This window comes from Paenibacillus sp. oral taxon 786 str. D14, assembly GCF_000159955.1.
Taxonomy (GTDB): domain Bacteria; phylum Bacillota; class Bacilli; order Paenibacillales; family Paenibacillaceae; genus Fontibacillus; species Fontibacillus phoenicis.
In genome coordinates, this window is the sequence record NZ_GG695971.1 from 241,054 (window position 1) to 298,132 (window position 57,079).

Sequence of the window (57,079 nt, forward strand, 5' to 3'; positions counted from 1 at the left end):
GGCTCTCCGCACAAATTACATGTAAAACCCACCGTTATTTTCGGCATATTTGCCCCATATCGCGGTTTTTGGCTAAATTAACAGCAGGATTTACCGCTAATTGTGACAAAACCCCGCGATCCGCCTAAATTAACAGTAGCTTTTACCGTTAATTCATTTAGCCCCATCCCCCCGTCCACTTTATCCCGCCACATTACCTCCTAATCACTCACTAATCACTCACTAATAACTTTCTAGCCACCCCCTCACTGCCCCTCATTCCGGTCATCCCACCGTTCCACTACAGCACCCTCCATCACAAATAGTTCACCACCCCACGCACCAGCTCATATTTGACGATGCGTTCCCCCTTTCCGCGGTAAACCGGTCTCATCCATCCTTTAGCAGTAACTTTCTGCAGCATTTGAACCGCCGTTTTATGGTTTAACTCGAAATGACGTTCGACATCCACCGGACGAATTGGTCGTGCGAGCTGCACGGCAAGCCGGATGAGCTCCTTTTCCGCCAGCAAACCGCGCGTCACGGGGATATGTTCCGGGTGGTATCGGCTGAGCACCATGCGCAGCAGGTTGATGCAGAGCTCCGGGCGTTGCTCAACGTCGTCGTACGCGAAGGAGATCACCTGGTAGCCCATGGCGTGCAAGAACGTTTCGCGGTTAAGTTCGTGGCAGTATTTTTGCCGGTCCATGTCGCGGACGTGTGTAGCGTAGCCCTTAATCTCAAATAGCAGCTTTAACTCTCCGTTCCCCGGCAACCAGGCGAAGTCGGCAAAGTACGATCGCCCCCGCCAATCGCTGACCTCGTATTCCGGATGAAGGTCTTCAAAGTTGCTGCGCAGCGGCCACCATACATTCCGCAGGAACAATGCTTCCGCATGGGCATGACCACGTTCGAGCCTGCCTCGGCGTTCCCCGGATCTCCGGGCCAAATGATACTCCAGAAATGCCGTGTACTTTTCCTCAAAACTCATAGAACTCATCAGCCAATCGCCTCCTCCAATAAAAAACGCCCCGCATTAGCCCTTGCAGTTTGATCCTTAAATCGCCAGGCGCGCCATCAACCTAAAGGTCATGGTGCCAGCCCTTGAATTTGGTTCAAACTTGAGCTATACGGGACGTGCTTCGTCTTAGCTTCAGTATAGTGCCGGCAGATGGTTCCGTCCAGCGTGGGAGTACGTTAGGGATATGACCCACAGATTAATGGTGCTCGCGCCCACCCATTTTAACATTGCATTTCTCCAGCAACGGACGTAAGCTAACGAAAGGGTTTTCCAACTGGGAATTTCAACTGTTGCTTAGCGGGTTGTTTACGGTCACCTGGCGCCGAATCTTAGAGCTGAACAAGTCCACTCCCTGGTTCATTCCCACCTTCTCCCTGCATAAAGGATGAAACGAAGCGGGAATGTGCGCGTAACAATATTTAGTGTGTATAACGAAAGGGTGAACTGCATTGGAGAACGGCATGAGTGTGAAGTTGTACGAAAAATTGCCGGACGGCGAGCTGCGGGAGCTGGAAGAGCGCGTCTGGAACGCTAATATGGTCGCTGCGTTGGAGCATGTCAACTATTTGGTCGTCGGCAACCGGGAGTTTGAAACGGTGGAAGGTCGGCTGAATGTCGACGAGGGCAAGCTGGAGCTGCTGCTCGTTCCGGTTGTGCACGAATAAGCTGAGTTTTTTTCGTAGGAGGGAATGGGTCTTGGCAAAAGAAGAGGAAGCCACACGAACGGAAATCACTGCCGCACAAGAGACAACGGCGAAGGAGCCGTTCGCATCCAAATTTCTGACCCCGGAAGGGAAGCCGATCCGCGTCTTGTCCACATCGCTTGGCATCGCGCTGTTGGCGAACGCGTTTCTGATTCCGGGGGCCGGGGCTACGGCTGCGGGGAGCGATACGTCGGCCGACGAACCGAAGCTCGTTGCCTGGTCGACGGAGGAAGTAAAGCAATATTTCGACAAAAATGTAGACTGGAACATCCCGCTTCCGGCGGAGGAAGATGAAGAGGCATCTGGGGAGACCTTGGGGGGCGGCAGCGCGGACGGCGCAAACGCCTCAAACGGCTCCGGAGGCACCACCGTCATCAATCATTACGGCGGGGGATTCGGTTGGGACGATATGCTGCTGTATCACCTGCTGTTCAACAGCGGGTCCAGCTATTCGTCCAGCCGCTGGTATGACAACCACCGCGGTTATTATGCCGGAACGTCGACGCCGTACAAGCCGAAAACGTACTCCAGCGAGACGTTCCAAAATAAACAGATGGCTGGCTCCGTCGTTCGTCCGAAGACTTCGACCTCGTCGACCGGCTCCATCGTCCGGCGCTCGACCTCCTCGAAGGCGGGCGGCATCGGCGGGAAATCCAGCTCGCTGGGCTCGTCGTCGAGTTCCTCGACCGGCTCTTCCAAGAGTTCGATTTCCGGTTCGAGATCCAGCGGTACCAGCAAGGGGTTCTTCGGCGGATGACGGACGGGAACAACATTTTCGAAGTCGTGGGCCGGCCGCATCCTGACCGGAGCGAGCGGGTGGCGAAGCTGGCCGAGCTGGGGTTTACCTGGGCGGATCTCGAGGAAGAGGAGTATTGGATCGATCAGCTGGTGTTGATGCCAAAGGAGACCTATGCGGAGCTCGAGCAGGCCGCCGCTGCGCTGTGGCGCATTCTCGACAAAGCCGCACGCTACGTCCATCGCCGGCCGGATCTGTATGAGCTGATCGGGATTCCGCCGATTCTGTGGACGATGCTTGATGAGCTGCCGATCCCGGAGCCGGGATTGATTAGCCGTTACGCGCGGTTTGATTTTGCCGTGGCCAACGACGGCACGATCAAGCTGCTGGAGCTGAACGCGGATACGCCGACCGGTTACGTCGAAGCCTCGATCGCCACCCCGTGGCTGATGGAGCAGGCAGGATACGACTCGCCAAATGCGCGGATGAAAGACCTGGTCGCGGAAGCCTGGGCCATCGAGCGGCCGGATACCGTGGCTTGCGTCGATTACGGCTGGCATCTGGAGGATTCCGGAACGATTGAAGCGTTGGGACGGCACAGCGGACTGGATTTGTACTATGAGGATTGCCTGGAGCTGTGGATTGACGAAGGCACCCTGAAAAATAAGGACGGTCGTACCATTGAGCGCATGTTCGCGTTGTACCCGAAAGAATGGATGGCGGTGGACGATGCCGGCGAGGCGCTCAGCTACGCGATTGAAACCGGTCGCCTGACCATCTTCAACGGGCCGCACAGCATTTTGCTGCAATCCAAAGGCTTGCTTGCCGCCGTCTGGGGGCTTTACGAGCTGGGCTTGCTGTTTGATGCGGAGGAACGCCAGGCGATAGCGAAGTACATGCTGCCGACCTACAACAAGCCAGTCTTCGCCGGCGGCTTCGTATCCAAGTCGATGTTTGGGCGTGAAGGCGGTTCTGTCCGCTTGTTTGATGAGGAGGGCCGGCTGGAGCTGGAGGATCAGGAGGGCTTTGACAGCAGCGTCTTGTTCCCTACGGTGTATCAAAAAAGAGCCGAGCTGGCGCGAATCGATACCGTCTTCGGCGAGCGCCATTTGCTGACCGGTCTGTTCGTCCTGAACGGGACGCCTTGCGGCTTGTTGGGGCGGGCCGGCGGACCGATTACGGGCAATACCAGTCATTTTATCGCGTTAGGAGTGAAATAGATGCATAGTTCGAAGCAGCCTTGGGCGCGGCGTTTCCTCGTTACGTTGATGCTGGTGTTGTCGGTGGGCTTACTTGGAGCCTGCGGGGATACGACCAGCGTCTTCTCTACCGAGAGCGGCTCGGGGTCGGAGTTAACGACCGCTCGCGTACCTTGGGATTATAAAATCGTGGAAGCGACGGTCGGCGATCTGGTGGGCAGTGATATGACGATTTTGCCCGATAACGATCTGCTGCCGAATGACAACAATTACGCCACTGGGGATAAAATTTGGATCCTGCAGTTTATGGACGCCGAGTTGACCACGGACGAAAACCAGAAAAACGAAGTGCGCTTATCCTCCTGGACGACGCTGAAGTCTTATCCGGATCAGGCGTCTGCCGAGAAAGACCTGACCGAGCTGAAGGTATCGGTTACGACCGACGTCGACCTAGTTGGCGTGTACAAAACGGAATACCAAGGCAAAACACGGTGCTTCGCCGTGTTGGAGCTGCCAACCGGGAACCGGATCAAGCAGCCGATCGACGAAGAGCGGTATGCGGCATTAGAGAACGCGAAGACGGTGTCGGTTGTGCTGGAGGAAGTGCATGATTTTGCCGATTATGATTTGGCGTTTGCGAAATTTCGGGGGTGGGCGAATTGACGATCGTTATCAATATTGTGGTTAGTGTCGTCGTGATGATTTTGCTGCAATTGCTGGGGATGGTGGTCTTCAATTGGATGACCCCGTACCGTGACATGGAGGAGTTGAAAAAAGGCAATGTCGCCGTAGCCCTGGCGCTGGGCGGCAAATTCCTGGGCACGGCGATCATTTTGGGGGTGTCCGCCTTTACGAACACTTCCATACTACATATGGTCCTGTGGTTTGCCGTAGGTTATGTGTGCCTTGTGGCGTCGTACTGGATTTTTGAACTGGTAACCCCAGGATTTAAGATTTCCGATCAGCTGAAGCAGGGGAACGTTGCGGTAGGCACCTTGCTGTGCTTGGTGTTTATCGGCATGGCGTTTGCCGTGAGCAGCCTAATTATCTGAAGCAGGGAACAAAGTCCCGTCCGTGATCCAGCCGATCAGATAGTTGCCGATGACATTGCCCACCACCATCAGTGTAACGATGAAGGTAATGGCGGAATCGCTGGAAGAGCGATACTTCTTGGCGATCAACGCTATGACGGTCGGATAGATCGGGGTGATACCGATGCCGGCCGCTGCGAACAGGAAAGCTCCGGGTTCGCCAGCCCAGATGGCAACAAAATCAAGGAGAGCGTAAACCCGATCTTATCGGTAACCGGTCCCACCGCCAGCCGCGCGAACGTAAAGCAAAGGAAAAAAGCGGACAGCATCCCGGATGCGATTGTGGTGTTCCAGTGATATGCTCTTTCCAAAAAATTAACCAGCCAGCCGCCTACCGCCAGCTCCGACACTACGCCAAACGAAAGCACCAGCACGATCAACCAGATCGCCGGATCGTGCATCAGCTGTGTGAACGGAACCCGCTCGCCGCCCTGTTCTTCTTCGCCGGGGAACCGGCTTAGCAGCGTTGGGATCATCGGGATCACCGAGAGGGACAGCATGATTAAGTACATGCCGCTCCAATCAAGTGTATGCCCGCCAATCGAGACGGTCATCAGCCCCGAGGCGATCAACGGTGCTACCGTTGAACTCAGCCCGTAGAAGAAGTGGGCGAGGTTCATCATCGTACCGGTGTTGCCGACAAAAATGCGGGCGGCCAAGATAGCGAGCGCGATCTCGAGCATCCCGTTGCCGATGTACATCAGGAAATAGGAGCCCGATAACGCCGGGAAGCTGCATGATGCAAAGATGAGGATCCCAGCCGCGGCCATGGAACCAAAGGCGAGCATCGTCACCGTTTTGGCGCCCCATTTGCGTGTTAAATAAGCCGTGAAGGAGCAAGCCAGCAGATACCCCAGCGAGTTGAGCGACAAGAGCGTGCCAATCTGCATCTCGTCGAGGCCGAAGTCGGTTTGGATGCGCGGGATCGCGGGTCCTTTAATATTTTCCGAGAAGCCAAAGATCAAGAAACCGATAAAGACCGTTAACAGTTGGAATACATAATTTCGTTTGGAAGAAGCGGCGCGGGGGTTGGCGTCGGCGGAAGCGGCCGGTGTTTTCTCCGCATCGAGCTGTGTTTGCGCTTTCAAGGGGAAGCCCTTCTGATGTCAGGCAAATCGTAACACACTTTTGGGCTTCGATCTATCCCCGGCCCCCAAAACACCCGCCTACCACACGCTTGTTCAGCGGCGTAAACGGGTGCTTTACCATCTTAATGGTTAATATCGCATTTGTTCATGATAAACTTGATTTGGTTTTCGAGCCGGTTGATTTTCTCCTGCGTCTCCTGATCGGCGTGGCCCAAGCCTCGCATCTCGGCAAGTTCTTGCTTCAACCGGTGCAGGTCCTCGCCTGCGTTGGCGCAGTTATAGTCACTCTCGAGATTTTCCAGCATGCTGATCTCCTCCATTGGTTACTCCGTGATTCTTTCCTATTATGGAGGGTTTAGGTTGGGCTTATTCAGATTGTTCGGGTTGAACGGAGCCGCCGCCAATTTTGCGGAGAAACTCGTTGATGTGTCGGTGCATGGAAATGACGTCCTCCACCTCGGCATGGGTGCCTTCAAACAGCCGCATCGGTACGGTGCAGGCTTTGTCCTTCAAGGCTTTGCCCTCATCGGTTAACGCGATGATGACGTTGCGTTCGTCGGATTTGTCGCGCGTCCGGGTGACTAGGTTCATGTGCTCCAGCTTTTTGAGCAGCGGAGTTAAGGTGCCCGAGTCAAGGTATAGCATCGAACCCAGCTCCTTCACCGTGATCCCGTCCCGCTCCCACAACGCGAGCAACGTAATGTATTGCGTATAGGTCAAGCCGAGTTCCGACAGCAAAGGCCGGTACAGCTTCATAATCTCCCGGGAGCAAGTATAAAAAGCAAAGCAAAGCTGATTCTCCAGCTTCAACATTTCGTCTGTATTCATCCATATCCACCTGCCATTTAATTGCATACAATGTAATTGCTGTTGAGCCATTATAGCATTGCTTCTTCTTTTACGTAAAGAGAAGAGGTCGAAATTGACACGCACATAAATATTGTATACAATTAAATTACACTTAATTAAATTAGTGTTGGAGGTGCCATGGATGTCATTATTCGATATTGAAGTCAAAACAATTCAAGGCCAAGTGCAAACGCTGGAGCCTTATCGCGGCCAAGTGATGCTGATTGTGAATACGGCGACCAAATGCGGGTTTGCTCCGCAATTTAAAGGGCTGCAGAAGCTGCACGATACGTACAAGGACCAAGGCTTCACGGTGTTAGGTTTTCCTTCAAGCCAGTTCGCCAACCAGGAGCTCGGGACAGATGAAGAGGTGGCACAGGCTTGCGAGCTGAATTTCGGCGTGTCGTTCCCGTTATTTTCGAAAATCGATGTGAATGGAAAGAACGCTCATCCGCTGTTCAAGCATTTGACCAAGGAAGCCCCGGGCTTGCTGGGCTCCAAGTCGATCAAATGGAACTTTACGAAGTTCCTTGTGGATCGGGACGGCAAGGTTGTTAAGCGTTTCGCACCAACAGATGAACCTGAGAGCATCGAGGGGCAGATTCGCGAGCTGCTTGGGGTTTAAGTCAACGTGGCGCAGCGCGGAAACGACCGAGATCCTATTGCGTAACTTTTTCTCCTGTGTCACACTAGTATCAATAGAGCAACTTACGTGAGGCAAAGCCTGCCCCGTTTCCTTTCTAAGATGGAGAGGAGCGGGGCTTTTTATTTTTTACTATGGATATGTAGGGAGGGTTTCAAATGGGATTCGAAGCGGAACATGATACCTGGCTGCAAGAGCATATGAAACGAAGAACGGGGGAGCGCCTGGATGCACTTCGGCGAGGGTATGGTTATGGGAATCGGTTGTTCGTCGAGCGGATTTGGTGGCCGCTGGTGGGACACTTTGACGGATTGCATCCCGAATACGAGGTGAAGGATTGGCGGGGGAGATCCTACTTTGCAGATTTTATGTGGGAGGTTGGAACTGCACGGGTCGTGTTTGAAATTATGGATTACGGCTCTCATGGCACGGATCGAACGAAATATCGGATGGATTTGAACAGGGGGCTGTTTTTGCAGTCCCAAGGCTTTCAGATCTACTACATTGCATTGGATGAGATGAAGGAGAACCCTGCGTTTATCCTCTCCTCCTTGCGGAGTATTCTGGCACCGTATTTATCTGTCGTTCAGGGGGGATCCCTGGATGTGACGCCGCGGGCCTACACTAAGATTGAAAGGGAGCTCATGCGTGCCGCCATTCGCCATCATCGGGTCATTCGCCCAACCGAGGTGGCGCGAGAACTGGAGCTGCACACGTTGACAGTCATTAAGTACTGCCGAATCCTCGTGGAAAAAGGGAAGTTCCGCGCCATAGCCAAAGGGAGCTCCGGACGCGTCACTTCATATGAGTATGTGGGTTCGTTGCTGAGCCCGGATTTGGTGTGAGTGGCGGGTTGGCGCTGATTTGGGGAAATGTATTCGAAAAATCATATACATTTGGGCCTCAGTGGATGGAAATGGCCCAATATATATGAAAAATCATATATATTAGGCCGAATTGAGAGCGAAGTGGTGAAATGTATTCGAAATTTCATATAGAATGAGCGATTTGGCGGGGATTCGAGGAAATGTATTCGAAAAATCATATAGAATGAGGGCCAGATCCAGCATCAGTTCAGAGACGGCGTCAGCACCAGAGCGGAACAAGAGCTGCACCAGAGCGACACCAGAACCCACGCCAAGGCCAGGTCCATACCAAGACCTAGTTCAAGCTTAGGGCAAGACAAAGTATACTGGCCGGGGATGGCTGCTGATGATTTAGGGCTAGACCAGCTTCTTCCGCAGGTAACCGGACATCCAGTCCACGAGAGTGATCATCGCGATGATTCCGAGCAGGATGATGCCAACGCGCTCCCAATCCCGCGAGCTCAGGGCGAAGATCAGCGGGGTGCCGATGCCGCCGGCACCGATGACGCCAAGGATCGTCGCGGAGCGCAGGTTGATCTCGAACCGGTACAGCGTGTAGGACAGGAATCCCGGCAGCACTTGGGGGAGCACAGCAAACCACAGGATTTGCAGGCGGTTCGCCCCGGCTGCGATCAACGCTTCGGCGGGACCGTGATCCATGTTCTCGATTTCGTCGGCGAACAGCTTGCCGAGCATGCCGACCGAGTGCAGCCCAAGCGCCAGCACACCAGCAAAAGCGTTAGGTCCCACCGCTTTGATGAACAGCAGCGCCATCACGATTTCCGGGAAGGTGCGGACAAAGCTGAGCAGCATTTTGCCTGAGCCGGATACGAAACGCGACTTGCCCCGATTGGCCGCCGCCCAGAAGGCGAACGGCAGGCAGACCAGTGTGGAAACGAACGTGCCCAGGATCGAGATGGTTAGGGTCTCCAGCAGGCCGCGCAGCAGATCCTCCCCGTCCGGCAAATAGACGTAATCCCAATCTGGCGAGAACAAGCCCGAGAGGATCGACTTTGTAATTTGGCCGGCCGTTTGTTTGATTCCGTCAAATGGGATTCCAGCAAAAGCCCATACATAGAGAAGAAGGAGCAGGATATAGATCAGCCAGCGGTAACGGTTCTTTTTGGGCTTCGGCACTTTGTGCTGCCAAGTCGTTGTGTTTGTCGTCATAATAATTTCTCCCGCAGTTTAGTGCTTGCATAATCGATCAACAGGACGACCGCGAGCGTAAACAAGATGATCATGCACGTCTTGTCATACTCCAGGAAACCTAAAGTGACTTCGTAATAATGTCCGATCCCGCCGGCCCCAACCAGACCCAGCACCGCCGCGGCGCGAATGTTAATTTCGAACGTGTACAACACGTAAGAAATAAAATGGGCCTGAATCTGCGGCACAACGCCAAAGGCGATCCGCTGGACGGGCGTGGCCCCGACGGCCGTCATCGCTTCCAGCGGCCCGCGGTCAATCGTCTCCAGCGCTTCGTATGTCAGTTTGGCGATCAGGCCAAACGAGAAGACGGTCAGCGCCATGATGCCGGGAAGCGGGCCGAGCCCAAAGATGGCGACGAAAATGGCCGCCAGCAGCAGGTCTGGAATCGTCCGCACGAGGTTCAGTAAGAAGCGGACGGGCTGGTAGATCCAAGCGCTGCGGCTGAGGTTAGAGGCGCAGAGCAGCGCCACCGGTACGGCGAGGATCGCGCCAGACGTCGTGCCGATCAGCGCCATGCGGATCGTCTCTAGCATCGCCGGAACGATATTGTCGAAGTAGCTCCACTTCGGCGGGAACATCTCCCGCAGCAGATCCAGCATGTTCGGCGAGCCCTGGATCAGCTTGCCCCACGAGGCGTCGGTGTCCACAGCGCTGCCCCACAGCAGGAGCAGAATGATCACAGCGGTCAAATAATGCCTCAGCTTGCTGGGGGCCTGGGGCCAATTCCGATTAAAGCCGGCTTGGCCGGACGGGTTAGTGCTTAGACTGGCGTTAATGTTAGCGTTGGTGTAGGCGTTAGTATTGGTCTTAGTGTCGGTGCTCGTACTGACATGGGCATCAGCGCTAGGAGCAATATTTGCTCCAGCTTTGGTCTTCGTATCGGTGCTTGGACGTGGATTCGTGTGCATCAAGCCTGCGCCTCCAGCACTTGCGGCCCCGGGAGTCGGCTGGCCAACAGCTCTTCCCGGTCGATCGCGCGGCCGTAAATTTCCGCGAACCGCTCGTCCGTCGCCTCCGACACAGGTCCGTCGAAGACAACCTGGCCCGCGCGGAGCCCGATAATGCGCGTGGCATAGCTGCGCGCCAAGTCGATAAAATGCAGGTTAACGATCGTCGTTATGCCGAGCTCGACGTTAATGCGCTTCAAATCATCCATGACCTGCTTGGTCGTCAAGGGATCCAGGGACGCCACGGGCTCGTCGGCGAGGATGATTTTGGCCTCCTGCGCCAATACGCGGGCGATCGCCACCCGCTGCTGCTGTCCGCCGGAGAGCTGGTCGGCCCGGACGTAGGCTTTTTCCACGATGTTCACGCGCTCCAGCGCCTGAAAAGCTAACTCCACATCCGCCTCCGGAAAACGGCCAAACAGGGTGCGCAGCGTGGAATGGTAGCCGACCCGGCCAGCCAGCACGTTGCGCAACACGGAGGAGCGCTTTACGAGATTGAAGCTTTGGAAGATCATGCCGATGTCGCGGCGAATCATCCGCAGCGGCTTGCCGGTGGCTTGCGTGATCGACTTGCCGTCGATGAGGATATCGCCTTCCGAAATGTCGTGCAGCCGGTTGATGGACCGCAGCAGCGTCGATTTGCCGGCACCGGACAAGCCCACGATGGCTACGAATTCGCCGGGCTCGATTTTTAGGTTGATTTGATCCAGACCTTTGGTGCCGTTCGGATACGTTTTTGTTACATTGCGCAGTTCTATCACGTTTGGGCTCCTTTTTCACAAAAAATAATCTGGAAAAACGCACAGCCAGCCGGGAGCATACAGTGCTCCGACTGGCTTGCAGGGGCTATTCGTCAAATTTCGTACAATTGCCTATTCCGTTTTCACTTTCTCGTTATACTCGCGGACGATGTCGAACACGCTGTCGTTGGAATCGACATAGCCTTCATGCGTGTAGATATCCGCGATGATTTGGTGCCCTTCCGGATCTTTGCCGATCTCGATAAAGGCATCCTTCAGCTTTTGCGCCCATTCGGCGCTCATGTCGGAACGGACGGAGATCGTATCGTTTGGAATCGGCTCCGTGTACGTCAGCACGCGAGTGTCTTCGAACACGGTTGGATAATCCTTCACGACCGTGTTCCGGGCATCCTGGAAGATCGCCGCAGCATCGACATCGCCGTTCAGGACCGCGATAACGCCTTGGTCATGGCCTTTCACCGTGATCGGCTCCACGTCGGACAGCGGATCCAAGCCAGCTTCTTGTAGCTTGGCGGCCGGCCAGACATAACCGGCGGAAGACGTTACGTTTTGGTAGGCGATTTTTTTGCCTTTCAGGTCGGCCACGGACTGGATGTCGGAATCTTTCTTGACGATAATCATCGCTTTGTAGAAATCTACCAGTTCATCCGTTGGTGCACCGGTCTCATCTTGTACCCCGAAACGCTGTGCTTGCAAAATGACCTCGGCGGCACCTTTTTCTTTGGCCAGCACGTAAGCCGTGGGAGGCAGGAAGCCGACATCCACTTGCTTGGAAGCCATCGCTTCAATGATCGTATTGTAGTCAGTCGACACGCTGACTTTAACCGGAACGCCCAGACGGTCGGACAGCAGCTTCTCGAGCGGCTTCGCTTTAGCTTCCAGCGTATCAGCGTTTTGCGAAGGCACAAATTGGACGGTCAGCGTTTCAGGAACGTAGCCAGTATCTGCGGACGTGTCAGCCGCATTCGTGGATGCGTTGGATCCGGCATTGGAAGACGCAGCATTCGATTGACCGGATTCGGCCGATGCATTTCCGCTAGTGTTCGCCGGAGCGTTGTTTGCACAAGCGCTCAGGATCACGGAGATTGTCAAAAATAAAGGCAAAACAAACTTACCCATCTTCTTCAAGCGTATGACCTCCACTATTCTCATTTTTAGGTTCGTGACTACTATAAAAAAGATTTATTAACCTGCCGTCAGCGGAATGGTGGAAGTATGTAAAAATTCCATTTTTTCAGGAGTTTACAAAACTCGCGATCTTCGTTGCTAGAATGAGGAGTGCAATGAATTGGAATCCGAGGTGAAGGTGATGGAACAACATACGGAACGTGGTGCTGGTGCGATCTCATCGTGGCAGGAGGAAGTTCTCTGTAAAATCCTGGTCACCAGCGACATCCACGGCTTTATTTATCCAACAGATTACCGTACGACGGAGGAACGGCCGCTGGGTCTGGCCAAGCTGGCTACGCTCATTCGGCGCGAGCGCGCCCATACGCCCGACTTGCTGCTGATCGATAACGGGGATGCCATTCAGGGGACGCCGCTGTGCACGTTTCACGTCAAAAATCACCCCCACGACGTTCATCCGTCCATCAGGGTGATGAACCTGTTGGGGTATGACGCCGCGGTACCAGGGAACCACGAGTTCAATTACGGGCAAGAGTTGCTAGGGAAGGCGATAAAGGATGCCCGATTTCCGTGGTTGTCGGCGGGGATATTGGATGAGGGGTCGGGAGAATCGGCGTTTGGTAAGCCCTACGTGATAAAGACCACCCAGGAGGGCGTGCGAATCGCCATCTTGGGTGTCACAACCCACTATATCCCGCATTGGGAGCACCCCCGGCACATCCCGGGTTGGACGTTTCAGGATGCACTCGAGACGGTGAAAGCCTGGGTTCCCCGCATCCGGGAAGCGGAGCAACCGGATTTGCTGGTGGTCAGCTATCACGGCGGGTTCGAGCGGGATTTGGCGACGGGAGCGCCAACGGAACGGTTAACCGGAGAAAATCAGGGCTACGCGATGTGCCTCGAAGTGCCGGGCATCGACGTGTTGATCACGGGCCATCAGCATCGGATGATCGCGGGCGAAGTCGGCGGGGTCACGGTGCTCCAGCCGGGGACAGGCGGACAAGCGTTGGGGCAAATCACCGTCCGCTTCAAGCGCGGGGCTGACGGACGCTGGATCGTCCGCGAGAAAACGGCGGAGCTGCTCGTTCCGGATGCCGCCGTGGAGGCAGATGCAGAGGTGCTGGAGCTGGTGCGGCCGCTGGAATCGGCTACGCAGGCTTGGCTCGACCAGCCGATCGGCCGGGTGGAGGGGGATATGACGATCGAAAGCCCGCTCGCCTGCCGCTTGGCGGATCATCCGTTTATGGAGTTTGTTAACCGGGTTCAGATGGAGGCAGCTGGAGTAGACGTCTCCAATGCAGCGTTGCTGAGCGAGGCATCCAAAGGGTTTGCCGGCAGCATCACGTTGCGGGACGTACTGACGAACTTCATGTACCCGAACACGTTAACCGTCCTGCGTTTGACCGGGAAGGATATCCGGGAGGCGCTGGAGCAGACGGCGAACTATTTTGTTATGGGTGAGGATGGCGAAATCGCGGTGAATCCGGCATACTCTCGGCCGAAGGCGCAGCATTACAATTACGACATGTGGGAGGGCATTGAATACGAGCTTGACATCACCCGGCCTGTAGGGCAACGGGTCGTGAAGCTGACCCGGAACGGAGCGCCGCTGCAAGACGACACCGTGGTTGACGTCGTGATGAACAATTACCGCGCCAGTGGGGGCGGCGATTACGAGATGTACCGAGGCAAGCCGGTGATTCGCGAGATCCAGACCGACATGGCGGAGCTGGTGGCGGAGTACATTCAGCGGCACGGTACGATTTATGCGTCATGTGATGGGAACTGGAGAGTGATTAAGGGATCGTCTACCGGAGCTGGCGAAACGGCATTTCGCCCACGCCCACTTCCGCTCCCGTGAGGCAGGCGGTCATTACGGAAATGAAGCAGCTGGAACGGGCCGCTGCCCTTGCGGGAGTGGCTCCGCAGGCCCTCATCAACCCCATCGTTGAGGTGGGAGCGGGTTGGGGAACATTGGCCTTGGCCCTAGCGAAGGCGAATCCGAATTGGAGATGGATTATTTAACGGAGCACGGACTTGCCGGATCCATCGATTAGCCTGAATAACCGTACCTCTCTGCCGTGCCTTACATCACCTTCTCCATCCCCAATTGCCCAAATTTCCGGAACAGTGACGCGCGGCTCATCACCAGCTTCACCGGAATCAGCTTGTCCGCATGGCCGGTGATCCGTTTGCGATGGCTCGGATGAAAGACGGTGAGCAGCAACCGCAGATAGGTGGTCGTCAATGTCCGGAAGGCCCCCTGTTCAACGTGGTGCGTTTCGAAGCCCAACCCATGCGTGATGCCCCGATGCAGCAACGTAATCCCTTGCAGCGCCTTCACCTGACTAAGCTGCGGGTTGCTTTGCATTTCGGCGCAGATTTGCGACATCGCGTTTTTTGCAAGCCGGGCGACCTTCAAGGCGACCCGGTTCGCCTCATTGGATTGCAGCATGGCGAGGATTTGGCGGTTATCCAAATGCAGCTCCCCAATCCAATCCCCGTCCTGAATCCACGTCCCGTCCTCGCATTGCATGCTTTTGCCGCGGTATTGGGTGACAAACATTTTGCAGATGCCGAACTCTCCGGCGTACTTGGAGCGCAGTCGGCTAAACAGCTCAAATACCCGCTCCCAGCCCATCCAAACCGTTTGGACGGATTGCTTCATGATCGTTTTCACTTGCATGGAATGTCCTCACTTTCTTTTTTAAATCGTGAAGTGCTTAGATGTCTGCATCTAGACCAGCCCGGCGCTTAAAACAACGAGGAGGGCAGTCATGGCTCCAAGTAAGCCGCCCGCCAGCACATCGGAGGGGTAATGGACGCCAAGGTAAATTCGCGACAGGCCAACGATAAAAGCAAGCGGCAGAAGCAGTTGCGCCAGACCCGGAGCCGCGTATAGGAGCGGGATAAACGTCGAAAAAGCGGCCGTTGTGTGCCCGGATGGGAACGAGTAGTCCTTGAGCGGGTGGATGGAGATCCTTGCATTCTGCAACGCTTCGTATGGGCGCGTACGCTGGAATCGCTTCTTAATCACTACCGCAAGCAGATGGCTAACGGTTAGAGCGATCAGGCTGTGCCATCCTGCCCGTTGCCATGAACCCGTGGTGAAGAGGACCACAGAAAGGGTTAAAGCGATCGTAAACGCAGCACTCCCCAGATGAGTAAGTCCTTTCAGAATCCGATCCAGCCACGGGTGACTCAGCGAATGATTGCACCACCGAAACAGCCGGTTATCGTACTCGCGCAGCCGAAGATAATAGCGATGTTTCATACCAACCCCTCCAATCCCTGAAAAAGAACACGTTCTACACGCCCCAAACCACTTACTCCAACCATTTAAACCAAACCTCCAACTCAACTACGCTGCCGGTATTGTCCCCGTTGATGCTGCCGCACGGGACGAATCCAGTAAAACAGCATGATGCCGAACAACAACAGTGAGCTGATCCCAACCGTCACCGTGACGTCGAAGCTTTCTGCCATCCAGCCGCCCAGAATGGGGCCGAGGATGACACCAATCCCTTCGATGCCGGAGAGGACGCCCCAGCCGGTCGCTTTTTGTTCGGCAGGAACGTAGTGGGACAGGATGGCGTTCCATGCCGGGAGTACAGCGGCATACGCCGCACCAAGACAGACGGCGAGCAGCATCGTGCTGAAGATCTGCCGGGAGTAGATCAGCAATCCAAGGCAGGCGGCCAAGGCGCCAAAACCGGCGATCAACAGCCATTTGTAACCCCATTTGTCGGCAAGCCGGCCCATCGGAACGAGCAGCAGGACGGTCATGCAGCCCCCAGCCATCAACACGATGGAATAATCCGAATAATCCAGCGCCAAATACTCGGAGGCAAAGCTCGGCAGGACGGGCACCAGCAGACCGGCGGCAAGCGTTTGCACAATCATGCCGGGCACAAGCGGCTTCATTTGCGCAAGCTTGCTCCCGATTTCACGTATTTGCTGTTTAAATGGGACCGTAGACTCCAGCAAGCGTCGGGATGAGAAATCCATCCGTTTCAGGGCGGCCAGCAGCCACCCCGCGGCCCAGCATCCGGCCAATAGCCAGAACGATAACACATAGCTGCGGTCGATCAGAAAATTGACGCCAACTGGGCCTAGCCCCAGCGAGACGAGCCAAATCGTATAAATCGATCCCATCTGTGAGCCGCGGCGGTCCTCCCGGATCTCGGAGAGGCAGAGCAGCCAGACGGGCGAGACCCCAATCCCGATCAGGCCCGCCCCAAGTACAATCGCCCAAGGAGCATGAACTCCGTAAGAGACGAACAGGCCGAGCAGTCCGAGCAGCAGGAAGATATTCAAGATCACCCGGGCGGGGAACCGATCCAGCACGTATCCTGCGAGAACCTTAATCAGCGTGTCGGCCAAATAATGGACCGAGATCGCTAAACCAACCGCCGCCAGCGTAATCTGGCGTTCTTTGGCATAGGCGGGCAGGAATGAGATAAGAAAGGCGCTGCGGGCGATTTCTGTGAAAAACAAAATGGCCGCGCAGTGCAGAAATGCTGGAGTAAGATGATGACTGGATATCCATCGGCGAGTACTTTTCATATGTGTAAGACCCCTTGCTTCTTATTCGTGCCTTCATCGTCAACGGTGCGGCTCGTTGAATCATTAGCCGTCCGCCAACGCCGGCAGTCGGCCCGTCAGGCGCAGTACGTCCCGGACGATCGTCTCGGTGGCGCAACCCGCGGCCAGTTCGTCGTATTGCTGGAGCATCCGGGCCCGGCGGACCTCGGAATCAAGCAGCTCTTGCACCTGCTCCGCCAAGGTTCGCGGCGAGGAGGCCACTACGGCTGCGCCTTTGCGCTCCAGGTACCTCGCGTTTTCCCGCTCCTGGCCGGAGAACGGCTTGTAGACCACGATCGGCGTGCGGATCTGGATCGCTTCCGACAATGTGATACCGCCAGCCTTCGTCACGATGCAAGCGGCTTCCCGTATACGGTCATGGATTGCTTCGACGTAACCGAATAGGCGGAGCCGTTCGTGACCGGCAAAACGCCGTTCCAGGCGACGCCGCAGCTTCTCGTTGCCTCCGCAGACGAGGTCCACTCGCACGTCCGGCAGTGCCAACAGCTTGGCGGTGATCCGCTGGGCGTCGGGCAAAGGAATATGCGCCCCCATCATGACCAGAATGGAGCGGGATCTCTCCAAGGATCGCCTTGCCTGGGTCTGCGTCAGCGGATTTGAGGATCGCCCCGGCTCATAAAAATGCTCCCGCACGGGGATGCCGCTGACCACAATCGCCTCTTCCGGCACGCCGCGCTCCATCATCTCCCGCTTCAAATCGGCGGTCGCCACATAATAACGGTCCGGCTGCGTGAACAACCAGCGGTTGTGCAGGCTGAAGTCGGTCACAACTGTAAAGACCGGCCCCCGAATGCCGTGTTTTCGCAAGTGTTCCGTAATGCCGCCGAAGGGGAAGGTGTTGATGATCGCGTCTGGCCGCTGCTTTTGGAGCAGGGCGATGAGTTTTTTCATGCCCAGCTGGTTTCCCCATTTCGCTATAGCGCTCGTCTGCTGGAGATCCTTCGTTGCGTAATAGCTCCAACCGTAATAATCTAAGCCGTAGGTTGAGAACCACGGGCTGTATAAGTAGAGATGCCGGGAAATAGAATTGAGTCCCGGATGGGCTTCACGGTACAGGTCGATCACGCTGACCGAACGGACGCCCGAACGGGTCAGGGATTGCTCCAGCGTCCGCGCTACCTGGATATGGCCGTTGCCGTATCCGGCGGTCAGGATGACGATATGCATGTTTTGCTTCATGATAGCTGCCGCCTTTCCACCGAAATCGAAAATGCACGGTTCATTCCGTTGATTTATTCCGAGTTCCAGTATATAGGAAGGTTGGAAGAATCAAACCGGACGTTCGGCGTGATTTCATTCCGACCTTAGTCCAGTATGCGGGCCGGACCGCTTGGGATTATAACCCCCCTAGGACATCCGAGTAACCCAAGTGAATATACCTTCACTTTAGAGTGTTAATGTTAACGTTCGTTTAAGGGGGATAGGTATCTGTGTAAATGGGCGTTGAGGTGAGGCGATGGGATTCGTTTTTTTACCTGTGGCATTCGGGATGGCGGATTAGGTATAATTAAAAAATGACTTGAGTTCGTTTAGAAAGAGGATATGGATGAATAAACAATCGATTTATGGTATGACGAAGGATCAGCTGGCCGCTTGGCTGCTGGACCGTGGACATAAACGAGGCCGGGCCGAGATGGTATGGGAGGGTCTATACCGCAAACGGGTTACTGCGTTCGATGCAATGGAAGGCGTTCATCCCGAATGCCTCGCCCTGCTGAAGGAACAGTTTGTTATCGAAACCTTGGAGGAGCATGTCCGCCAAGAGTCGATCGATGGGACGATCAAGTTCCTATTCCGCTTGCAGGACGGCAACCTGATCGAGACGGTGCTCATGCGCCATAAATTTGGTCTGTCGGTTTGCGTGACAACCCAGGTTGGATGTAATATCGGCTGCAGCTTCTGCGCCAGCGGGCTGTTGAAGAAGAGCCGGGATCTGACGAGCGGAGAAATCGTAGAGCAGGTCATGAAGGTGCAGATGCATTTGGACCGGCAGGGCAAAGGTGAACGCGTCTCCCACATCGTGGTGATGGGGATCGGGGAACCTTTTGATAATTACGACAATATGGCTGATTTCCTGCGGGTCATCCAAGACCCCAAAGGACTTGCGATTGGTCCGCGCCACATTACCGTGTCGACCAGCGGGCTGGCGGACAAAATCATCGAGTTTGCCGATTCCGATCTGCAAGTGAATTTGGCTGTGTCGTTGCATGCCCCAAACAATGAGCTGCGCACGCGGATCATGAAGATCAATAAGGCGATTCCGATTGAGAAGCTGATGGCGGCGATCGACTATTACCTGGAGCGGACGAACCGGCGGCTTACGATTGAGTATATTTTGCTCAAGGGCGTGAATGACGGGACGGAACATGCGCAGGAATTGGCGGATCTGCTGGGAGACCGGTTTGTGAACGTCAACCTGATTCCGTATAATCCGGTGGATGAGCACAGCCAGTATCAGCGGAGTGAACAGAAATCCGTGTTGGCCTTCTACGATGCGCTCAAAAAACGCGGCCTCAGCGTCAGCGTCCGGCTCGAGCACGGGGCCGACATCGATGCGGCCTGCGGACAGCTGCGCAGCAAGCAGCTGAAGCAGCCGAGCTGAACTAAACTGAGCGAGCGGGATAATGGCAGGACTTGGAGAATTGCTCCAAGTCCTTTTCTTTTGGGCTGTCGGAGGTTGGCGCTGGAATAGGACCAACTCGTATCCGTCCGTTCGTTCAACTGCAAAAGTACATCTGAAACGGGGGTTTTTTGAAATTTAGGGCGATTAGCTGTAAAAGTACAGTTGAAAATGAGACCTAGGATGGATTTCGGCTGATATTCGGAAAATGAACTGCACTTTTACACTTGAACCTTCAAAAATGCCCGGTTTTGACGCAAATGAAATGTACTTTTGCATTTCGTGGAAAGGTGGCGTACCGCGCTTGCGACAAGCGGGTGGTCGCCCCGACCGAATCTCCACTAGAGATGTCTTCGGATAACGTCCTCCAGTAAGCTGGCCACCGCATGCGGACTGCTCTGGAGTACCTCTCTCGACAGAGGCAGTCGTACGAACCGTTCATCCAGCTCCAGCGCCTCGGCGAACAAGCCGCTTAAGCCGCGGGCCCGGCGATCGATCTGCATCACCAGTTCCAAGGCGTCGCCCCGCGGGAAGAACAGGATCTCCAGCTCGTCGAGGTATCCGCGGAACTTGGTGCCGGGGACATATTCAAATTCCTGCACGAACGGCAGAGCGCCGCCAAGTCTTGGGGCATAGTCATTGGTCACTTCGCGCAACCGAAAGCCCAGCAAATCGACGGCATCCAGCACGGTTTGCATTTTTGCGTCCGGCAGGACACGAATCAGGTCCTCATCCTTTGGATCCAAGGCCATCTCGATGTCGAGTCCGCTTTCTACCCAGATCGGCACGTTATGCAGCGTCACCGGCATTTGCTCTGGAAGCAGGAACCGGAACGGGATCTGCTTCCGCTCCCCGGGCCGCAGCTCGAAGCCTTCGGTGACAAGGTATTTGGCGATCGTGCCGGTTGTTCTTATTTTGCGGTCATTGGATTCGCGCAGGTAGTTGGTTTTCAGCTTCAAGTAAATGTTACCGATCGATTGCTCAGTCTGTCCGCCATCCACATAAACGGTACCGCTGATCTCACCGCCCAGCCGGACTTCGTCGACATCCAGCTCCGTATTGATCTGCGCCGAGCCGATCCCCACACTGGCTAGCATTTTCTTGATAAACGACATAGTTCAACCTACCTCCAACATGGATTTGGTTCTGACTGATTTTGTAAGTATGAGTGCGATTCGGAAATTATTACGTATTCAGGATGGTTGTGGTTTCATTCATTCCCAATGATCCTTTATAAACGGTTTGTTATTTTTTCATAGACAAGCTAACATATGGGGTACAATCGTAATCCTCGAGGTGAAGGAGGTATTCTGGTGCTGCTAGAGGTTATAGCAACCTGTGTGGAGGACGCCATCGTGGCGGAGGCGAATGGAGCGGATCGGCTGGAGCTGATTACGGCGATCACGGAAGGGGGACTGACCCCCGGTATTGGCTTGGTTCAACAAGTGGTGAAGGCGGTGGCCATTCCCGTTCACGTGATGGTGCGCCCGCATAGCCGGTCTTTTGTGTACGGAGAAGCCGATTTGCTGACGATGGAAGCCGAAGTCCGAGCGATTGCCGAAGCGGGGGCGGCGGGCATCGTGTTTGGCGCGCTGACGGCCGATCGTAAGATCGACGAGGCTGCGCTGGAGCGGATTTTGGCGCTGACCGGCGGGCTTAACGTTACGTTTCACCGGGCGTTTGACGAGTTGGCCGATTTGCCGTCCGGATTGCGCACGCTCATGAAGTACCCGCAGGTAAACCGGGTGCTGACATCGGGCGGACCGCGCTCTGCGCCGCAGGCGGTTTCCGAGATTCGGGAGCTGGTGGAGCTGGCACGCGGCAGCTCGCTGCGCATTTTAGCTGGACACGGCTTGACCCTGGAGACGGTCTCGCAAGTCATTGCCAATACGGGCGTGACCGAAGTGCATTTCGGTTCTGCCGTACGAATCGGCGGGGACGGGCTGGCTCCCCTCGACCCCTCCAAGCTGCTGAGCTTATCTCGTTTATTGCGTGGCATAAATCGACAGGGAACACCATAATATAACAAAAATTTACTGGATACGACACCTCTTCGGGAGATAAAATGTCATTATATCCCATAAAGAGGAGCGTTTCCTGAATTTATGTCAATTCATCCCAAGAACCAACAAACTTTTGCTCAACGATGTGTATTGGCTTTCCTGTGCGTACTGCTAATGCTTGAAACGGTGGGCGCGTCAACTTCGGCGATGGCAGCATCAACTTCAACTGCATCTCCCGTATCTTGCGGGCCGGGCTGCAATCGTTATGACATTGTCATGATCGGCAGCGAAATTGAAGGGGTGCTCTTGGCAAAGCGAGCGCATGATGCCGGGCTAAGCGTACTGATCCTCGATCCGCGCGAGAAGCCGGGCGGGGAGCTGATCCAAGGGCAGATGCTCGTGCTGGACGAACCCAACGACAATCGCAAGCGCAGCTTGGTGCAAGGCGAAATGAAATCCCTGTACGACGGCTACAATGCCGGGACGATTCGCAAATTGTCCGCCTTTGAAAGCTATTACCGCAAGCTGATCCGCGGGATTCCTATGCGCAGCGGCATCGCCATCGACGGCGTGGAGATTGAAGAGACCGGCAAGTCTGGGAAAGGGAAAACGCTGAAATCGATCACCTACCTGGCCAAAGACGGCAAGTTGTATCAAGTACAGGCGGGGTATTTTGTGGAAAATACCGATTTTAACGCACTCACCGTCCATCTTGGCAATAAACGGATCCCAGGGATGGAAAGCTTGTACAACGGCAAGAAGCCGGATTATATGGCGGCTACTTATATGCTGCGGTTCAAGGGCGTCAACTGGGGGAAGCTGCATCAAGCGGTGCTGGAGGATTATCCGCTGACGAATGTCGTCAAGAAATACGGCCCCAATACATATGTCGATTGGGATTTTGCCACCGGCTTCAGCAACATCACCTACCAGTACAAGCCGCGGGATTCCCAATTACTGCTGAGAGGACTGAATGCCACCTATCAGAAAGACGGCGAAGTGATCGTCAATGGCTTGCTGATTTACGATGTCGATCCGGCCGATCCGAAATCGGTCCGTTCCGCCGTGGCTAAGGGCAAGGCCGAAGCGCCGTATATCGCCAAATTTTTGCGTCAGCATATTCCCGGCTTCAGCAAAGCTGAGCTGAACGGGTATCCCGAATATTTGTACATCCGCGACTATAACCGTTATGAAACGGAGTACGTGCTGACTTATAAGGACGTGATGTCGAGCCGGATGTTCTGGGACAATGTGACGCTTGGAGGATATCCCGTCGATTTGCAGGCGACCCGCGCCGTGAAGAAGGGCATCGGTTACGGTAAGCCGGATCGCTACGGGATTCCCCTGCGTTCCTTTGAGCTGAAGTCCTACGACAACGTCCTGGTAGCTGGCAAAAATATCGGTGCGGATATCAAAGCCTACGGAAGCGCCCGCATCATTCCAACCACCGCGCTGGCCGCGGAAACGATGGGCATCCTGCTCGCGCGCGAATGGAAGAAGGGCCATAAGCGGTTAAGCGAGCTGACCCCAGCTGATTTCCGCCGAATCCACCAATATTTGAAGAAGGATTACAACATCCGGATTGATCAATGATCTGCGCACGGAAGTTCACCGCTTTGCATGGCGATCCCTGTCATATCGTGATATACTGGTGGAACAAATGTTCCCTAGGGATATCGGCGGGTGACACAAAGAATTATGGCAAAAGAGTCCACGGTTACGATCGCGGTGCGCCCTCTGGTGGAGTATGTGTTCCGCAGCGGCAGCTTGGAAGGCGGCTTTCGTGCCGCGGTTTCGCTGACGGAAGGCACGAAGGCGCATCAGCAGGTGCAGAAGCAATACGGCGAAGGAGACCAGAAAGAAGTGTATTTGAAGGCGGAGATTCCCTGCGGGGATCTCCTCTTCGTCGTGGACGGGCGTTGCGACGGGCTGCTGGCCGGTGAGGACGGAAGCTTGACCGTGGACGAGATCAAATCGACAGCCGGCGATTTGTCGGCCATCGACGAGGACACCTATCCCGTGCATTGGGCCCAGGCGAAGTGCTATGCCTACATGTACGCCAAAGCCAACGGGCTGAGCGAGATGGGCATCCAGCTGACTTATGTGCAGCTGGATACGGGGGAGCGGAAGCAGTTTCGGACGCGCGCCGGGATCGACGAGCTGGAGACGTTTATGTATGACGTTGTTCAGCAATATGCCCCGCATGCCCGGCTGCTTCGCAACCATCGTCGCGAGCGGAACCGGAGCATCGCGGAGCTGGCGTTTCCGTTTCCCGGATACCGGGCCGGGCAACGGAAGCTGGCGGGCGCGGTGTACAAGACGATCGAGGAAGCCGTTGGTTTGTTTGCCCAAGCGCCAACAGGCATTGGCAAGACGATCTCCACCACATTTCCGGCGCTTAAGGCGATGGGGGAAGGCAAGCTGAATCAGCTGTATTACCTTACCGCCAAGACGATTACCCGGACTGCGGCGGAGAACGCCTTCGCGCTGATGGAAGCGCAGGGTCTGCAAGCTTGGGTCGTCACGCTGACCGCCAAGGAGAAAATTTGCTTTCGCGAAGAAGTCCGCTGCACCAAGGAAGACTGCATGTATGCCGACGGATATTACGATCGGATTAATGGGGCGATCCAGGATATTCTGGCGAATGAGACCCAGCTTGCCCGCCCGGTGATTGAGGCATACGCCCGGAAGCACCGGGTGTGCCCGTTTGAATTTTCGCTGGACCTCTCCTATGCCGCCGATGTAACGATCTGTGATTACAATTATGTGTTTGATCCCAAAGTGTCCTTGCAGCGCATGTTCGCCGAGCAGAAGAAGGAAACCGTGCTGCTGATCGACGAGGCGCATAATCTGGGCGACCGGGCCCGGGAGATGTATTCCGCTGAGCTGCTGAAATCCAGCTTCTTAACGCTGCAACGGGCCTATAAAGCGAAGAGTCCCTCCGTCGCGAAGGCGGCTAAGGCGGTAAACGCCGGGTTCATCGAGCTGCGGAAGCAGGCGGAAGGGTCGTTTTGGGTTGATCGGGCCGCGCCAGAGCTGCTGCTGCAGCGGGTGGAAGCTTTTGCCAAGGCTGCCGAACGGGAGCTGGCGATTGATCCCTCCGCCGCCGGGCAGGCGAATGCTCCAGGCAGTTCGGAAGCCGAGGCGCGGGAGCTGCTGCTTCAGGCTTATTTTGACGCCCTGCATTTCAGCCGAATGGGCAAGCTGTACGATGAGCGGTTCGTCACCTACGCTGAGATCACCAGGGAGGATGTGCGGATCAAGCTGTTTTGCTTGGATCCTTCTCATTTGCTGCAGGAGATGAGCAAGGGGTTTCGCTCGCGGATTTATTTCTCGGCGACGTTGTCGCCGATGGGGTATTATCGCGACATGTTGGGCGCCGGGCCGGACGATTATTCGATATCGCTGCCTTCTCCCTTCTCCCGGGATCAGCTGGAAGTGGTGGTCGTGCCGCTGTCCACCAGGTATCAAGACCGGGAACAGACACGTGGTCCGCTCGTTCGTGCTTTACAGGAAGTGACCCGCGGCCGGCCGGGAAATTATTTGTTTTTCTTCCCTTCCTACGCCTATATGAACATGATTTACGAAGAATTTGCCGCCTCCAAGGACAAAGGGACAGAGCTGTTGCTTCAGCAGGCGGGGATGACCGAGGAGGATCGGGAGCAGTTTTTAGCCGCTTTTGTGCCAAACCCTGAACCGGGCAGGACCTTTATCGCCTTTGCCGTCATGGGAGGCTTGTTCTCGGAGGGCATCGATCTTGTTGGCGACCGGTTGACAGGCGTGGCGATCGTCGGTGTCGGCTTGCCGCAAATCGGTCCGGAACGCAACTTGATTCGCGACTACTTTCAGGCGACCGGACGAGATGGCTTTGATTATGCTTACGTGTACCCCGGCATGAATAAGGTGTTGCAGGCCGGCGGGCGCCTGATTCGCTCGGAGACCGACTATGGCCGCTTGGCCCTGATCGACGACCGTTACCTTCAATCGCATTACGCACGGCTGCTGCCGGAGGAATGGCGCTAGAGCACTCCGAATATTCCCTTCAATTGTGACATATTTTGAACATGTAAGGATAACTTGTTCCGGTTGGGGGAGGCGACGGTTTGGGGATCACGTATATTAAGGTTTCGGTTGTTTATTTTGTCATCGGTGTATTGCTAGGCATGTACATGTCCATGCAACATGACTATACTTTATCGGGCGTTCATGCCCATGTGAATTTGCTGGGGTGGGCGTCCTTTGCGTTGGCTGGCGTCATTTATGTGTTGTTTCCGGGAGCAGGGGAAAGTCTGCTGAGCAAAATCCAGTTCTGGACGTACTCCATCGGGCTTCCGGTCATGATGATCAGTTTATCTCTGGTGCTGAACGGTTCCGAACAACTGGAGCCTTTGGTAGCGATTGGCGGAACCCTTGTCGTGATCAGTGTCATCATATTTGCAGTCAACGTGCTGACGAACGTGCGGACCAGCGCGTCGGCTCGCGGCAGAAAGTAACTATAGCGCGAGTGAAAGAGGTGCATTCTTCATCAGCTGCCCGGGAGATCGATCTGGTCGGCTGTTTTTTTTTGCAAAGGTGGGTTGACACTTATCTCGATATCATGTATCTTAATATCAAGATATCTCATATTAAGAATTATTCAAGACGCTTGAGGTTACCCTATGCTATAGTTATCATAGTCCGAACACGACATGGAGGTGAGTTCACAGATGGCTCCAACGAAGAATGAGGCGCTGCATTTGTTCATCGTCTTGTCCCGGGCCAGCGAGTGGGTACATGCGCATGCGGATAAGGAGATTCGGAAATACGGATTAACCCGGACCGAGTTTGGCGTACTAGACTTGCTGTATCATAAAGGCAGACAGCCGATTCAGCAAATTGGCTCTAAGGTGTTGATGAGCAGCGGCAATATTACGTATGTCGTGGATAAGCTGGAGAAGAAGGGGTACGTCACCCGGAAGGATTGCGTGGAAGACCGACGGTTAGTTTACGCAGAACTCACCGAGCAGGGACGCGAGTTCATCGAAGAGGTGTTCCCGCAGATTACCGGCATCATCGAGGAGGCAGTCAGTGGTCTTTCGCCGGAAGAGAAGCAGATCGCGGGGATGCTGCTGAAGAAGCTTGGGAAATCGGCGCAGGCCGGCTTTAAATAGCGGCAAGGGATTAAGGGGACCCAAATCATTGCTCGCGAAAGAAATTGACTTAACGAAGCTCCGACAGGCGGCGGAAAGGGCGTCAGAGGACGTCTTTTCAGGTCTAATATCTTAATATAAAGATTCTATACATTAAGAGATATCTGATAGGAAAGTATGTCAGGTACGTACACAAATAAAATCAAAAAACAAAGGAGTTAAACATGAATTTGGAATTGGCGTTATTAATTGTTCGTTTGGTGTTGGGATTGACGATGATGGCGCATGGTGCGCAAAAGCTGTTTGGTTGGTTTGGCGGTCACGGCCCTAAGGGAACCGGCGGTTGGTTTGAAACGATAGGGATGAAGCCCGGGGTGCTGATGGCCGTGTTAGCGGGTCTCGCTGAATTTGGCGGCGGATTGCTGGTGGCGGCAGGTTTATTTACGCCTATAGGTACGGCGCTGTTGATTCTTACGATGATCGTGGCGATCGTATCCGTTCATGGTAAGAATGGGTTCTGGTCGACGTCAGGCGGCTTTGAATACAATTTGCTGCTGATCGCTGTTTTGGTTGGCTTGATGTTGTCCGGGGCCGGGGAATACTCTCTCGATGCTCTGCTATAACAAATCAGATTACTATGAACGCAATAAAGGTTTAATTGAGGAGGAAGTTATCGATGAATTCGCATGAGCATGATTTTACCACGGTTATCAAATCCCGCCGGTCGGCGAATAAATTTATCCCGGGTGTAGAAATCCAAGACAAGGAACTGGAAGAAATCTTTCATCTTACGAAATTCGCGCCGTCGGCGTTTAACTTGCAGCATACCCATTATGTGGTGGTGAAGGATCCCGAATTGAAGGAGCAAGTGTATGAGGCTGCGGCCAAGCAATATAAAGTCCGAACTGCCTCCGCGGTGATCCTGGTGCTGGGAAAATTGGATGCCCATAAGGATGTCGGGATGATGAATGAAGGCCTTCTGAATTTGGGCGTTCTCAGCAAGCAGGAGTACGACATGCTCGTGTCGGATACGATCGGGTTCTATGAAAGCCGGGGCGAAGCGTTTATGCGGGATGAGGCGATTCGCAGCGCCAGCCTATCGGCCATGCAGATGATGCTCATCGCGAAGGACCGCGGCTGGGATACATGCCCGATGATCGGGTTTGATCCCGACGCCATGCGCCGCCTGCTGAACGTTCCGGACAATTACGTGCCGGTGATGCTGATAGCGATCGGCAAAGAAGACAGCTCGAGCTTCCGTCCGCGCGGCTACCGTAAGCCGGTTGGCGAGTTCGTCAGCTTTAACCGTTTTTGAGCATGCTTATCACCCAAAACAAGGAGGAGCTACACATGGTACATCCAACTTCAGGGATTCATCATATTACCGCATTTGCTACCGATCCGCAGGTGAATGTCGATTTTTACGCAGGAGTGCTGGGGCTTAGATTGGTCAAAAAAACGATCAACTTCGATGCCCCGGAGGTGTACCATTTGTACTTCGGCGATGAGGATGGGAATCCGGGAACGATTATGACCTTCTTCCCGACGCCCGGGGCTCGGCGCGGCCGGGTTGGCGGCGGCCAGGTCGGCGTCACTACCTTCGCCATACCGGTTGGCACAATGGGGTTCTGGCAGGAGCGTCTGCACAAATTCGGCATCTCCACGACCGAAACCCGCCGATTCGGTGAATCCTATCTGCATTTCCGTGACAAAGACGGACTCCAGCTCGAGCTGGTGGAACGCGCTACCGGTCCGCTAAGCACTTGGTCGTTTGGCGGCATTCCAACCGACAAGGCGATCAAAGGCTTTGGCGGCGCGGTGCTCTACAGCATGGCCCCGGAGAAAACTGCCGCGTTGCTCGAAACCGTCATGGGCTTACAGAAGCTTGGCACAGAGGGCGATTATACCCGTTTTAAAGCCGAGGGTGACCTTGGCGATGTGATCGATGTAAACGTCAAGTCGATGGAATACGGCGCGGGCGGAGCCGGAACGGTGCATCACATCGCCTGGAGAGCCCGGGACTTCGCGGAACATGAAGAATGGAGAGTTCGGGTTGCCGAGCACGGCTACCATCCGACGCCAATCGTTGACCGGCAATATTTTCACGCGCTTTATTTCCGGGAGGAAGGCGGCATCTTGTTCGAAATTGCCACGAATCCGCCAGGGTTCGCCAATGACGAGTCGCCGGAGCATTTGGGTGAAAAGCTGATGCTTCCCGCTTGGTATGAACCGCACCGTGCACTGATCGAACAAAATCTGACCCCGTTTGAAGTCCGGGCGCTGAAGGAGGATCTGCAGGGATGAAGCTGAAGCATATCTTCAAGCCGGGGACCCTAACGGCCAGCGGTGAAGCGGCGGCACCTACACTGCTTCTTCTCCACGGCACCGGCGGCACGGAGCGGGATCTGCTGCCATTGGCAGAAATCATCTCCCCGGCTTCGGCAGTGCTTAGCGTCCGGGGGAACGTATTGGAGAACGGGATGCCGCGTTTCTTCCGGCGGTTGGCGATGGGCGTGTTCGACGAGGAGGATCTGGTGCTGCGCACGAAGGAGCTGCACGATTTCCTGGACGAGGCGGCGGCGCACTACGGCTTCGATCGGAGCCGCATCGTTGCGGTGGGGTATTCGAACGGAGCAAACATCGCAGCGAGCCTCCTGTTCCACCATGCGGCCGCACTAAGCGGGGCTATTCTGCACCATCCGATGGTCCCGCGGCGGGGCGTGCCGCTGCCGGAGATGGCAGGAATCCCTGTCTTCATCGGGGCGGGGCGGAATGACGCGATGTGTAAGCCGGAAGAAACCGAGGAACTGGAAGGGGTGCTCAGAGGTGCGGGTGCCCAAGTGCATGTGCATTGGGAGCCCTATGGACATCAGTTGACCGAAACCGAGGTTCAGGCTGCGGCAGAGTGGTTTCAGGACCATCTGCTGAACCAATAAGACAGGTATCATCAAAGGCAGTTCGGAGCACATCGCTCTGGACTGCCTTTGTTTGTTGGATAAATTAAGTGCCCACAAATGAGAGATTTTGTGCTAGCATAAAATGTGTGCGCTTACATGGAGGATATTGGTTGAACTATAGATGCATGGAATTTACGTAAAAGGGGAGGGATGGCAGTCATGCTGCAAGTGCTTCTGGTCGATGATGAGCCTTGGGTGCTGGAAGGTCTTCGAACTATGGTGAATTGGGAAAAGCACGGCTTTCAAGTCTGCGGCGAAGCGCTGGACGGTCCGGAGGCCTTAACCAAGATGCAGGAGCTGCGGCCTGAGCTGGTCGTCACGGATATCCATATGCCCGTCATCAGCGGCTTGGAGCTGATTGAACGGAGTAAACGGCTGCTCGCAAGGCCCCCTAAGTTCGTTATTTTAAGCGGATACGACGATTTTAACTACGCACTTACGGCGATGCGGCAACGGGTGGCGGAGTATCTGCTAAAACCGATTGACGAAGACGAGTTCGGGGCGATTCTGGACCGTCTCGGTCAGATGATCGCCGAGGAGCGGGAAATGGAGCAGTCCAAGCTAAGGAAGCAGACGTTGTTTAAAAATAACCTCCTGAACCGATTGATTCAGGGGGAAGATGGCCTTCAGCTGGAGCAGGAGGCGGCCGCCGCGCTTCAGCTCGGGGGTGAGCCGGAGCTGCAATGTATGCTGTTCGACGCCGGGATGGATCCGCAACCTCTAAAGCAACGCGTACTCAGTTATTTCTCGAAACCCGCGGATGCGGATCGTTCCTTCATGGACGGCTCAGGCCGGTTTGGGATGATCCTGCGGACGGATGAAATGCCGCAGCCGCGGATCGAAGAGATGGGACTGGCGATCAGCAGTGAACTTTCGGAGATAGGGTCGCCGGCAGTGATTGCCGTCAGCCGTGTCGGGAAAGGCATCCGCTCCATCCGGGAGCTGTACCTGCAAACGCTGGAGACCGTCAAAGCAAAGCGCGAGAAGGGGAAAACTGGCTTCTTCATGCTATGCCATCTTCCGCAGCCTTACAGTTCGGAGGATGTGTTGAAGGGCAAGGTTGAGCTGCTGTTGGCCGCCGTGCTTCAAGGGGATCCCGGATCAACGGGAGCAGTGGTGGAGGAAGTGTTTGGCGCCCTTGCCAGCAGCCAGATTGGTCTGGAGACCCTACGAGCTTTCGCAGCTAATGTGGAGCTCACGTTATGCCGCAGGATCAAGAAGGCCGGCGGCGATGCCGACGCTTTTATGGTTCGTGTGCAGGGGAACGAAGGAGAATCGAACGGGATCAGCGATTACGCCGCGTTGAAGCCGTATCTCCTAAAGCTGTGCCGGGAAGCCTCGCTGCTGCTAGCCGGATTGCGCCGGAAGAACGAGAATAACACGATTTTTCAGGTCATTCAGTACGTGGATGAGGAGTTTCGCAGCAAGCTGAAGCTGCAAACCCTTGCCAAGCAGTTTCATATGAACCCGACCTATTTAGGACAGGTGTTCAAAAAAGAAACAGGCAAAACCTTTAACGACTATCTCAACGAGAAACGGCTGGAGGAAGCCAAACGACTGCTGAAGCGCACCTCGATGAAAATTTCCGATATTGCGCTGCAGGTGGGTTATCCGAATACGGACTATTTTATCAGCAAATTCAAACAGTCGATTGGTATGCTGCCCTCTGTCTATAAATCTGAGTTTCAACATGACGGTCCCCAGAAAGTAAAGGGGCCCAGATTGGCCGAATAAGCCCGAGGTGGTGCGAGCATGGGAAGATGGAGATTCCGGGGAAGAGTGAACGATATTCCGCTGAAGACGAAATTTATGCTGATCTACCTGATTGGCGTGCTACTGCCGATCCTGGTTATTAACCTGGTGTTCATGGGGCGGATGACTGACTTTATTAAAGAGCGCGAGAAGCAGAACCTGGAGATTTCCATGGAGCGTGCCCGTAAGGATATTCTCGATTTTATCGACGGCGGGGTAGCGGTTAGTCATGCCCTGAACACCGATAAGACGCTGTATGAAAAGATGGACCGAATCTACTCGGGCCCGGTCGATTTTTACGAAACGTTTGATGAGCAGCTGCGCAATCGGGTGACCAGCTACATTCCGGTCAATAATCAGATTCTGCGAATCGGGATATACACCACCAATCCGACGATCGTCCCCGGGGGCAATTATCATATGATCAATGATGAGGTGAAGGGTAGCGAATGGTACCGGATCTGGAGCAGTTCGTCGGACCCGGTGGTTGTCGCAGCGTACCGCGCATCTCAAGCTACGAACCGAGCGAATACCGAGCCTTATTTCAGCGTGATTGAGAAAATGGACTACTACGATTCCTATAACACCTTCGACAAGCTGCTGCGGATCGATATTGATCTCAGCAAAATTTACGACGTGATCGTCCGGGAGCGGGACTACCTGGATTTGTATCTGGTCAACGGGAACGATGAAATCATCGTGTCGGCGGACAGCGGCTATCGGCAGGATACAAGTGTGGGTTATCCCAAGCTTGAATTGTCTGCCGAGGATCGGGAGAAGGGGGTGGAGTCCGTAGTCATCGGGAATGCCAAATACGTGAAAGGCTGGCGGCTGATCGGGATCCCGCAGGGCACCCGGTTGTCCAAGGCGATGTTCGATATGCGCTTGTTCGTTGGGATGTTGGTTGCGGCAATCACCTTATTCACGTCGATCTTCATTTTCGTCATGCTCCGCTCCTATCATTACCGGGTGAAGCGGCTCTCGCGCCATATGCAGAAGGTCACTAATGAGAAATTCGATTTGATTAACATCGATGAAGGACGCGATGAAATCGGCGGTCTGATCCGCAACTTTAACATGATGACCGCTCGCATCAACGCGTTGATCAACAACGTTTACAAGCTGGAAATCCAGCAGAAGAGCCTTGAAGCCGAGCGCGTGCGGGCAGAGCTGAACTTCTTGCAGAGCCAGATGAACCCGCATTTTCTGTTTAATACGCTGAACGCGATATTAGTGGTCTGTACGAAAAAGAACTACTCCGACGTTACGGACATCATTAAGAACTTGTCCAAGCTGCTGCGCCGGTTGCTCCGCTGGAAGGAGGACCTCGTTACGCTGGAAGAGGAGATTCGGTTTATCGACATGTATTTGAAAATCGAAAAATTCCGCTTCCGGGATAAATTCGAGTACGTCTTCGACATTGAGGAGGCAGCGCTGCATTATACGATTCCGAAGATGAGCATCCAGCCGCTGGTCGAGAACGCCTGCAAGCACGGAATTCAAGCGGTGCAGGGCAATGGGCTCGTTACCGTTAAAGCCCGCGTGGAAGACGGACGGCTTCGCATCGTCATTTCGGATAACGGCAAAGGCATCAAACCGGAGCAGCTGCGGGAAATGCTGCTAACCGTACGGAGCGAGAACACGTCCGGGAACAGCATTGGCATTCGCAATGTGTATCGCCGATTCGAGTTGTACTACAACGATCAGGTTCGCTTTAACATCGACAGCAAGCCGGGACAAGGGACAAAAGTGTGTATCGAAATTCCGGTCAAACGGCTTCAACACCAGGGAGGATAATCAGGGGGGAAAGAGCCATGAGATTCAAGGTGTTATTGGTGGATGACGAGCCGGCAGCATTGGAGGGGATGCAGCTGTGGATCAACTGGCCGGAGCTGGGCTTTGAGATATGCGGGACTAGCAGCAACGGCGCTGAGGCGCTGGAGAAGATCGGCCAGCTGCAGCCGGACCTAGTTGTTACCGATGTGCGGATGCCGGGAATGGATGGACTGGAAATGATCGAGGCGTGGCAGAAGCAGAATACCCGACAGGTCAGCTTTGCGATCGTAAGCGGATACAGTGAATTTCAATATGCACAAAAAGCGCTCCGCTTTGGTGTCACCCGGTATTTGCTGAAGCCGATTGACGAGGAGATCGCCGCCGAAGAGCTCGGGGCGATCTATCAGGAGCTGGCGGAGGAGCAGGAGCGTCAACGCATCAGCCGGATCGCTTCCTATGAGGAGACAGTGGGTCTGCTTAAGGGATGGCTCCATCCCTCGCCGGGGCTCCCTCGGGATGAGGGGCGGATCGCTGCGCTTTCGAGCCTGCGGAAGGCGTGGAATGTGTGTCTCATTCAGCCAAGAGACAGCTGCTTTGCCGAGACCCGGGAGCAAGTTGCCGCCTATGTCGGGGAGAGGGAAGCCATGTATCTCATCGATCTGGACTATAGCGGCTTGGATGAGGGCCTTCTGGCCCTGGTGTACGGATTTCATCCCGGCGAGGATGGGCCGGACGGCGCTAAATGGATCAGCGAACTGGAGAGATTATGCCGCAGTCTTGGAGTCGTCGCATCGGCGGGGCAGGGCGTGACAAGCCTGCAAGAGATTCCAGCTGCGTTCAGACAGGCTCAGACAGCGATGCAGCATCAGTTTTATGCGGAAGGCCCTGCCGGGATTATGGAGTATCGTAACGTGGCTGCGCTGAAGTTCCACCGCAGGTACGATCAAACCGAGCTGGTGGATCGCATTATAGGGGCGATTCAACTGCTGGACAAAGGGGGCTTGGAGGAAGGGCTGTCCGAGGCGGAGCGTAGGTTCCGGGAACTTTACCTTACGCCGGACATCGTGCGTAAATTTGGGATTCATTTGTTTTATCTCATGATGGAACACCTGGAGGAACTCCCGGGCAAGGCGGTGGAACTGCAAAGCAAATACGACATTCCCGGTACAGTTTCGGCGGTGCCAACCCTGCGGGAATTAATGGACCGGATCCAAGCGTTAGGGATAGAGTGCATCGATGGGCTTCTGATGGACAAAGCCCAACGGTCCCAGGGAGTCATTCAAGACATCAACGCCTATATCCGGGAGCATTACCGCGAGCCATTGACGATCAAGAAGCTGGCAGAGGTGTTTTACCTTCATCCGGTCTATTTAGGCCAATTGCTGCAGAAGAAGAACGGCGTTCATTTTAACGAAATGATCCATAACTATCGCATTGAAGAAGCCGTCAGGCTGCTCCGGGACGGAAGCTTGAATAACGGCGAGGTGGCCGAGCGAGTGGGTTACGCGAACTATGGCCAATTTCTCAAGCAATTTGAAAAAAGATTGCAAATGTCGCCTAATGAGTACAGAAACAGGAACTGAAATTTTGAAGATGGAACCTTTAATTGTGAACTAGTTGTGGCGGGGTAGCGCTCTTAGAATTAAAGATAAGTTGATGAAAGGGCTTACAAAATAGCTTAAACATCAACAAATCATTACGGAGGTGCTTTACATGGGGGGCAAGACCAAATCAATGCTCCGGCTCAGCGTTATCCTGCTGTTATCGCTCAGCGTCATCCTAGCGGGATGTGGCGGCGGTAACAAAACTACCACAGCCGAAACCAACACCGGCAATACGGGGACTACAGGGAACAATGCCGGAGATAAAGTCGAACCGCTTGAAATCACCGCGTTTATCGGGGAAGCCGGCCAACAGCCGACGCCGGACAACAAGATTTACAAGAAGATTAAAGATGAGCTGGGCGTCACATTCAAATTTGAATTTCTTGCCGGGGACATTGACCAGAAGCTTGGCGTTATGATCGCAGGCTCCGATTATCCCGATATTATGACCGGCAATACGAAGTTGACGGCAGCAGGGGCTTATATCCCTTTGGAAGATCTGATTGAAGAACATGCACCGAATTTGAAGAAGCACTATGAGAAATATTGGAACATGATGAAGGACCCGAATGACGGTCATATTTACATCCTGCCAAACTACGGGGCCTATAACGGGGAAGTCAGCACAACTTGGTATTCGGGTCCGGCTTTCTGGATCCAAAAGGCTGTGCTGGAGGAGGCAGGATATCCTCAAGTCAAAACGCTTGATGAATATTTTGATCTGCTCATCAAGTACAAGGAGAAACACCCAACGATCGATGGCAGCCCAACGATTGGTTTCGAAATTCTGAACTATGACTGGAGAAACTGGGGACTGTTTAATGCGCCGCAGCATCTGATCGGACACCCGAATGACGGCGGCGTTGTCGTGAAGGACGGCAAAGCGGAGATTTTCGCCGACAAGGATTATGCTAAACGGTACTACAAGAAGCTGAATGAAATGAATGCCTTAGGTCTGATCGATAAAGAGACATTTACACAAAACTATGACCAGTATCAAGCGAAAATTTCCAGCGGTACGGTGCTCGGATTTTTTGACCAGCACTGGAACTTCCAAGATGCCGAGAATGTGTTAATTACGGCGAAGAAGCATGAAAGAACCTATGTCGGCTTGCCGCTGGTTTACGATACAAGCATTACAGACCATTATCTGGATCGCCCGGCACTGAACCTGAACAATGGCTTTGGGATCAGCGTAAATGCTGGGGAAGATAAGGCGATCAAAATTCTTAAATTCTGGGATCGCCTGATCCAGGAAGATTGGCAAAAAATCATGTCTTGGGGGATTGAAGGCGAAGACTACATTGTTACCGAAGAAGGCCGCTTCATGAAAACCCAAGAGCAACGCGACAAGTTTACGGATGCGACTTGGAAACTGGCGAACAAAGCGGATACGTTGCACAAATTCAGTCCGAAAATGGAAGGGTATTTCAGCGATGGGAATGCTACCGATGCGGCAGCCCAACCTGAAGAATACCAAGCAGGGCTGGAAGAGTACGATAAAAAATTCTTGGCCGCTTATGGATATAACAGCTATGTTGACTTCTTTACACCAGCACCGGAAAACGAAGTTTCTTATCCGGCATGGTCGGTTGACTTAGTGGAAGGTTCGGAAGCCAAGGTAGTGAACACCAAGCAGAATGATTTGTCTACGAAGTATCTGCCTAGAGCGATTTTGGCCGACCCGGCTGATTTCGATAAGGTATGGGATGAATACGTGGGAGAAATCCGCAAGCTCAACATTAAAGCTTACGAAGACCGCATTAACGAAGTGTTGCAATGGAGAATTGACAACTGGTCCGTGAAATAATCCAGGGATTCAATCGAAGAATGGAAGGCATCTAAGCCTTCCATTCTTCGAAATCTTAGGCTTTGTGGGGAGAACAAAATATGGATGAGACCTTAATGGACAAACACGCCGTCCCGAAAGCGAAAAGACGAAAACAACAGCAAATAACCTGGTCCCTGATCAAGAGTCAACGGCAGTTGATCTTCATGTCGGTTCCGTTATTGGCTTATATTATATTGTTTGCTTATGTCCCGGTGTGGGGCTGGACGATGGCGTTTCAAAATTACAAGCCGGCAAGAAGCTTTGGTCAGCAGGAATGGGTCGGGTTCAAGCAGTTCAAGTTCCTGTTTACGGACGACAGCTTCCTTCGGGTGCTGCGCAATACGTTGGGGATGAGTATCATCAACCTGGTGCTGGGCTTTGTCACCGCAATCGCTCTGGCCTTGCTGCTGAATGAAATCAAGAACATTTTCTGGAAAAGAACGGTTCAAACGATCTCGTATCTTCCGCACTTTCTATCCTGGATCATCGTCACAGGGATTGTTGCGACTTCCCTTGCTTCCGATGGCATTATCAACGATGTTCTGATGCGGCTGCATCTGATCAAGGAGCCGATTCTATGGCTTAGTGAAGGCAAGTATTTCTGGGGCGTCGTTGGTGCCTCTCATGTCTGGAAAGAGGTTGGCTGGAACACGATCATTTATTTGGCGGCGATGGCGGCGATTGACCCGTCATTATACGAAGCTGCGGATATCGACGGAGCCAGCCGATACCGGAAGATGTTGCATGTCACGCTTCCCGGCATTAAGCCAACGATTGTCATTCTGCTGATTATGTCCATCGGACATATACTGGAAGCCGGCTTCGAGGTGCAATACCTGCTCGGGAACGGTCTGGTGGTGGACTGGGCAGAGACGATTGATATCTTCGTGCTGAAATACGGGATTGCCCAAGGCAACTACTCCCTGGCAACCGCCGGCGGGATCTTCAAAACGGTCGTTAGCGTAACCATGCTGCTCCTTGCAAACTGGACCGCCAAACGACTAGGGGAAGAGAGGCTGTTATAGAGATGGCAAACCAATCCATTACCCCAGAGCGAGTATCTGCAGCTGCTTTGCCACGTCGGGTCGGACGCGGCAAGGTGGAGCCGGTGATTTTCCATACGCTGAATACGATCTTCATGATCTTTCTCGTCGTCGTGACGCTGTATCCGTTTCTGAACACGATTGTGGTATCGCTTAACGCGGGGAATGATACGATTCGCGGAGGACTCTACCTGTGGCCGAGACAATTTACGCTGCAGAACTATAAGGCGATTTTTGTTTCCGGCACGATTTACGATGCTTTCCTGATCTCGGTGGCGAGAACGGTGTTATCTACGATTCTGAACATCTTCCTGACAACGATGCTCGCCTATACATTGAGCCGAAGGGAATACGTGTTCCGCAAGCCAATTACGTTGATTTTCGTGCTTACGATGTATTTTAATGCGGGGTTGATTCCCGGGTACTTCCTGATGAAGGATTTACATCTGATCAACACGTTTTGGGTTTATGTCGTTCCTACGATGATCAGCGCATTTAACCTGATTGTTATCCGGACGTATATCGGCACCATTCCCGAAAGCTTGGTGGAGTCGGCGAGAATTGACGGGGCAGGAGACTTCAAAATCTTCTGGACCATCATCTTCCCGCTGTGCAAACCGGTATTAGCGACGATTGCGTTGTTTGTGGCTGTCGGCGCGTGGAACTCCTGGTTTGATGCGTTCCTGTACACGTCTTCGAGACAAGAGCTCAGCACAATGCAATATGAGTTGATGAAATTGCTCTCTTCCAGCATGAATGCCAACAGCAATCCGGCGGTGGCTAACGGGGCGGGCATGACCCAGGATACGGCGGCTTCCATGGTTACACCGTTATCGATTCGGGCTGCGGTTACCGTGGTGGCATCCGTTCCAATTCTGCTCGTATATCCTTTCATGCAGAAATATTTCGTGGTTGGCCTGAATGTCGGGAGCGTTAAAGAATAGTTGTTTTATTTCGTGAACCGTTCGTACGAGTATTTTCCCAAGCGTGGCAGAGGAGGAATCTTCATGAATCCAACGTTCCATTCCGTACCGGCATTAAAGGAACTGTTTGCGGCGGACTTCAAAATTGGAGCGGCGGTCAATCCGACGACGATCCGGACGCAGAAGGCATTGCTGGCGTATCACTTCAACAGCCTGACTGCGGAGAACGAGATGAAGTTCGTCAGCGTGCATCCTAAGGAACAGACCTATACCTTCGAGGACGCGGATCGGCTGGTTAATTTCGCCCGAGAGCACGGCATGGCCATGCGGGGGCATACACTGGTGTGGCATAATCAGACGTCTGACTGGTTGTTCCAGGATCGCCAAGGCGCGGCGGTTAGCAAGGAAGTGCTGCTCGGCAGGCTTCGGGAGCATATTCATACCATAGTAGGCCGGTACAAGAACGAGATCTACGCCTGGGACGTCGTCAACGAGGTCATCGCGGACGAAGGGGAGGCGCTGCTGCGCACTTCCAAATGGACGGAAATCGCGGGACCTGAATTTATCGCTAAAGCGTTCGAGTATGCACATGAGGCGGATCCACAGGCGCTGTTGTTTTATAACGACTACAACGAATCGAATCCTCTGAAACGCGATAAAATTTACACACTCGTTCATTCGCTGCTGGAGCAAGGGGTGCCGATCCATGGCATCGGATTACAAGCGCACTGGAACCTGTACGATCCATCGTTGGATGAGATTAAGGCAGCGATTGAGAAGTATGCTTCGCTGGGTTTGCAGCTGCAGCTGACGGAGCTGGATATCTCGATGTTCCGCTTCGATGACCGGCGAACCGACTTGACTGCGCCGGAGCCGGCGATGCTGGAGCGGCAGGCCGAACGTTATGAGGCCGTATTCCGGCTGTTGCTGGAGTATCGTGACGTCATCAGCGGAGTCACCTTCTGGGGAGCGGCGGACGATTACACCTGGCTGGACGATTTTCCGGTGCGCGGCCGCAAGAACTGGCCGTTTCTGTTCGACGCCAAGCACCAGCCGAAGGAGGCGTTCCATCGCGTTGCGGCCCTGGCTGCGGAGCAGCGGGCATAAAGGCAGCGCATGGGGGAAAACAACGATAACGGAAAACGCTTTATTCTGGTGGCGTTTTCGGTGTAAAATGGTAGAGGCCCTTCTGGTTGGAAGGGCCTCTTTTGAAGTATGTTGAACCTATTTCGGATTAGACCTATCGAACCTTAGGAGGAGAATCGATGAAATATCGGGAGCTTGGTAACACGGGTCTTCAAGTCAGCGAGGTGAGCTTTGGCACTTGGGCCATCGGCGGAAGCTGGGGCAACACGAATGATGACGAGGCCCTGAAGGGCTTGGATAAAGCGATTGGAGAAGGTGTCAATTTCTTCGATACGGCGGACGTTTATGGCGACGGACATGCGGAGCGTCTGCTTGCCAAAGCGACCAAAGGGAAGGAAGACGAGATCTATATCGCGACCAAATTTTGCCGGGCCGGCGATATTCATGACCTGGAGACGTATTCCGAAGCGCGGGTGCGGGCTTATTGCGAAGCCAGCTTAAAACGGTTGGAGCGCGAGCGTATCGATCTGTATCAGATTCATTGCCCGCCGTTGTCCGTGTTGAAGGACGGCCGGGTATTTGAAGTGTTGGACAAGCTGCAGGCGGAGGGAAAAATCCGCCACTACGGCGTGAGCGTAGAGACGGTGGAGGAAGGGTTGTTCTGCCTGGGGGTGCCGGGGGTGAAGGCGCTGCAGGTCATCCTGAACCTGTTCCGCCAAAAGCCGCTCGCAGAGTTGCTGCCGAAGGCGCAGGAAGAAGGCGTGGGCATCCTTGTGCGGCTTCCGCTGGCCAGCGGCCTGCTGACCGGCAAATTCACGCCGGACACGACGTTTGCTGCCGACGATCACCGCAACTTTAACGCGAACGGTGAGCAGTTCAACGTCGGTGAGACGTTTGCTGGCTTGCCGTTCGTTAAAGGTGTTGAGCTGGCGGCCCAGCTCCGCTGGATCGCCGAAGGACGCGGGGACATGGCCCGCGCGGCGATGCGCTGGATTCTAGACCAGCCGGAAGTTTCCTGCGTGATCCCGGGCTTCCGCAACGTGCGTCAGGTCGAGGACAACCTCGGCGCGATCGACGTGCCTTCCTTCAGCAAGGAAGAGCTGGAGCGGCTGGCCCTCTTCTACCAGAACGAAGTCGCGCAGCATATTCGCGGGGCGTATTAAAGCGAAATCCCCTTATTCACCGAGCGTGGCCATCAAATTGGCGTGATTCCCGGGAATAAGGTGAATGATTCGAGAAAGCCTCCCATCATTCGCCTTGAAATCAGGCTTGATGGGGGGCTTTTGCGCGTTCTGCGGCGGCCGATTGCTCCAAGCGCAGCGTGTCGCGCCAACTGCAGTAAGTCGCCCATGGACTGCCGTCGTCCAGAAGGGCCTTGCAGGTGTAAATGCCCTCTTCGATCGAATCGACGCGCCCGGCGAGCTCCAGGCGAACCGCTCCGTTCAGCAGCACCTGGTTTACGTAAGCCGGGTGCGCTTGCCCTTGCAGCACCTGTTCGGTAACGTGCAGCTGTTTGGCTGCGTTCCAGGCGGTATCGTCTTCTTCGGGCAGCGGGGTGTCCAGCCCGTACGTTTCCGGATCGATAATGTTCAGCTTCGCTTCACCGTTGCCCACCACATAGGTGCGGGTCGGCCGATCGATAAACAGGTCCTCTGAGCCTTGTGCCCCTTGGACGATCAACGCTTTCCGGTAATCCAGCTGCTCGATGAGCTGGGCCATCCGGTCGAACACAGTATTATGGTATACACCATACACCAAATAAGGCGAATCGCTGAAGTCCAGCAGCTTCTCGATCGTATTCAAGATCGTCCGCAGACCCAGCTCTTCGCGGATCGGACGAAGCTTCTCCAGCGGCGGGCACCAGACCTCAGACGGCACGAACCGGACGCCGGAGAAGTCTGCCGGGCGGGCTGCCGGCGCCCACTCCATCAAGCGGCTGTCCACGCCCAACTCGTCAAGCAGATCGGTCAGGGTCACGCCCCACTTGGGCGGGAGCGACGGGGTGCCGTGCAGCGTGACGGGTAAACCTCCTGAAGCCAGCAGAAAGGAGGTGGCAAACGTCGCCATAAAGGAGGTGGTGCGGCCGTCATAAGGTCCGGCACAGTCGAGTCCCTGAGGAATCGGCGAGCGACGGGCATGTTTGCGAAAGACGGTCACAAATGCTTTCAGTTCCGCCACGCTCTCCAGCTTGATCCGCTGTGCCATAAAGAAGGCGCCAATCTGCGCCGGAGTCGCTTGGCCGCTGATCATCAATTCGGCGGCTTCGGTTGCTTCCTCATAGGTCAAGTCGCGGGCGCCTCTTTTGCCTCGTCCTACTTCCTTCAGGATTTCTGTCATCGTCATCGGGAGCCCCCCTTTGTTTGTAAGATCGGTTCAAAATTTTAATTGCTGATGGGCTTTGACGACCGAAGTCGCCACATCCACCATCCGTTTCCGTTCATTCATCGCCCGCTTGCGCAGCATGTCGTAAGCCTCGGCTTCGGACACTTTGTTCACGTCGCACAAGATACTCTTGGCCATGTCGATCCACTTCCGTTCCTCCAGCCGGGAGACCAATTGCGCCCGTTCATTCTGCCAGGTTTGCCTCTCAAAAAAATGCCTAGCGCTGAAATGCAGCGCCCAATGCAGCTCCGATGCCGTCATGGACGGGGAGAGCAGGCCGTCAACGGGGACCTCTGTCTCACATGCCTCCAATGAGGAGCTTGCCGTCTCGGGGCTACACCACCAGAGGAGCGGGAGGGGCTTTCACTTGAGCAGCATGTTGCCCCAGCGCTGCATCCCCTCAAGCGGCATATCCAGCACCGCAGCGTCAACCTCCTTGATCCGTTTGCGAATTTGCGGCTCCTGACAGGAGGCGAAGACTTGATACCCGCTCGTTTTGAGGAAGGTTTCGGGATCAGCCAAGGGCAAAGACTTCAGGGGATCTGTCGAGGCAGTCCCGGGTAAACCGGCTTCGCGAATGACCAATAAGAAGCGCATCGAGAGGGATCCCTCCTATCCATAACGATCTGTTTCATAATCCAAGCGGTGTTTAGCTTTAAAGTCATAAAGGATCGAGATACACGAATAACTTCAACAACTGCAACTGCGAAATTGCAGCGAGGAAAGAAAACCTTACATCACATTTCAAATTTTAAAGGATAAATGTATTTTCTCGCCTTTTTTCTGAAAAATCAATACAAATGTAATGAAAACTGACATAAAAATTTTAATCACACAATTTTATGTAATGTATATTGACATAACCTCCAACCTCCTTTATAGTTAATGTCAACTCAACACTTGATTCAAATTTGTTTATTCAAAAATTCGATCGTAATCATGCTGGGTACAATGGGGTGCCCGCTAGAAGCGGCAATGGAGCCTGTCTTCGCAATCCGTAGAAATCACGTGGTGTAGCTGCGTGTCTCTAGGGGCGAAGCAGGCTTTTTGTGTTTTCTTGGTAATTTGGGAAAAGGGGAGATGGAGATGAACCAAAAGAAAAAGATGGTGCTGGTCGGTAACGGGATGGCGGGAATCCGCACGGTGGAGCATGTGCTGAAGCTGGCTCCGGAGGCGTACGAGATTACGGTCTTCGGTGCAGAGCCGTATCCGAACTACAATCGGATTATGCTGTCTTCGGTGTTGGCTGGCGGGGCAGACATGAAGGAGATTGTAATTAACGATTTGGCCTGGTACGAGGAAAATCACATCAACCTCTATCTGGGCGATGAGGTTGTTCGGCTCGATACCGATAAGCGCAAGGTCGTATCGGCCTCCGGGGTAGAAGCAGAATACGACGCATTGATTTTGGCCACGGGCTCCAATCCATTTATCTTACCGATTCCCGGGGCACGCAAGGATGGCGTCATCGGGTTCCGCAATATCAAGGACTGCGAGCTGATGATGGAGGCCTCCCGCAAACATAAAAAAGCTGCGGTGATCGGCGGCGGTCTCTTAGGCCTGGAAGCGGCCCGCGGGTTGCTTAATCTCGGCATGGACGTCACCGTCGTGCATATCCATCCTTACTTGATGGAGCGTCAGCTCGACGAGCCGGCATCGCGGATGCTGCAACATGAGCTGGAAGCGCAAGGCATGAAGTTCCTCATGCAAAAGCAAACAGCCAGCATTTACGGCGGACGGCGGGCCGAGGGGCTGGAATTTGCAGACGGAAGCCGGTTGGAAGCGGACCTCGTTGTGATGGCCGTCGGCATCAAACCAAACATTGAATTGGCAAAAGAGGCAGGCCTTAATGTGGCGCGAGGCATTATCGTCAACGATTATCTTGAAACCAGCGCACCGGGGGTTTATGCCGTTGGGGAATGCGCTGAGCATCGCGGCATCGCCTACGGGCTGGTGGCCCCGCTCTATGAGCAAGGCAGTGTATTGGCCAAGCGGCTGGCTGGTGTCGAAACCGCCGCGTACGAAGGATCCGTCACTTCGACGAAGCTGAAGGTGTCGGGAGTAGATGTTTTTTCTGCGGGATATTTCAATGATGCGCCAGGCACGCGCTCGCTGCGCATTCAAGACGAACTGGAGGGCACGTACCGTAAAATCGTCCTGCAAGACGATCGGCTCATCGGCGCGGTACTGTTCGGCGACACAACGGACGGCCCATCGTTATTTGCTAAGATCAAAAGCGGAGAATCCGTAGCCGGGAAAGAGAAGGAGCTGCTGCTTGGGTTTACTCCGGGTCAAGCCGGGGCAGGGGCCTCGTCCCCGAATGCCCGGTTGGCCGCAATGGCGGACGACGAAATCATCTGCGGCTGTAACGGCGTCACCAAAGGCACCATCGTCGAAGCGGTGAAGGGCGGCTGCTCCAGCGTCGGCGAGATCAAAGCGTGCACGAAGGCGTCCGGCTCCTGCGGCGGCTGCAAACCGCTGGTCGAGGGACTGCTGCATCTATATGCAGAAGGCGATGTCAAAGCGGTGAAGGAAGGCATCTGCGGCTGTACGCCGCTGGGCCGTGACGAAATTGTCGCCAGCATCAAGGAGATGGGGCTCAAGAGTGTGCACGAGGTGATGAACGTGCTGGAATGGCGCGAGCCGGAGGGCTGCTCGAAGTGCCGCCCGGCGTTGAACTACTACCTGGGGATGCTGTGGCCGGCTGAGTATGTGGATGAGAAAGAATCCCGCTTCGCCAACGAACGTTACCATGCCAACATTCAAAAGGACGGAACGTTCTCTGTGGTGCCTCGGATTTACGGCGGTGTAACCTCACCGGCTGAACTCAAGCGAATTGCGGCGGTTGCCGAGAAATACCAAGTGCCGATGGTGAAGTTCACCGGCGGACAGCGGCTTGACCTGCTGGGCGTAAAGAAGGAAGATTTGCCGAAAATGTGGGAGGAGCTCGATATGCCGTCCGGTCATGCGTACGGCAAGGCGCTGCGGACGGTGAAGACCTGCGTCGGCTCCACGTTCTGCCGGTTCGGGACCCAAGATTCCATTAGCATGGGCATTCAGCTGGAAAAAACGTTTGAACGCCTGAACACCCCCGGCAAGGTTAAACTGGCGGTATCGGGTTGCCCGCGGAACTGCGCCGAAGCCACGATTAAGGACCTTGGCGTTGTGGCTATCGACGGCGGTTGGGAGATCTATGTGGGCGGTAACGGCGGTGTGAAGGTTCGGGCGGCAGATTTGCTCTGCGTAGTGAAGACCGAAGATGAAGTGGTCGAATGGACCGCAGCGTTCTTGCAGCATTACCGTGAGCAAGCCAGCTGGAACGAACGGACAGCGCAGTGGGTTGAGCGGGTAGGATTGGACGCCATCAAGGCAGTGTTGGAGCAAGCCGATGAACGGAAAGCACTGGCTGAGCGGATTCAAGACACCTTAAGCCGGACGACAGACCCGTGGAAAGAAATTATTGAAAACCAGGAGCTGCGTAAAAACTTCGAACCGCTGCAAGACGTACAACTGCAAAATTCGTGATCTTTTTTGGGGGGCAGATACCATGATAACTAAAATTCAAGTGGCACGGTTGGACGACATTGATCGGCTTGGTTCACGTACGGTGTTTGTTGAGGGGAAGGAGGTTGCGATTTTCCGCCTCAGCGACGGCAGTGTTCACGCCATTGAAAACCGCTGTCCGCACAAAGGCGGCAAGTTGTCAGAAGGGATGGTGTGCGGTTCAGCCGTGCACTGTCCCCTGCACGATTGGAAGATCAATCTGCGGAGCGGACGTGTCCAAGAGCCCGACCATGGGGAGGTCACGGTCTATGAGATCGAAGTGGATGAAGCGACCGGAGCTATATATATTTCACTGTAGCGTATAGGGCGTATAGAGCGTATAGAGAATCGCAGTGCGAATAAAGGAGTGGACGAACCATGGATTACGTCAAACCAGGAGAAGTACTAGGGAGCATGATTGAGACCGGGAAAAATAAAGCCAACCTCAGCATTCTGCAGTTGCTGGTCAAAGGATTTTTGGGCGGAGCGATCCTGGCGTTCGCCACCACCTTGGCGTTTACCGCGACGCAACAGGCCTCGCTGGGGATCGTGGGGGCGGTGATTTTCCCGGTTGGCTTTGTGATGATCGTCCTGTTGGGCCTGGAGCTTGTCACTGGCAGCTTCGCCTTGATCCCGCTGGCTGTGATGGAACGGCAGGCTTCGCCGGGGCGGATGTTGTCCAGCTTTGGATGGGTGATCCTCGGGCATCTCATCGGCTGTGCTGTGTATGCTGTTCTCTATGGGCTGACGATTACGAAAATGGGCACGGACCTGTCCCACCCGCTTGTGCAGATGTTGATCCAGACGAGCGAAGCGAAGACGCTGGCTTACAAGCAGATGGGCGGCAGCGGTCTCGCGCTGGTCACCATCAAGGCTGTTCTGTGTAACTGGATGGTTACGCTGGGCGTGGTGATGGCGATGACCTCGAAGTCGACGGCAGGCAAAATCGCAGCGATGTGGTTGCCGATCCTGATCTTTTTTGCACAAGGGTTCGAGCATGCGGTCGTGAATATGTTCGTCATCCCGGCTGGCATGATGCTGGGAGCGGATGTCAGTATGGCCGACTGGTGGCTGTGGAACCAAATTCCTGTCTTGATCGGCAACTTCCTGGGCGGCGTCGTGTTCACCGGTTTGATGCTGTATGTGGCGCAAAAAGGCAGCTTGCGGCGCGGAGTAGCCGCGCAGGTTGCAGGAACGGAAATGGCTGAGCCGGATGGCCGCGCGTTGTCCGTGGCAGGGGAACGCCTATGAAGCACCCCGGGATGGTAAGTATTATCGGAGCGGGACCCGGCGACCCCGAGTTGATCACGGTCAAGGCGATGAACCGGCTGCGGGAAGCCGAGGTCGTGTTGTATGACCGCCTCGTCAGTGAAGAGCTGCTGGCATACGCCGGGCCGTTCGCGGAGCTGGTGTACGTCGGCAAGGCGCCGGGACGCCACGCGATGCCGCAGGAGGAAATCGAGCGCTGGCTGATCCGCTACGCCATGGACGGGAAGCGGGTCGTGCGCCTGAAGGGCGGCGACCCGTTCGTCTTCGGGCGCGGCGGGGAGGAGGCGCTGGCGCTGGCCGCTGCGGGAATCCCCTATGAGGTGATTCCCGGCATCACATCAGCGCTGGGCGCGGCGGCTTCCGCCGGCGTGCCGCTGACGCATCGCGGGGCGGCCGCCTCGTTCTCCTGTGTGACCGGCAGCCGCTGCCACGGCGATCAGACGCCGATCCGCTGGGACCTGCTGGCGCATAGCGTCGACACGCTGGCGATCTACATGGGCGTCAGCCAAATCGGCGCCATCCGCGAGGAGTTGCTCCGCCATGGCAAGTCGGCTTCAACGCCGGTGGCGTTGATCGAACGCGGCACGACCTGCCGGCAGCGCACGTTCACTTGTACCTTGGACGACATGCACAAGCTGGCCGCCGCCGTGAAGCTGAGCAATCCGGCGCTGATCGTCGTCGGCGAGGTGGTGCGCGTCCGCGAGCAGCTGCAGTTGTTTGAGCATCAGGCGGAGGTGTACTACGGGTCGTGAAGCGAGGGAGGTCATGGGTGGTTGCTAACTTACTACCGCCCCACTATCCCTTGCTTATAGACTAACTGCAAAAGTGCAGTTCATTTTGAGGAAAATCGGCTTTTCTGCGAGATTAAGTGTAAAAATGCAGTTGAGTAAGCGGGTTTTGAAGAAAAATGGGCCCTAGGCGGTTAAATGAACTGTACTTTTGCATTTCATCCACCGATACAAGGTACATTCGACAAGATTCGCCTGCACTTTTACATTTCGTTATACATCCGAACAGAAAAAAGGCCAAAAAGACCGCCTCATTCGTGAGGTTCCTTTTGGCCTTTTGCCTTATTCCAACGCAGCTCTGCTTAACGTCAGCAGCTCGCTGACCGTCACCAGCCGGTATCCGGCGGCCGTTAGTTCGGCAGCCAGGATGCGCACGGCTTCCACGGTTTGGGAACGGTCGTCGAAGCCGTCGTGGAACAGCAGGATGCTGCCTGGGCGGACCTGCTCCCGCGTCTTCTCCACAATGTGCGCCACGCCGGGCATCTCCCAGTCCATCGCCGCGCCATTCACCGCCCCAATCGCGGGATAGCCGAACTCACCGGCGGTGATGGCGGCCACCTCCTCGGAGGTGGCGAGGTAAGGCGGGCGGAAGACCTTCGGTTTCGCGCCAGTGACCTGCTCGATCAGCTCCTCCGTCAGCTGTAGTTCCCGGCGGCATTCCTCCGGGGGAAGATCCGGCAAGTGCGGGTGCGTGTACGTATGGTTACCGATCTCATGGCCTTGCTCGTGCACAGCCTTGGCGGTTTCCGGGCTTTTCTCCATCTGTGTGCCGATCATAAAGAACGTTGCTTTGCCCTGTACCTCCCTTAGAATCTCAAAAACCTGCGGGGTGTACAGCGGATTGGGGCCGTCGTCGAACGTGAAGGCAACCGCTTTATCCTGGATAGGCAGCTCGTTAATCACTTGAAAATCAGCCATTTTCTAACGCATCTCCTTCTTTATCGAAGTCCCGCGTACGACTACCGCGACCTTTTAAACCCCCGAGTAAGCCATAAAACCGCCATCGACGGGAATCACCGTACCGGTCACAAAGCCAGACGTCTCCGCATCAGCCAGCCACAATAGCGTACCCAGCAAATCCTCCGGCACGCCAAAGCGGCGCATCGGGGTATGGGTGATAATTTTGTTTGAGCGCTCCGTTAACGATCCGTCCGGGTTCGTCAGTAAGCTGCGATTCTGCTCAGTCAGGAAAAATCCCGGGGCAATCGAGTTCACGCGAATCCCGGACTCCGCCAGATGCACGGCCAGCCACTGCGTCAGGTTGTTGATCGCCGCTTTGGCCGCACTGTAGGCAGGAACCTTCGTCATCGGGCTGTACGAGCTCATGGAGGAGATGTTGATAATCGTCGCGCCGGGACGCCCAATCATTTCTTTAGCGAAAATTTGCGTCGGGATCAACGTCCCCATGAAGTTTAAATCCAGGACGCCGCGTACGCCGGAAATGCTGAGGTCAAAAAAGCTGGTGACCTCCGGATTCGCGACATCTTCCGGCCGAAAAATCTCGTTGGTTGTATTGGCGCTGGCATTGTTGCCGCCGGCTCCGTTGACGAGGATGTCGCACGGGCCAAACTGCTCTCGTACTGCGGCTTCCGCTGCCTTGACGCTCTCGGCATCCGTCACGTCGCAGGCAAATGCCGCAGCCACACCGCCATCGGTGCGAATCTGATCCACTACGGCTTCGGCCTTGGCGAGCGTGCGGTTCAAGATCGCCACTTTCGCCCCCTGACGGCCTAGTTCACGGGCCATTGCCCGGCACAGCACCCCGGCGCCGCCGGTAATGACGGCTGTTTTGCCGACCAATGCAGGATGTACTGGCAAGTTGCTCATCGGTTGCTTCACTCCTTTTTCATCATATATAAAAGGAAGATTCTGGGTTAGTTTAGCTGACCGGCCTGCTTGGCATAGGCGTCCCATAAGCCCCACAGATACATGATGCCAAGCGCTCGGTCGTACAGGCCGTATCCCGGACGGCATTCTTCGCCCCAGATGTGGCGGCCATGGTCGGGACGGGCATACCCCGTGAAACCGGTGTCATAATACGCTTTCACAATACCGGCGATATCGACGGTGCCGTCTTGAGTCCGGTGTGACGTTTCCATGAAATCGCCGTTATCAAACACGCGCACATTGCGGATATGGGCAAACGGAATCCGGTCATGGAATTCATGGATCATTGCGATGATATCATTGTCCGGATTCGCCCCCAGCGAGCCGCTGCACAACGTGATTCCGTTGGATGGACTATCAACGAGCTTCAGGAAGCGGCGCAGATTGTCCTGATTTGTGATGATGCGCGGCAGCCCAAAGATCGACCACGGCGGATCGTCCGGATGAATGGCCATTTTGATTCCGTGCTGCTCGGCCACCGGAACGATTTCCTTCAGGAAATACTCCAGGTTGCGCCACAGATCTTCTTCCGTAACACCCCGATACGCCTCAAACAGGGAGGTTAGATGCTCCAGCCGCTCCGGTTCCCAACCGGGCATCGTCAGCGCGCTGTTCTGGTTGATCACCTTCACCAGCTCAAACGGATCGATATTGTGGATGCGGGCTTTCTCATAAAATAACGCTGTCGAACCATCCGCCCCCGCTTTATGTAAATCCGTCCGCAGCCAGTCAAAGATCGGCATGAAATTGTAGCAGATCACCTTAACGCCGACTTTGGCGACTTTCTCAATCGTACGCTTGTAGTTTTCGATATACTGGTCGCGCGATGGCAGACCCAGCTTGATATCCTCATGCACGTTGACGCTTTCCACCACATCGAGGTGAAACCCATAGCGGTCAGCTTGCCGCTTCACCTCTTCGATTTTGTCCATCGGCCATTCTTCTCCGGCAGGCACGTCATGCAGCGACCATACGAGACCCTCGACTCCGGGGATTTGCTTGATCTGATCCAGCGTGACCGTGTCATTGCCTTCGCCGAACCAACGAAATGTCATACGCATACTTTACCTTCACCGCCTATCTGGTTATTTGGGGGAGAGCTGGATGTTAGCTTTGCTTAAAATAGTCCGGATACCGCTCCTGCAACACCGGTAAATTGGAGATGCTGAGCTGCAAATGCTCCATCATCAGCCGGTCGGCCCGATGGGCGTCGCGGGCAACAATCGCCTCATACATGTCTTGGTGCTGCTCGTAGAGATTCTCCCAATGCGGATCGGTTGTCAGCCAAAGCACTCGCGTCCGATTGAGGTGGGCGTTCATCTGCTGGATGACGTCCCAGGTACCCAGCTTGCGGCAGCCCGCAAATAGAATGCGGTGGAACTCCTCGTCCAGCGCAAACATCGCGTGATTGTCGTGCCGACGGATGCTGTCCTGCTGACGGGCCAAGTTGTCGGCCAGCTCGGTCAACAACGCTTCCGGGAACTGTTCGCAGGCGAGCCGGATCACGGCACGCTCCAACTGCTCCCGCATAAACCGCGCTTCCTCCACGAGCTCGGGGTCGATTAGCGATACCCGCGTGCCGCGCTGCGGCAGGACCACCACCAGCCCTTCCTGCGCAAGCCGTACGAAGCTCTCCCGCACCGGGGTGCGGCTCACCTGAAAGGCTAACGACATCTCCTTTTCAGACAGTGTAGTCCCCGGAGGCAGCTCCAGCGTGACGATCTGTTCCTTCAGCTTGGCATATACGGCGTTACCCGCCGAACCCGTCTGTGTCAGCCATTTGTCGCTCATCCATTCACCTCCTTTGGGCAGGAGCCCTGCTCTAGCATTTGATCTCGTTCCATCTTGCCTAATGTCCATTCTCTGTCTTGGTGCTCTTCCCAGATCCATTTAACTGCCATACTTGTATGGTAGTATGGAACTTGCTGGTTAGCAAGAGGCAAAATTGATTTACCCGCATATTTTCTACCGTATAAATTTGCAAACTTCAAAAATACAACAATTGCGCGGTTGAGGTAGGAATACCCCTGAATCCCAATTTAATAGGATAGAAGTACCTATCGATGAAAGTGGGTGGTGGAACATCCTTGACGAGCGAAGTTCTTCGATCCTTGCCCTGGTTCAACAGACCCCAGGCTACCTCTCAGTGCAAGAATTGATGGATGTCTTCCATGTCTCCAAGCGGACGATTTACTACGACATGGACAAAATCAATCACTGGCTTCGCCAAGGCGGGCTGGCTCCCGTGCAATATGTACGCGGCCGAGGCTTTTTGCTCCCCGAAGCATCGAGATCCCAGCTTCCGAGCATGGCCCAATCCGTACAGCCGCAACAATACTATCTATCCAGCGGTGAGCGAAAGGCCTTGCTTTGCCTGAGACTCGTCAACCGGAGTACCCCCCTGTTCTTGCATGATATGGAGGCTTTGCTTCAGGTTAGCCGGGGAACCGCCCATGCGGAGCTCAAGCGTCTGAAGAAAGAGCTGGAAGATTATGCGCTAAGCATCCAGTTCGACCGGAAACAGGGCTATTTTATTCAAGGGAATGAGAAAGACATTCGGGCGGTCTTGTCTCGCTTCTTATTCGAGCAGCTGTCGTATGCTGACTGGAATCCTTCGTCTCCTGCCTTTGACGGCCTCATTCACACGGATTTATTCCGGCGCCACTTCCCAGCGTTCCGGGAGGAGGAGCTGGACTCCGTATACCGGATCATCGTCTCCACCGAGCAGCAGATTGGCATGGAATGGACAGATGAGACGATTCTGCATTTGACCCTGCGCATTTGGTTGTCCGCCAACCGCATGAAGCAAGGGCGAACGGTACAGCTGGAGGAAGAAGAGAAGGCGGCCTTACGCGAAACGCTCCAGTTCAAGGCGGCGACGCAAATCGCTGATGAGCTTGGGGAACGGTTTGACCTTCGCGTACCGGAAGACGAGATTGGGTACTTGGCGATTTATTTGCTGGCGGCCAAAGTGAATCGAGTCGAGGTGGAATCCGACACTTGGGAGACGAAGCGACTGCGTGCAGCGACAGAGGAGGTTATTGACCTGTTCGCTAAGAACGGCTGCGTCTATTTTCAGAACCGGGAGGCTTTGGTTAAGCAGCTGTTCCTTCACGTCAAATCGATGTTTTATCGCATCAAATATGGACTCACCATCGATAACCCGCTGACGGACAAAATCCTGGAAGAGTACCGGGAAGTGTACGAGCTGACTCGAAAATCCGCTTCCCCGCTGGAGCGGTTATTCGAGAAGCCGTTAGGCCGTCATGAGATCGCCTATCTGACGATGCATTTTGGGGGCTGGCTCAAAAGGGAGCAAGCGAAAACGGAGCATCGGAAACGAGCTGCTGTCGTTTGTGTAAACGGAGTTTCGGCTTCAAGGCTGCTTAAAAATCAGCTGGAGCAGCTCTTCCCCTCCCTGGATTTAGTGGCAGTGCTGTCCCTGCGAGAATTCGAGAAATTCACGGATCCCGTCGACCTGATCTTCTCTACGGTTCCCTTGTCGGGCTGTCAGGTTCCGGTGTTTATCTTGAACGCGGTAATGAGCGATGCCGAGAAGACGCATCTGCTAAGTCGGGTGAACCCTTATCTGGGGGTGGCTGAGGGCAGCTCTGCCTTTCCTGCGGCGCAGGAAATTGTGGATTTGGTGAGCCAACACGTCGCCATTCCCGATCGAGAGGCGCTGCTAAGGGATATCCAGCGGTATCTGTCATCAACTAAAGTCCAGCCGCCTAAATCGAAGGAGAATAAGCCAACACTTGCTGATCTGTTAAATCCTTCACGCATTACGATACGGGAACAGGCCTTGGGATGGCGTGAAGCAATCCGGCTTGCAGCCCAGCCGTTGCTGCAGGAAGGAACTATAACTGACGGTTACGTACAAGCGATGATCGATTACATCGATCGATACGGGCCCTACATAATTGCCACGCCGGGGGTTGCGATCGCGCATGCCAGGCCCGAGGACGGGGCGGTTCGGGCCTCCATATCCTTGCTAGTCATTCGAGATGGAGTTCCCTTCAGTGATCAGCCGAATCACCTCGTCAATCTGATATTCGTTATGGTTGGCGTCGATGGACAGTTCCACCTAAAGGCACTGACCCAATTGGCGAACCTCTTGATGGAAGAGAGGAACCGTCACGTTCTGGGGAGCACGGACGACAAAGCCGAAATGATGCATTTATTCCAACATTATTCTGATGCTTGACGGATATTTAAGGAGGATTATCGATGCGTTTTCTGGATACAAGTCTGATCTCGCTGGATGTTGAAGCGAAGGACGCGCAGGAGGCGATTCGCGCTGCCGGGCAGTTATTAGTTGAGATCGGGGCGGCTGAGGACAGCTACGTGGAAGCGATGCTGACGGCTTTTCAAGAACAGGGGCCCTATATCGTGGTCGCTCCGCACATTGCAATCCCTCATGCCAAAGCGGAGTCCGGTGTTCATGAAGCCTCGGTTTCCTTCGTCCGGCTGAAGCAGCCCGTGGCCTTTGGACATCCCGAGAATGATCCCGTCGAGCTCGTGTTCGCCCTAGGCTCCTCGTCAAGCTCGGAGCATATCGACCTGTTACGCAGATTAACCACTTTACTCAATGAACCCACGAATATTGAGGCGTTGAAAGCAGCGAGAACCCCTGACGATATCGAGGGATTGATCCAATCCTCAAATATCGAGCAGGGAGAATAACCAACACAGGAGGAATCACCATGAAGATCATCTGCGTTTGCGGTTTAGGACAAGGAACCAGCTTGATTTTACGCATGAATGTGGAAACGGTGCTAAGGGAGATGGGGATCCAGGCTGAGGTGGATCATATGGATGTCTCTTCGGCCTCGAGTATGCCGGCAGATTATATTATTACGAACAATGAGCTGGCTCGAAGCCTGCCTGACCATTCGGCACAAATCATCATCGTCAACAATTACTTTGACTTAGAGGAGATTCGGCAAAACCTGAAAGAAGCTATGTAAAAAGAAGGAGGAAGGGACAATGGATGTTTTATTCTGGATATCCAACAACATCTTTGGGACACCGGCAATTCTTCTTGGCTTCATCGTTTTATTAGGTTTACTGCTGCAAAAGAAATCGACCAGTCAAGTGATCAGCGGCACATTTAAGGCGGTGATTGGGTTCCTCATCATCTCCGCCGGTTCCGGCGTCATCGTTGGGGCATTGAACGTATTCGAGCCCATGTGGAAAGAAGTGTTCGGGCTGGAGTCGGAAAGCCTGTCGAACTTCCTTGGTCAGGAGACCTTTAATGCGCAGTTTGGCGGCTCCGTGACGATGGCGATGCTGCTTGGTTTTCTGATTAACGTGCTGTTGGCTCGGTTCACGAAGTTCAAGTACATTTACTTGACCGGACACATGATGTTCTGGACGTCCACCATTTTTACCGGAATCGTGATTCATACCGCCGGAGATTCGGTTCCACGGTGGGGGCTGATTCTGTTCATCGCGATCATCCTGGGGGTTTACTGGACCTTCCAGCCCGCACTGACTCAGCCATTCATGCGCAAAATTATGGGGAATGACAATATCGCACTGGGGCATACGTCGGCAGCAGCCGGTCTGCTCGGGGCGCTCTTAGGGAAATGGTTAGGGAACAAAGAGAATGATACCGAAAAAATCAAGGTGCCGAAGGGGCTGGAGTTTCTTCGCGATTCTAACGTCATTACGGCGTTGTGCATGGGCTTGTTGTTCTTCGTAGGCGCGGTTGTGCTCATGCTCAAAGGAACGCCGGAAGCGCAGAACTTGGTGGCCCAGTCCGGAGATCAAAACTTCATTATTTATTCGATCGTTCAATCGCTGACCTTTGCAGGCGGGATTGCCATCGTCCTGCTTGGGGTCCGGATGTTTATCGGGGAGCTCGTTCCGGCATTTAACGGGATTGCGACCAAGCTCGTCCCGGGTGCAAAACCGGCGCTCGATTGCCCGGTGGTTTATCCATATGCACCCAATGCGGTGATTCTCGGTTTCCTTGGCGCCTTCGTCGGGGCGTTAATCTGGCTGGTTGTGCTGGGGAACACGGTGGCGTACATTTTCGTCCCAACGATGATCGTGTTGTTCTTCCACGGGGCGACGGCCGGGGTATTCGGGAACTCCACCGGCGGGGTCAGAGGGGCATTGTTGGGTGGTTTCATCACCGCAACGATCGTGGCTTGGGGCCAATTCATCATGGTTCGTTATCTGATTTCCACGACGGTGCCGGACACAGCCATGTGGGCAGCCGATACGGATATGTTCATCCTCGGACCGATCATTCGCTTGCTGTCGCAGCTCCTGTTCTAAGGATGTGATCCATCGGAAGGTTACAAATCAGCTTGGGGGGACGCCGAGATGAGCTTCATACGTACGCTGGACGGGGATATCCCCAAAGATCAGCTAGGGTTTACTTATTCGCATGAACATCTCGTCTGTCGGCCTGCCTACTGGTCGGAGCGCGGGGAAGACGATTTGTTGCTGGATGATCCGGAGAAATCCAAACGTGACGTGTTTGATTTTAAGCGGCATGGCGGGGAGGCGATCGTCGACGCAACGGCGATTGATTACGGCCGAGATGTGCAGGCGGTAGTTGACATCATGAAGGAAACCGGGGTGCGCGTTATTGGGACCGCCGGGTTTAACAAGAGCTTCCTTTGGGATGCCCAGATCAAGGATGAACTGAAGCCGATCATCGGCAATTACGACACGTATTACGAATGGATTGAAGCGAAGAGCATCAACGAATTAGCCGAATTCGTGATTCGCGAGGTTGAGGAAGGCTTAGAAGGTACACCCTTCAAAGCAGGCCAGGTGAAATTCGGGACGGGGTATAACCGGATTACGCCGCTGGAGGAGAAAACGCTGCGGGCGGTTGCCAGGGCCCATCACGAAACCAAGGCCCCGATCCACTCCCATACCGAGGTTGGGACGATGGGCTTGGAACAACTTGAGCTGCTTCGCAGCGAGCGGGTTGATCTTCACTTTATCAGCCTGGGTCACATGGATCGCAATCCAGATCCTTATTATCATGAGCAAATTGCCAAGACCGGGGCTTATCTCTCCTTCGACGGCATCGGCAAGATCAAGTACGGCCCGGAGAGCACCCGAATCGGGCTGATCCTCGAGCTCGTCCGCAAAGGCTACGCCAATCAGATCCTCATCAGCGGAGATACCGCCCGGAAATCGTATTACAAGCATTACGATTATGGGTTGGGACTGGAGTACATTATTGCTAAATGGGTTCCACGGTTTGTGGCCGAAGCGGAACAGGCGGGATTTGACGGGCAGCAGCTGGTGCATCAATTTTTTGTGGAAAATCCGGCGAACTGCTTTAGCTTCAAGCGATGAGGGGGCGTGGTGATTGATCTTTCAATACGAAAATGCCTATGACATTGCGGAAAAAATCAAGCGCATGCCCTGCGCGATCCTGCCGATTGGTGCGGTGGAGGCCCATGGCCCCCACCTGCCGCTTGGCACGGATAACCTGCTGGCCGAGCGGCTGGCGCTCCGGCTGGCCGAACGGACGGAAAGCTTGGTGCTCCCGACGTTACCGTACGGCCAAGTGTGGAGCCTGCAAAACTTCCCTGGCAGCATTAACGTCTCCAACGAGGCGCTGATCCGGATGCTGTACGACATTGGGGAGAGTTTATATCGCCAAGGCTTGCGGATCTATGTC

The 57,079-nt window shown here is 54.6% G+C and carries 56 protein-coding genes and 1 pseudogene (1 of these 57 cut by a window edge); 37 read left to right on the plus strand and 20 right to left on the minus strand.

Going from position 1 to position 57,079, the window contains the following annotated elements; all coding sequences use genetic code 11:
• Window positions 1-295: 295 nt before the first annotated feature.
• Window positions 296-970: a hypothetical protein gene (locus POTG_RS04105; RefSeq protein WP_036644286.1), complete on the minus strand. Its 675-nt coding sequence runs from the start codon at window positions 968-970 to the stop codon at window positions 296-298.
• Between the two features lie 491 nt (window positions 971-1,461).
• Here POTG_RS04105 and POTG_RS04110 point away from each other — a divergent pair, with 491 nt between their 5' ends.
• Genes POTG_RS04110 through POTG_RS04130 form a run of 5 tightly spaced genes read left to right on the plus strand, consistent with a single transcriptional unit; the run spans window position 1,462 to window position 4,691 of the window.
• Window positions 1,462-1,665, plus strand: a complete 204-nt coding sequence (locus tag POTG_RS04110; RefSeq protein ID WP_036644144.1) for a hypothetical protein — start codon at window positions 1,462-1,464, stop codon at window positions 1,663-1,665.
• Window positions 1,666-1,696: 31 nt separating this feature from the next.
• Entirely contained in the window at window positions 1,697-2,461 is a 765-nt protein-coding gene (locus POTG_RS04115) for a hypothetical protein (RefSeq protein ID WP_009223541.1), read from the plus strand.
• Entirely contained in the window at window positions 2,458-3,660 is a 1,203-nt protein-coding gene (locus POTG_RS04120) for a glutathionylspermidine synthase family protein (RefSeq protein ID WP_009223542.1), read from the plus strand. The genes POTG_RS04115 and POTG_RS04120 overlap by 4 nt, the downstream gene beginning before the upstream one ends.
• Window positions 3,661-4,302, plus strand: coding sequence for a hypothetical protein (locus tag POTG_RS04125; RefSeq protein ID WP_009223543.1), 642 nt, complete (start codon window positions 3,661-3,663; stop codon window positions 4,300-4,302).
• Entirely contained in the window at window positions 4,299-4,691 is a 393-nt protein-coding gene (locus POTG_RS04130; RefSeq protein WP_036644146.1) for a DUF350 domain-containing protein, read from the plus strand. Before POTG_RS04125 ends, POTG_RS04130 begins: the two co-directional genes overlap by 4 nt.
• Before the next feature lie 15 nt (window positions 4,692-4,706).
• On the opposite strand, the pseudogene POTG_RS04135 reads toward POTG_RS04130, so the two are convergent.
• From POTG_RS04135 to POTG_RS04145, 3 genes and pseudogenes are all read right to left on the minus strand, one after another.
• Window positions 4,707-5,719 (minus strand): annotated as a pseudogene (locus POTG_RS04135) (MFS transporter); the annotation flags it as partial.
• A 221-nt stretch (window positions 5,720-5,940) separates the two neighbouring features.
• Window positions 5,941-6,123, minus strand: coding sequence for a hypothetical protein (locus POTG_RS04140; protein WP_036644291.1), 183 nt, complete (start codon window positions 6,121-6,123; stop codon window positions 5,941-5,943).
• 61 nt (window positions 6,124-6,184) lie between these two features.
• Window positions 6,185-6,646, minus strand: a complete 462-nt coding sequence (locus tag POTG_RS04145) for a MarR family winged helix-turn-helix transcriptional regulator (protein ID WP_009223547.1) — start codon at window positions 6,644-6,646, stop codon at window positions 6,185-6,187.
• A gap of 163 nt (window positions 6,647-6,809) precedes the next feature.
• Here POTG_RS04145 and POTG_RS04150 point away from each other — a divergent pair, with 163 nt between their 5' ends.
• Entirely contained in the window at window positions 6,810-7,292 is a 483-nt protein-coding gene (locus POTG_RS04150) for a glutathione peroxidase (RefSeq protein ID WP_009223548.1), read from the plus strand.
• A 176-nt stretch (window positions 7,293-7,468) separates the two neighbouring features.
• On the plus strand, window positions 7,469-8,155 hold the full coding sequence (locus tag POTG_RS04155) for a hypothetical protein (protein ID WP_009223549.1): 687 nt from the start codon (window positions 7,469-7,471) through the stop codon (window positions 8,153-8,155).
• Window positions 8,156-8,533: 378 nt separating this feature from the next.
• Here the strand turns inward: POTG_RS04155 and phnE (POTG_RS04160) are convergent, their stop codons facing one another.
• The 4 genes from phnE (POTG_RS04160) to POTG_RS04175 form a co-directional block, all read right to left on the minus strand.
• Window positions 8,534-9,346 (minus strand): phosphonate ABC transporter, permease protein PhnE, encoded by an 813-nt coding sequence (gene phnE, locus POTG_RS04160; protein ID WP_009223550.1) that lies wholly within the window; start codon window positions 9,344-9,346, stop codon window positions 8,534-8,536.
• Window positions 9,343-10,296, minus strand: a complete 954-nt coding sequence (gene phnE / locus POTG_RS04165; protein WP_009223551.1) for a phosphonate ABC transporter, permease protein PhnE — start codon at window positions 10,294-10,296, stop codon at window positions 9,343-9,345. The genes phnE (POTG_RS04160) and phnE (POTG_RS04165) overlap by 4 nt, the downstream gene beginning before the upstream one ends.
• Window positions 10,296-11,096 (minus strand): phosphonate ABC transporter ATP-binding protein, encoded by an 801-nt coding sequence (gene phnC / locus POTG_RS04170; RefSeq protein WP_009223552.1) that lies wholly within the window; start codon window positions 11,094-11,096, stop codon window positions 10,296-10,298. Before phnC ends, phnE (POTG_RS04165) begins: the two co-directional genes overlap by 1 nt.
• Window positions 11,097-11,207: 111 nt before the next feature.
• Window positions 11,208-12,224, minus strand: coding sequence for a phosphate/phosphite/phosphonate ABC transporter substrate-binding protein (locus POTG_RS04175; protein ID WP_009223553.1), 1,017 nt, complete (start codon window positions 12,222-12,224; stop codon window positions 11,208-11,210).
• Between the two features lie 181 nt (window positions 12,225-12,405).
• Between POTG_RS04175 and POTG_RS04180 the strand changes: the two genes are divergently transcribed.
• A complete protein-coding gene (locus tag POTG_RS04180; RefSeq protein ID WP_050769695.1) occupies window positions 12,406-14,085 on the plus strand; it encodes a bifunctional metallophosphatase/5'-nucleotidase in 1,680 nt (559 codons plus the stop codon).
• Between the two features lie 20 nt (window positions 14,086-14,105).
• Window positions 14,106-14,249 (plus strand): class I SAM-dependent methyltransferase, encoded by a 144-nt coding sequence (locus POTG_RS23590; protein WP_157273307.1) that lies wholly within the window; start codon window positions 14,106-14,108, stop codon window positions 14,247-14,249.
• Window positions 14,250-14,310: 61 nt separating this feature from the next.
• Here the strand turns inward: POTG_RS23590 and POTG_RS04185 are convergent, their stop codons facing one another.
• The 4 genes from POTG_RS04185 to POTG_RS04200 form a co-directional block, all read right to left on the minus strand.
• Window positions 14,311-14,910: a YkoP family protein gene (locus POTG_RS04185; protein ID WP_009223556.1), complete on the minus strand. Its 600-nt coding sequence runs from the start codon at window positions 14,908-14,910 to the stop codon at window positions 14,311-14,313.
• A 51-nt stretch (window positions 14,911-14,961) separates the two neighbouring features.
• Window positions 14,962-15,498, minus strand: coding sequence for a phosphatase PAP2 family protein (locus tag POTG_RS04190; RefSeq protein ID WP_009223557.1), 537 nt, complete (start codon window positions 15,496-15,498; stop codon window positions 14,962-14,964).
• Window positions 15,499-15,581: 83 nt separating this feature from the next.
• Entirely contained in the window at window positions 15,582-16,790 is a 1,209-nt protein-coding gene (locus POTG_RS04195; protein ID WP_009223558.1) for an MFS transporter, read from the minus strand.
• Window positions 16,791-16,853: 63 nt separating this feature from the next.
• Window positions 16,854-18,008 carry an MGDG synthase family glycosyltransferase gene (locus POTG_RS04200; protein ID WP_009223559.1) on the minus strand — a complete coding sequence of 385 codons (1,155 nt, stop codon included), beginning with the start codon at window positions 18,006-18,008 and terminating at the stop codon, window positions 16,854-16,856.
• Between the two features lie 367 nt (window positions 18,009-18,375).
• Between POTG_RS04200 and rlmN the strand changes: the two genes are divergently transcribed.
• Window positions 18,376-19,431: a 23S rRNA (adenine(2503)-C(2))-methyltransferase RlmN gene (gene rlmN / locus POTG_RS04205; protein ID WP_009223560.1), complete on the plus strand. Its 1,056-nt coding sequence runs from the start codon at window positions 18,376-18,378 to the stop codon at window positions 19,429-19,431.
• 359 nt (window positions 19,432-19,790) lie between these two features.
• Here rlmN and POTG_RS04210 read toward each other — a convergent pair whose 3' ends face one another.
• A complete protein-coding gene (locus POTG_RS04210; protein ID WP_009223561.1) occupies window positions 19,791-20,564 on the minus strand; it encodes a sporulation protein in 774 nt (257 codons plus the stop codon).
• A 198-nt stretch (window positions 20,565-20,762) separates the two neighbouring features.
• On the opposite strand from POTG_RS04210, the gene POTG_RS04215 reads away from it, so the two are divergent.
• From POTG_RS04215 to POTG_RS04295, 17 genes are all read left to right on the plus strand, one after another.
• Window positions 20,763-21,470 (plus strand): copper homeostasis protein CutC, encoded by a 708-nt coding sequence (locus POTG_RS04215; RefSeq protein ID WP_036644152.1) that lies wholly within the window; start codon window positions 20,763-20,765, stop codon window positions 21,468-21,470.
• Window positions 21,471-21,554: 84 nt separating this feature from the next.
• Entirely contained in the window at window positions 21,555-23,045 is a 1,491-nt protein-coding gene (locus tag POTG_RS04220; RefSeq protein WP_009223563.1) for an FAD-dependent oxidoreductase, read from the plus strand.
• Between the two features lie 105 nt (window positions 23,046-23,150).
• Window positions 23,151-25,475 carry an ATP-dependent DNA helicase gene (locus POTG_RS04225; RefSeq protein WP_036644154.1) on the plus strand — a complete coding sequence of 775 codons (2,325 nt, stop codon included), beginning with the start codon at window positions 23,151-23,153 and terminating at the stop codon, window positions 25,473-25,475.
• Window positions 25,476-25,555: 80 nt separating this feature from the next.
• Window positions 25,556-25,945, plus strand: coding sequence for a hypothetical protein (locus tag POTG_RS04230; protein WP_009223565.1), 390 nt, complete (start codon window positions 25,556-25,558; stop codon window positions 25,943-25,945).
• A gap of 213 nt (window positions 25,946-26,158) precedes the next feature.
• Entirely contained in the window at window positions 26,159-26,602 is a 444-nt protein-coding gene (locus POTG_RS04235; protein WP_009223566.1) for a MarR family winged helix-turn-helix transcriptional regulator, read from the plus strand.
• A gap of 203 nt (window positions 26,603-26,805) precedes the next feature.
• A complete protein-coding gene (locus tag POTG_RS04240; protein WP_009223567.1) occupies window positions 26,806-27,204 on the plus strand; it encodes a DoxX family protein in 399 nt (132 codons plus the stop codon).
• Between the two features lie 53 nt (window positions 27,205-27,257).
• Window positions 27,258-27,896 (plus strand): nitroreductase family protein, encoded by a 639-nt coding sequence (locus tag POTG_RS04245; RefSeq protein ID WP_009223568.1) that lies wholly within the window; start codon window positions 27,258-27,260, stop codon window positions 27,894-27,896.
• Window positions 27,897-27,931: 35 nt separating this feature from the next.
• Window positions 27,932-28,885 (plus strand): ring-cleaving dioxygenase, encoded by a 954-nt coding sequence (locus POTG_RS04250; protein WP_009223569.1) that lies wholly within the window; start codon window positions 27,932-27,934, stop codon window positions 28,883-28,885.
• Window positions 28,882-29,517 carry an alpha/beta hydrolase gene (locus POTG_RS04255; RefSeq protein WP_009223570.1) on the plus strand — a complete coding sequence of 212 codons (636 nt, stop codon included), beginning with the start codon at window positions 28,882-28,884 and terminating at the stop codon, window positions 29,515-29,517. Before POTG_RS04250 ends, POTG_RS04255 begins: the two co-directional genes overlap by 4 nt.
• A 180-nt stretch (window positions 29,518-29,697) precedes the next feature.
• Window positions 29,698-31,272 (plus strand): response regulator transcription factor, encoded by a 1,575-nt coding sequence (locus POTG_RS04260; protein ID WP_009223571.1) that lies wholly within the window; start codon window positions 29,698-29,700, stop codon window positions 31,270-31,272.
• Window positions 31,273-31,290: 18 nt separating this feature from the next.
• Complete coding sequence (locus POTG_RS04265) at window positions 31,291-33,087, plus strand: sensor histidine kinase (protein ID WP_009223572.1); 1,797 nt, start codon at window positions 31,291-31,293, stop codon at window positions 33,085-33,087.
• Window positions 33,088-33,104: 17 nt separating this feature from the next.
• A complete protein-coding gene (locus POTG_RS04270; RefSeq protein WP_009223573.1) occupies window positions 33,105-34,649 on the plus strand; it encodes a response regulator in 1,545 nt (514 codons plus the stop codon).
• A 130-nt stretch (window positions 34,650-34,779) separates the two neighbouring features.
• Window positions 34,780-36,480 (plus strand): sugar ABC transporter substrate-binding protein, encoded by a 1,701-nt coding sequence (locus POTG_RS04275; RefSeq protein WP_016314319.1) that lies wholly within the window; start codon window positions 34,780-34,782, stop codon window positions 36,478-36,480.
• Between the two features lie 80 nt (window positions 36,481-36,560).
• Window positions 36,561-37,526, plus strand: a complete 966-nt coding sequence (locus tag POTG_RS04280; RefSeq protein WP_009223575.1) for an ABC transporter permease — start codon at window positions 36,561-36,563, stop codon at window positions 37,524-37,526.
• Window positions 37,527-37,528: 2 nt separating this feature from the next.
• The gene (locus POTG_RS04285; RefSeq protein WP_009223576.1) at window positions 37,529-38,488 is read left to right on the plus strand and encodes a carbohydrate ABC transporter permease; all 960 of its coding nucleotides are present in this window, start codon (window positions 37,529-37,531) and stop codon (window positions 38,486-38,488) included.
• A 63-nt stretch (window positions 38,489-38,551) separates the two neighbouring features.
• Window positions 38,552-39,574, plus strand: coding sequence for an endo-1,4-beta-xylanase (locus POTG_RS04290; protein WP_009223577.1), 1,023 nt, complete (start codon window positions 38,552-38,554; stop codon window positions 39,572-39,574).
• 158 nt (window positions 39,575-39,732) lie between these two features.
• Window positions 39,733-40,716: an aldo/keto reductase gene (locus POTG_RS04295; RefSeq protein ID WP_009223578.1), complete on the plus strand. Its 984-nt coding sequence runs from the start codon at window positions 39,733-39,735 to the stop codon at window positions 40,714-40,716.
• Window positions 40,717-40,816: 100 nt separating this feature from the next.
• Here POTG_RS04295 and POTG_RS04300 read toward each other — a convergent pair whose 3' ends face one another.
• Genes POTG_RS04300 through POTG_RS24620 form a run of 3 tightly spaced genes read right to left on the minus strand, consistent with a single transcriptional unit; the run spans window position 40,817 to window position 42,532 of the window.
• The gene (locus POTG_RS04300) at window positions 40,817-41,896 is read right to left on the minus strand and encodes an anthranilate phosphoribosyltransferase (protein ID WP_009223579.1); all 1,080 of its coding nucleotides are present in this window, start codon (window positions 41,894-41,896) and stop codon (window positions 40,817-40,819) included.
• Between the two features lie 30 nt (window positions 41,897-41,926).
• Complete coding sequence (locus tag POTG_RS24615) at window positions 41,927-42,247, minus strand: ANTAR domain-containing response regulator (RefSeq protein WP_232282223.1); 321 nt, start codon at window positions 42,245-42,247, stop codon at window positions 41,927-41,929.
• 51 nt (window positions 42,248-42,298) lie between these two features.
• Window positions 42,299-42,532, minus strand: coding sequence for a hypothetical protein (locus tag POTG_RS24620; protein WP_232282224.1), 234 nt, complete (start codon window positions 42,530-42,532; stop codon window positions 42,299-42,301).
• Window positions 42,533-43,021: 489 nt separating this feature from the next.
• Between POTG_RS24620 and nirB the strand changes: the two genes are divergently transcribed.
• Genes nirB through cobA form a run of 4 tightly spaced genes read left to right on the plus strand, consistent with a single transcriptional unit; the run spans window position 43,022 to window position 47,499 of the window.
• Window positions 43,022-45,460 carry a nitrite reductase large subunit NirB gene (gene nirB / locus POTG_RS04310; protein ID WP_036644158.1) on the plus strand — a complete coding sequence of 813 codons (2,439 nt, stop codon included), beginning with the start codon at window positions 43,022-43,024 and terminating at the stop codon, window positions 45,458-45,460.
• 22 nt (window positions 45,461-45,482) lie between these two features.
• A complete protein-coding gene (nirD, locus tag POTG_RS04315) occupies window positions 45,483-45,797 on the plus strand; it encodes a nitrite reductase small subunit NirD (protein ID WP_009223582.1) in 315 nt (104 codons plus the stop codon).
• Window positions 45,798-45,856: 59 nt separating this feature from the next.
• A complete protein-coding gene (locus POTG_RS04320; RefSeq protein WP_009223583.1) occupies window positions 45,857-46,729 on the plus strand; it encodes a formate/nitrite transporter family protein in 873 nt (290 codons plus the stop codon).
• The gene (gene cobA, locus POTG_RS04325; RefSeq protein WP_009223584.1) at window positions 46,726-47,499 is read left to right on the plus strand and encodes a uroporphyrinogen-III C-methyltransferase; all 774 of its coding nucleotides are present in this window, start codon (window positions 46,726-46,728) and stop codon (window positions 47,497-47,499) included. Before POTG_RS04320 ends, cobA begins: the two co-directional genes overlap by 4 nt.
• 318 nt (window positions 47,500-47,817) lie before the next feature.
• Here the strand turns inward: cobA and POTG_RS04330 are convergent, their stop codons facing one another.
• From POTG_RS04330 to POTG_RS04345, 4 genes are read right to left on the minus strand one after another with little or no spacing between them, the layout of a single operon-like run.
• Window positions 47,818-48,453 carry a polysaccharide deacetylase family protein gene (locus tag POTG_RS04330; RefSeq protein ID WP_009223585.1) on the minus strand — a complete coding sequence of 212 codons (636 nt, stop codon included), beginning with the start codon at window positions 48,451-48,453 and terminating at the stop codon, window positions 47,818-47,820.
• Window positions 48,454-48,507: 54 nt separating this feature from the next.
• Window positions 48,508-49,362: an SDR family oxidoreductase gene (locus POTG_RS04335; protein ID WP_028540334.1), complete on the minus strand. Its 855-nt coding sequence runs from the start codon at window positions 49,360-49,362 to the stop codon at window positions 48,508-48,510.
• Between the two features lie 47 nt (window positions 49,363-49,409).
• On the minus strand, window positions 49,410-50,483 hold the full coding sequence (uxuA, locus tag POTG_RS04340; RefSeq protein ID WP_009223587.1) for a mannonate dehydratase: 1,074 nt from the start codon (window positions 50,481-50,483) through the stop codon (window positions 49,410-49,412).
• Between the two features lie 46 nt (window positions 50,484-50,529).
• A complete protein-coding gene (locus POTG_RS04345; RefSeq protein WP_009223588.1) occupies window positions 50,530-51,213 on the minus strand; it encodes a GntR family transcriptional regulator in 684 nt (227 codons plus the stop codon).
• Window positions 51,214-51,529: 316 nt separating this feature from the next.
• Between POTG_RS04345 and POTG_RS04355 the strand changes: the two genes are divergently transcribed.
• The 6 genes in view from POTG_RS04355 to POTG_RS04380 are tightly spaced (at most 48 nt apart) and all read left to right on the plus strand, a layout consistent with a single transcriptional unit that may run on beyond the window.
• Complete coding sequence (locus tag POTG_RS04355) at window positions 51,530-53,629, plus strand: BglG family transcription antiterminator (protein ID WP_036644164.1); 2,100 nt, start codon at window positions 51,530-51,532, stop codon at window positions 53,627-53,629.
• Between the two features lie 23 nt (window positions 53,630-53,652).
• Window positions 53,653-54,108: a PTS sugar transporter subunit IIA gene (locus POTG_RS04360; RefSeq protein ID WP_009223590.1), complete on the plus strand. Its 456-nt coding sequence runs from the start codon at window positions 53,653-53,655 to the stop codon at window positions 54,106-54,108.
• A gap of 20 nt (window positions 54,109-54,128) precedes the next feature.
• Complete coding sequence (locus tag POTG_RS04365) at window positions 54,129-54,392, plus strand: PTS sugar transporter subunit IIB (RefSeq protein ID WP_009223591.1); 264 nt, start codon at window positions 54,129-54,131, stop codon at window positions 54,390-54,392.
• Between the two features lie 19 nt (window positions 54,393-54,411).
• Window positions 54,412-55,710 (plus strand): PTS ascorbate transporter subunit IIC, encoded by a 1,299-nt coding sequence (locus tag POTG_RS04370; RefSeq protein ID WP_009223592.1) that lies wholly within the window; start codon window positions 54,412-54,414, stop codon window positions 55,708-55,710.
• Window positions 55,711-55,758: 48 nt separating this feature from the next.
• Entirely contained in the window at window positions 55,759-56,751 is a 993-nt protein-coding gene (locus POTG_RS04375) for a phosphotriesterase family protein (RefSeq protein WP_009223593.1), read from the plus strand.
• 13 nt (window positions 56,752-56,764) lie between these two features.
• Window positions 56,765-57,079, plus strand: partial view of a creatininase family protein gene (locus POTG_RS04380; protein WP_009223594.1) — the 5' end (the start) only. The gene runs 432 nt beyond the window's last position; the window shows 315 of its 747 coding nt (coding positions 1-315); it begins with the start codon at window positions 56,765-56,767; its stop codon lies beyond the right edge, outside the window.

Coding starts and splice junctions, on each gene's coding strand:
- POTG_RS04105 (WP_036644286.1), bottom strand. CDS start 970: ATGAGTTTTGAGGAAAAGTACACGGCATTTCTGGAGTATCATTTGGCC.
- POTG_RS04110 (WP_036644144.1), top strand. CDS start 1,462: ATGAGTGTGAAGTTGTACGAAAAATTGCCGGACGGCGAGCTGCGGGAG.
- POTG_RS04120 (WP_009223542.1), top strand. CDS start 2,458: ATGACGGACGGGAACAACATTTTCGAAGTCGTGGGCCGGCCGCATCCT.
- POTG_RS04125 (WP_009223543.1), top strand. CDS start 3,661: ATGCATAGTTCGAAGCAGCCTTGGGCGCGGCGTTTCCTCGTTACGTTG.
- POTG_RS04140 (WP_036644291.1), bottom strand. CDS start 6,123: ATGCTGGAAAATCTCGAGAGTGACTATAACTGCGCCAACGCAGGCGAG.
- POTG_RS04145 (WP_009223547.1), bottom strand. CDS start 6,646: ATGAATACAGACGAAATGTTGAAGCTGGAGAATCAGCTTTGCTTTGCT.
- POTG_RS04150 (WP_009223548.1), top strand. CDS start 6,810: ATGTCATTATTCGATATTGAAGTCAAAACAATTCAAGGCCAAGTGCAA.
- POTG_RS04155 (WP_009223549.1), top strand. CDS start 7,469: ATGGGATTCGAAGCGGAACATGATACCTGGCTGCAAGAGCATATGAAA.
- phnE (WP_009223550.1), bottom strand. CDS start 9,346: ATGACGACAAACACAACGACTTGGCAGCACAAAGTGCCGAAGCCCAAA.
- phnE (WP_009223551.1), bottom strand. CDS start 10,296: ATGCACACGAATCCACGTCCAAGCACCGATACGAAGACCAAAGCTGGA.
- POTG_RS04180 (WP_050769695.1), top strand. CDS start 12,406: ATGGAACAACATACGGAACGTGGTGCTGGTGCGATCTCATCGTGGCAG.
- POTG_RS23590 (WP_157273307.1), top strand. CDS start 14,106: ATGAAGCAGCTGGAACGGGCCGCTGCCCTTGCGGGAGTGGCTCCGCAG.
- POTG_RS04185 (WP_009223556.1), bottom strand. CDS start 14,910: ATGCAAGTGAAAACGATCATGAAGCAATCCGTCCAAACGGTTTGGATG.
- POTG_RS04190 (WP_009223557.1), bottom strand. CDS start 15,498: ATGAAACATCGCTATTATCTTCGGCTGCGCGAGTACGATAACCGGCTG.
- POTG_RS04195 (WP_009223558.1), bottom strand. CDS start 16,790: ATGAAAAGTACTCGCCGATGGATATCCAGTCATCATCTTACTCCAGCA.
- POTG_RS04200 (WP_009223559.1), bottom strand. CDS start 18,008: ATGAAGCAAAACATGCATATCGTCATCCTGACCGCCGGATACGGCAAC.
- rlmN (WP_009223560.1), top strand. CDS start 18,376: ATGAATAAACAATCGATTTATGGTATGACGAAGGATCAGCTGGCCGCT.
- POTG_RS04210 (WP_009223561.1), bottom strand. CDS start 20,564: ATGTCGTTTATCAAGAAAATGCTAGCCAGTGTGGGGATCGGCTCGGCG.
- POTG_RS04220 (WP_009223563.1), top strand. CDS start 21,555: ATGTCAATTCATCCCAAGAACCAACAAACTTTTGCTCAACGATGTGTA.
- POTG_RS04225 (WP_036644154.1), top strand. CDS start 23,151: ATGGCAAAAGAGTCCACGGTTACGATCGCGGTGCGCCCTCTGGTGGAG.
- POTG_RS04235 (WP_009223566.1), top strand. CDS start 26,159: ATGGCTCCAACGAAGAATGAGGCGCTGCATTTGTTCATCGTCTTGTCC.
- POTG_RS04240 (WP_009223567.1), top strand. CDS start 26,806: ATGAATTTGGAATTGGCGTTATTAATTGTTCGTTTGGTGTTGGGATTG.
- POTG_RS04245 (WP_009223568.1), top strand. CDS start 27,258: ATGAATTCGCATGAGCATGATTTTACCACGGTTATCAAATCCCGCCGG.
- POTG_RS04250 (WP_009223569.1), top strand. CDS start 27,932: ATGGTACATCCAACTTCAGGGATTCATCATATTACCGCATTTGCTACC.
- POTG_RS04255 (WP_009223570.1), top strand. CDS start 28,882: ATGAAGCTGAAGCATATCTTCAAGCCGGGGACCCTAACGGCCAGCGGT.
- POTG_RS04260 (WP_009223571.1), top strand. CDS start 29,698: ATGCTGCAAGTGCTTCTGGTCGATGATGAGCCTTGGGTGCTGGAAGGT.
- POTG_RS04265 (WP_009223572.1), top strand. CDS start 31,291: ATGGGAAGATGGAGATTCCGGGGAAGAGTGAACGATATTCCGCTGAAG.
- POTG_RS04270 (WP_009223573.1), top strand. CDS start 33,105: ATGAGATTCAAGGTGTTATTGGTGGATGACGAGCCGGCAGCATTGGAG.
- POTG_RS04275 (WP_016314319.1), top strand. CDS start 34,780: ATGGGGGGCAAGACCAAATCAATGCTCCGGCTCAGCGTTATCCTGCTG.
- POTG_RS04280 (WP_009223575.1), top strand. CDS start 36,561: ATGGATGAGACCTTAATGGACAAACACGCCGTCCCGAAAGCGAAAAGA.
- POTG_RS04285 (WP_009223576.1), top strand. CDS start 37,529: ATGGCAAACCAATCCATTACCCCAGAGCGAGTATCTGCAGCTGCTTTG.
- POTG_RS04290 (WP_009223577.1), top strand. CDS start 38,552: ATGAATCCAACGTTCCATTCCGTACCGGCATTAAAGGAACTGTTTGCG.
- POTG_RS04295 (WP_009223578.1), top strand. CDS start 39,733: ATGAAATATCGGGAGCTTGGTAACACGGGTCTTCAAGTCAGCGAGGTG.
- POTG_RS04300 (WP_009223579.1), bottom strand. CDS start 41,896: ATGACGATGACAGAAATCCTGAAGGAAGTAGGACGAGGCAAAAGAGGC.
- POTG_RS24620 (WP_232282224.1), bottom strand. CDS start 42,532: ATGCGCTTCTTATTGGTCATTCGCGAAGCCGGTTTACCCGGGACTGCC.
- nirB (WP_036644158.1), top strand. CDS start 43,022: ATGAACCAAAAGAAAAAGATGGTGCTGGTCGGTAACGGGATGGCGGGA.
- nirD (WP_009223582.1), top strand. CDS start 45,483: ATGATAACTAAAATTCAAGTGGCACGGTTGGACGACATTGATCGGCTT.
- POTG_RS04320 (WP_009223583.1), top strand. CDS start 45,857: ATGGATTACGTCAAACCAGGAGAAGTACTAGGGAGCATGATTGAGACC.
- cobA (WP_009223584.1), top strand. CDS start 46,726: ATGAAGCACCCCGGGATGGTAAGTATTATCGGAGCGGGACCCGGCGAC.
- POTG_RS04330 (WP_009223585.1), bottom strand. CDS start 48,453: ATGGCTGATTTTCAAGTGATTAACGAGCTGCCTATCCAGGATAAAGCG.
- POTG_RS04335 (WP_028540334.1), bottom strand. CDS start 49,362: ATGAGCAACTTGCCAGTACATCCTGCATTGGTCGGCAAAACAGCCGTC.
- uxuA (WP_009223587.1), bottom strand. CDS start 50,483: ATGCGTATGACATTTCGTTGGTTCGGCGAAGGCAATGACACGGTCACG.
- POTG_RS04345 (WP_009223588.1), bottom strand. CDS start 51,213: ATGAGCGACAAATGGCTGACACAGACGGGTTCGGCGGGTAACGCCGTA.
- POTG_RS04360 (WP_009223590.1), top strand. CDS start 53,653: ATGCGTTTTCTGGATACAAGTCTGATCTCGCTGGATGTTGAAGCGAAG.
- POTG_RS04365 (WP_009223591.1), top strand. CDS start 54,129: ATGAAGATCATCTGCGTTTGCGGTTTAGGACAAGGAACCAGCTTGATT.
- POTG_RS04370 (WP_009223592.1), top strand. CDS start 54,412: ATGGATGTTTTATTCTGGATATCCAACAACATCTTTGGGACACCGGCA.
- POTG_RS04375 (WP_009223593.1), top strand. CDS start 55,759: ATGAGCTTCATACGTACGCTGGACGGGGATATCCCCAAAGATCAGCTA.